This is a genomic window from Variovorax sp. PEI5, assembly GCF_056679935.1.
Map to the genome: position 1 here is coordinate 171,068 of NZ_JBWXPH010000003.1, position 56,683 is coordinate 227,750.

Annotated in this window: 49 protein-coding genes and 1 riboswitch (2 of these 50 cut by a window edge); of the genes, 27 read left to right on the forward strand and 22 right to left on the reverse strand. The window is 70.5% G+C overall.

Features of this window, described 5'->3' with window-relative positions; translation table 11 throughout:
* From AC1MLT_RS20285 to AC1MLT_RS20320, 8 genes are all read left to right on the forward strand, one after another.
* Nucleotides 1-485 carry the 3' portion of a mandelate racemase/muconate lactonizing enzyme family protein gene (locus AC1MLT_RS20285; RefSeq protein WP_481036039.1) on the forward strand. Its footprint begins 622 nt before the window's first position, so the window shows 485 of its 1,107 coding nt (coding positions 623-1,107); the start codon falls outside the window, past its left edge; the stop codon is at nt 483-485.
* A 9-nt stretch (nt 486-494) separates the two neighbouring features.
* The gene (locus tag AC1MLT_RS20290; protein ID WP_481036040.1) at nt 495-1,493 is read left to right on the forward strand and encodes a tripartite tricarboxylate transporter substrate binding protein; all 999 of its coding nucleotides are present in this window, start codon (nt 495-497) and stop codon (nt 1,491-1,493) included.
* A gap of 7 nt (nt 1,494-1,500) precedes the next feature.
* On the forward strand, nt 1,501-2,112 hold the full coding sequence (locus tag AC1MLT_RS20295) for a carboxymuconolactone decarboxylase family protein (RefSeq protein WP_481036041.1): 612 nt from the start codon (nt 1,501-1,503) through the stop codon (nt 2,110-2,112).
* Between the two features lie 64 nt (nt 2,113-2,176).
* Entirely contained in the window at nt 2,177-4,576 is a 2,400-nt protein-coding gene (locus tag AC1MLT_RS20300; RefSeq protein ID WP_481036042.1) for an MBL fold metallo-hydrolase, read from the forward strand.
* A 45-nt stretch (nt 4,577-4,621) separates the two neighbouring features.
* Nucleotides 4,622-5,413 carry a tetratricopeptide repeat protein gene (locus tag AC1MLT_RS20305; RefSeq protein WP_481036043.1) on the forward strand — a complete coding sequence of 264 codons (792 nt, stop codon included), beginning with the start codon at nt 4,622-4,624 and terminating at the stop codon, nt 5,411-5,413.
* A 28-nt stretch (nt 5,414-5,441) separates the two neighbouring features.
* Entirely contained in the window at nt 5,442-6,404 is a 963-nt protein-coding gene (locus tag AC1MLT_RS20310; RefSeq protein WP_481036044.1) for a Bug family tripartite tricarboxylate transporter substrate binding protein, read from the forward strand.
* 86 nt (nt 6,405-6,490) lie between these two features.
* Nucleotides 6,491-7,282: an HpcH/HpaI aldolase family protein gene (locus AC1MLT_RS20315; RefSeq protein WP_481036045.1), complete on the forward strand. Its 792-nt coding sequence runs from the start codon at nt 6,491-6,493 to the stop codon at nt 7,280-7,282.
* Nucleotides 7,283-7,322: 40 nt separating this feature from the next.
* Complete coding sequence (locus AC1MLT_RS20320) at nt 7,323-8,444, forward strand: SMP-30/gluconolactonase/LRE family protein (protein ID WP_481036046.1); 1,122 nt, start codon at nt 7,323-7,325, stop codon at nt 8,442-8,444.
* A 142-nt stretch (nt 8,445-8,586) separates the two neighbouring features.
* Here AC1MLT_RS20320 and AC1MLT_RS20325 read toward each other — a convergent pair whose 3' ends face one another.
* On the reverse strand, nt 8,587-9,597 hold the full coding sequence (locus AC1MLT_RS20325; RefSeq protein ID WP_481036048.1) for an aldo/keto reductase: 1,011 nt from the start codon (nt 9,595-9,597) through the stop codon (nt 8,587-8,589).
* A 200-nt stretch (nt 9,598-9,797) separates the two neighbouring features.
* On the opposite strand from AC1MLT_RS20325, the gene AC1MLT_RS20330 reads away from it, so the two are divergent.
* Both AC1MLT_RS20330 and AC1MLT_RS20335 read left to right on the forward strand, forming a co-directional pair.
* Nucleotides 9,798-10,790, forward strand: a complete 993-nt coding sequence (locus tag AC1MLT_RS20330) for a tripartite tricarboxylate transporter substrate binding protein (RefSeq protein ID WP_481036049.1) — start codon at nt 9,798-9,800, stop codon at nt 10,788-10,790.
* A gap of 217 nt (nt 10,791-11,007) precedes the next feature.
* Nucleotides 11,008-11,811 carry a CHASE3 domain-containing protein gene (locus AC1MLT_RS20335; RefSeq protein WP_481036051.1) on the forward strand — a complete coding sequence of 268 codons (804 nt, stop codon included), beginning with the start codon at nt 11,008-11,010 and terminating at the stop codon, nt 11,809-11,811.
* A gap of 55 nt (nt 11,812-11,866) precedes the next feature.
* On the opposite strand, the gene AC1MLT_RS20340 is transcribed toward AC1MLT_RS20335, so the two are convergent.
* Nucleotides 11,867-12,661 carry an IclR family transcriptional regulator domain-containing protein gene (locus AC1MLT_RS20340; RefSeq protein WP_481036053.1) on the reverse strand — a complete coding sequence of 265 codons (795 nt, stop codon included), beginning with the start codon at nt 12,659-12,661 and terminating at the stop codon, nt 11,867-11,869.
* A 215-nt stretch (nt 12,662-12,876) separates the two neighbouring features.
* Here AC1MLT_RS20340 and pobA point away from each other — a divergent pair, with 215 nt between their 5' ends.
* Nucleotides 12,877-14,052: a 4-hydroxybenzoate 3-monooxygenase gene (gene pobA, locus AC1MLT_RS20345; protein WP_481036054.1), complete on the forward strand. Its 1,176-nt coding sequence runs from the start codon at nt 12,877-12,879 to the stop codon at nt 14,050-14,052.
* Between the two features lie 58 nt (nt 14,053-14,110).
* Here the strand turns inward: pobA and AC1MLT_RS20350 are convergent, their stop codons facing one another.
* The 5 genes from AC1MLT_RS20350 to AC1MLT_RS20370 all read right to left on the reverse strand — a co-directional run bounded on the left by AC1MLT_RS20350 (nt 14,111) and on the right by AC1MLT_RS20370 (nt 18,788).
* Nucleotides 14,111-14,779 (reverse strand): GntR family transcriptional regulator, encoded by a 669-nt coding sequence (locus tag AC1MLT_RS20350; RefSeq protein WP_481036423.1) that lies wholly within the window; start codon nt 14,777-14,779, stop codon nt 14,111-14,113.
* An 88-nt stretch (nt 14,780-14,867) separates the two neighbouring features.
* Nucleotides 14,868-15,866, reverse strand: coding sequence for a TRAP transporter substrate-binding protein (locus AC1MLT_RS20355; RefSeq protein WP_481036055.1), 999 nt, complete (start codon nt 15,864-15,866; stop codon nt 14,868-14,870).
* Nucleotides 15,867-15,941: 75 nt separating this feature from the next.
* The gene (locus tag AC1MLT_RS20360) at nt 15,942-17,204 is read right to left on the reverse strand and encodes a TRAP transporter large permease (RefSeq protein WP_481036056.1); all 1,263 of its coding nucleotides are present in this window, start codon (nt 17,202-17,204) and stop codon (nt 15,942-15,944) included.
* A 2-nt stretch (nt 17,205-17,206) separates the two neighbouring features.
* A complete protein-coding gene (locus AC1MLT_RS20365; RefSeq protein ID WP_481036058.1) occupies nt 17,207-17,821 on the reverse strand; it encodes a TRAP transporter small permease in 615 nt (204 codons plus the stop codon).
* Nucleotides 17,822-17,873: 52 nt separating this feature from the next.
* On the reverse strand, nt 17,874-18,788 hold the full coding sequence (locus AC1MLT_RS20370) for a dihydrodipicolinate synthase family protein (RefSeq protein WP_481036060.1): 915 nt from the start codon (nt 18,786-18,788) through the stop codon (nt 17,874-17,876).
* Between the two features lie 388 nt (nt 18,789-19,176).
* Here AC1MLT_RS20370 and AC1MLT_RS20375 point away from each other — a divergent pair, with 388 nt between their 5' ends.
* From AC1MLT_RS20375 to AC1MLT_RS20390, 4 genes are all read left to right on the forward strand, one after another.
* Nucleotides 19,177-20,211: a lipid A deacylase LpxR family protein gene (locus AC1MLT_RS20375; protein WP_481036062.1), complete on the forward strand. Its 1,035-nt coding sequence runs from the start codon at nt 19,177-19,179 to the stop codon at nt 20,209-20,211.
* A 183-nt stretch (nt 20,212-20,394) separates the two neighbouring features.
* Nucleotides 20,395-21,018, forward strand: a complete 624-nt coding sequence (locus AC1MLT_RS20380; RefSeq protein WP_481036063.1) for a DUF2760 domain-containing protein — start codon at nt 20,395-20,397, stop codon at nt 21,016-21,018.
* A complete protein-coding gene (locus AC1MLT_RS20385) occupies nt 21,015-22,889 on the forward strand; it encodes an Hsp70 family protein (RefSeq protein WP_481036064.1) in 1,875 nt (624 codons plus the stop codon). The genes AC1MLT_RS20380 and AC1MLT_RS20385 overlap by 4 nt, the downstream gene beginning before the upstream one ends.
* The gene (locus AC1MLT_RS20390) at nt 22,858-25,728 is read left to right on the forward strand and encodes an Hsp70 family protein (protein ID WP_481036066.1); all 2,871 of its coding nucleotides are present in this window, start codon (nt 22,858-22,860) and stop codon (nt 25,726-25,728) included. The genes AC1MLT_RS20385 and AC1MLT_RS20390 overlap by 32 nt, the downstream gene beginning before the upstream one ends.
* A 79-nt stretch (nt 25,729-25,807) precedes the next feature.
* On the opposite strand, the gene AC1MLT_RS20395 is transcribed toward AC1MLT_RS20390, so the two are convergent.
* From AC1MLT_RS20395 to AC1MLT_RS20425, 7 genes are all read right to left on the reverse strand, one after another.
* Nucleotides 25,808-26,743 carry a hypothetical protein gene (locus tag AC1MLT_RS20395; protein WP_481036067.1) on the reverse strand — a complete coding sequence of 312 codons (936 nt, stop codon included), beginning with the start codon at nt 26,741-26,743 and terminating at the stop codon, nt 25,808-25,810.
* Nucleotides 26,744-26,974: 231 nt separating this feature from the next.
* Nucleotides 26,975-28,030 (reverse strand): H-NS family nucleoid-associated regulatory protein, encoded by a 1,056-nt coding sequence (locus AC1MLT_RS20400; protein ID WP_481036068.1) that lies wholly within the window; start codon nt 28,028-28,030, stop codon nt 26,975-26,977.
* Nucleotides 28,031-28,344: 314 nt separating this feature from the next.
* Nucleotides 28,345-28,839, reverse strand: coding sequence for an MOSC domain-containing protein (locus AC1MLT_RS20405; RefSeq protein WP_481036070.1), 495 nt, complete (start codon nt 28,837-28,839; stop codon nt 28,345-28,347).
* Between the two features lie 836 nt (nt 28,840-29,675).
* Nucleotides 29,676-30,230, reverse strand: a complete 555-nt coding sequence (locus tag AC1MLT_RS20410) for a cytochrome b/b6 domain-containing protein (RefSeq protein ID WP_481036072.1) — start codon at nt 30,228-30,230, stop codon at nt 29,676-29,678.
* Nucleotides 30,223-30,519: a PepSY domain-containing protein gene (locus AC1MLT_RS20415; protein ID WP_481036073.1), complete on the reverse strand. Its 297-nt coding sequence runs from the start codon at nt 30,517-30,519 to the stop codon at nt 30,223-30,225. The genes AC1MLT_RS20410 and AC1MLT_RS20415 overlap by 8 nt, the downstream gene beginning before the upstream one ends.
* Before the next feature lie 58 nt (nt 30,520-30,577).
* Nucleotides 30,578-31,264: a Fe2+-dependent dioxygenase gene (locus tag AC1MLT_RS20420; RefSeq protein ID WP_481036074.1), complete on the reverse strand. Its 687-nt coding sequence runs from the start codon at nt 31,262-31,264 to the stop codon at nt 30,578-30,580.
* Between the two features lie 31 nt (nt 31,265-31,295).
* Nucleotides 31,296-33,719: a TonB-dependent receptor gene (locus tag AC1MLT_RS20425; RefSeq protein WP_481036075.1), complete on the reverse strand. Its 2,424-nt coding sequence runs from the start codon at nt 33,717-33,719 to the stop codon at nt 31,296-31,298.
* Between the two features lie 307 nt (nt 33,720-34,026).
* On the opposite strand from AC1MLT_RS20425, the gene AC1MLT_RS20430 reads away from it, so the two are divergent.
* Nucleotides 34,027-34,914, forward strand: coding sequence for an alpha/beta fold hydrolase (locus AC1MLT_RS20430; protein ID WP_481036077.1), 888 nt, complete (start codon nt 34,027-34,029; stop codon nt 34,912-34,914).
* 21 nt (nt 34,915-34,935) lie between these two features.
* Here the strand turns inward: AC1MLT_RS20430 and AC1MLT_RS20435 are convergent, their stop codons facing one another.
* Together AC1MLT_RS20435 and adh are read right to left on the reverse strand one after the other, a co-directional pair.
* Nucleotides 34,936-35,322: a DUF779 domain-containing protein gene (locus tag AC1MLT_RS20435; protein WP_481036079.1), complete on the reverse strand. Its 387-nt coding sequence runs from the start codon at nt 35,320-35,322 to the stop codon at nt 34,936-34,938.
* Nucleotides 35,319-36,839 carry an aldehyde dehydrogenase gene (gene adh, locus AC1MLT_RS20440; RefSeq protein WP_481036080.1) on the reverse strand — a complete coding sequence of 507 codons (1,521 nt, stop codon included), beginning with the start codon at nt 36,837-36,839 and terminating at the stop codon, nt 35,319-35,321. The genes AC1MLT_RS20435 and adh overlap by 4 nt, the downstream gene beginning before the upstream one ends.
* A 281-nt stretch (nt 36,840-37,120) precedes the next feature.
* Here adh and AC1MLT_RS20445 point away from each other — a divergent pair, with 281 nt between their 5' ends.
* The 6 genes from AC1MLT_RS20445 (at nt 37,121) to AC1MLT_RS20470 (ending at nt 44,011) form a co-directional block, all read left to right on the forward strand.
* Nucleotides 37,121-39,040, forward strand: coding sequence for a sigma-54-dependent Fis family transcriptional regulator (locus tag AC1MLT_RS20445; RefSeq protein ID WP_481036081.1), 1,920 nt, complete (start codon nt 37,121-37,123; stop codon nt 39,038-39,040).
* 158 nt (nt 39,041-39,198) lie between these two features.
* A complete protein-coding gene (locus AC1MLT_RS20450; RefSeq protein ID WP_481036082.1) occupies nt 39,199-39,492 on the forward strand; it encodes a hypothetical protein in 294 nt (97 codons plus the stop codon).
* 73 nt (nt 39,493-39,565) lie between these two features.
* Nucleotides 39,566-39,742: riboswitch (yybP-ykoY riboswitch) on the forward strand.
* A gap of 6 nt (nt 39,743-39,748) precedes the next feature.
* A complete protein-coding gene (gene mntP, locus AC1MLT_RS20455; protein ID WP_481036083.1) occupies nt 39,749-40,321 on the forward strand; it encodes a manganese efflux pump MntP in 573 nt (190 codons plus the stop codon).
* Nucleotides 40,322-40,474: 153 nt separating this feature from the next.
* A complete protein-coding gene (locus AC1MLT_RS20460) occupies nt 40,475-41,674 on the forward strand; it encodes an EAL and HDOD domain-containing protein (RefSeq protein ID WP_481036085.1) in 1,200 nt (399 codons plus the stop codon).
* Between the two features lie 154 nt (nt 41,675-41,828).
* Nucleotides 41,829-43,484, forward strand: coding sequence for a carboxypeptidase-like regulatory domain-containing protein (locus tag AC1MLT_RS20465; protein ID WP_481036086.1), 1,656 nt, complete (start codon nt 41,829-41,831; stop codon nt 43,482-43,484).
* Complete coding sequence (locus AC1MLT_RS20470) at nt 43,481-44,011, forward strand: hypothetical protein (protein WP_481036088.1); 531 nt, start codon at nt 43,481-43,483, stop codon at nt 44,009-44,011. Before AC1MLT_RS20465 ends, AC1MLT_RS20470 begins: the two co-directional genes overlap by 4 nt.
* On the opposite strand, the gene AC1MLT_RS20475 is transcribed toward AC1MLT_RS20470, so the two are convergent.
* Nucleotides 44,004-44,888 (reverse strand): LysR family transcriptional regulator, encoded by an 885-nt coding sequence (locus AC1MLT_RS20475; protein WP_481036090.1) that lies wholly within the window; start codon nt 44,886-44,888, stop codon nt 44,004-44,006. The two genes, AC1MLT_RS20470 and AC1MLT_RS20475, sit on opposite strands and share 8 nt — an antisense overlap.
* A gap of 117 nt (nt 44,889-45,005) precedes the next feature.
* Here AC1MLT_RS20475 and AC1MLT_RS20480 point away from each other — a divergent pair, with 117 nt between their 5' ends.
* From AC1MLT_RS20480 to AC1MLT_RS20490, 3 genes are all read left to right on the forward strand, one after another.
* Nucleotides 45,006-46,280, forward strand: coding sequence for a CaiB/BaiF CoA transferase family protein (locus tag AC1MLT_RS20480; protein ID WP_481036092.1), 1,275 nt, complete (start codon nt 45,006-45,008; stop codon nt 46,278-46,280).
* 2 nt (nt 46,281-46,282) lie between these two features.
* Nucleotides 46,283-47,296, forward strand: coding sequence for a hydroxymethylglutaryl-CoA lyase (locus AC1MLT_RS20485; RefSeq protein ID WP_481036425.1), 1,014 nt, complete (start codon nt 46,283-46,285; stop codon nt 47,294-47,296).
* Between the two features lie 164 nt (nt 47,297-47,460).
* Nucleotides 47,461-48,516, forward strand: coding sequence for a Bug family tripartite tricarboxylate transporter substrate binding protein (locus AC1MLT_RS20490; RefSeq protein ID WP_481036093.1), 1,056 nt, complete (start codon nt 47,461-47,463; stop codon nt 48,514-48,516).
* A 54-nt stretch (nt 48,517-48,570) separates the two neighbouring features.
* Here the strand turns inward: AC1MLT_RS20490 and AC1MLT_RS20495 are convergent, their stop codons facing one another.
* Entirely contained in the window at nt 48,571-49,470 is a 900-nt protein-coding gene (locus AC1MLT_RS20495; protein ID WP_481036094.1) for an extracellular catalytic domain type 1 short-chain-length polyhydroxyalkanoate depolymerase, read from the reverse strand.
* Between the two features lie 152 nt (nt 49,471-49,622).
* Entirely contained in the window at nt 49,623-50,606 is a 984-nt protein-coding gene (locus tag AC1MLT_RS20500; RefSeq protein ID WP_481036095.1) for a Bug family tripartite tricarboxylate transporter substrate binding protein, read from the reverse strand.
* Between the two features lie 195 nt (nt 50,607-50,801).
* Here AC1MLT_RS20500 and AC1MLT_RS20505 point away from each other — a divergent pair, with 195 nt between their 5' ends.
* Together AC1MLT_RS20505 and AC1MLT_RS20510 are read left to right on the forward strand one after the other, a co-directional pair.
* Entirely contained in the window at nt 50,802-51,803 is a 1,002-nt protein-coding gene (locus AC1MLT_RS20505) for an aldo/keto reductase (protein WP_481036096.1), read from the forward strand.
* Nucleotides 51,804-51,945: 142 nt separating this feature from the next.
* Entirely contained in the window at nt 51,946-54,462 is a 2,517-nt protein-coding gene (locus tag AC1MLT_RS20510; RefSeq protein WP_481036098.1) for an AI-2E family transporter, read from the forward strand.
* A 20-nt stretch (nt 54,463-54,482) separates the two neighbouring features.
* Here AC1MLT_RS20510 and AC1MLT_RS20515 read toward each other — a convergent pair whose 3' ends face one another.
* The 3 genes from AC1MLT_RS20515 to AC1MLT_RS20525 all read right to left on the reverse strand — a co-directional run.
* Entirely contained in the window at nt 54,483-55,013 is a 531-nt protein-coding gene (locus AC1MLT_RS20515; RefSeq protein WP_481036099.1) for a hypothetical protein, read from the reverse strand.
* Entirely contained in the window at nt 55,010-55,243 is a 234-nt protein-coding gene (locus AC1MLT_RS20520) for a DUF2789 domain-containing protein (protein ID WP_481036101.1), read from the reverse strand. The genes AC1MLT_RS20515 and AC1MLT_RS20520 overlap by 4 nt, the downstream gene beginning before the upstream one ends.
* 83 nt (nt 55,244-55,326) lie before the next feature.
* A protein-coding gene (locus tag AC1MLT_RS20525; RefSeq protein ID WP_481036103.1) for a response regulator crosses the window boundary here: on the reverse strand, nt 55,327-56,683 show its 3' portion. The gene runs 1,196 nt beyond the window's last position; the window shows 1,357 of its 2,553 coding nt (coding positions 1,197-2,553); its start codon lies beyond the right edge, outside the window; it ends in the stop codon at nt 55,327-55,329.

Sequence of the window (56,683 nt, forward strand, 5' to 3'; positions counted from 1 at the left end):
CGATGGCGCCATTCGATCCGTTCTGGATCGAGGAGCCGCTCTGGCCGCCCGAGGACATCGATGCGCTGCGGGCCCTGCGGGCCGCCACCGGCATCCCCACCGCCGTCGGCGAAAACGCCAGCAGCCTGCACGAGCTGCAGCGCCTGGTGGCCGACCGGGCGGTGGACTACCTGCAGCCCAGCGCCATCAAGGCCGGCGGCGTCACGGCCCTGTGGCAACTGTCGATGCGGTGCGCGGACGGTCCGGTCCAGCTCGCGCCGCAGTCGGCCTTCTTCGGGCCCGGCTTCCTGGCCACGCTGCACGTGCTCGCGGCGCAGGCCCGCGAAGCGGTGGTCGAGCGCCTGTATTGCGACCTGTCGTTCACGCCCTATGCCCACTCGATCCCCTTCGAGAACGGCGCCTTCCGCCTGACGGATCTGCCCGGCCTGGGCGCCAGTCCGGCCGACGAGGCCGCCCTGGCCGCCTTCGCCCAGTCAACGACCTGAGAAATCGCCATGCGCAACTGCTCCCGCCGACAGTGGCTCCAGCCCGCCGTCCTCCTGCCTCTCGCCGGCGCCGCCGCCGCCTTTCCCGTCCTGTCGTGGGGCCAGTCCGCGACCGGGGCGCCCGTCAAGATCATCGTGCCGTACGCGGCCGGCGCCGCCACCGACACGCTCTCCCGCCTGCTGGCCCAGGCGCTGGGCGAGGCCACCGGCGCCACCTACATCGTCGACAACCGCAGCGGCGCCGGCACGCAGATCGGCACCCGGGCCATCGCCGGCGCCGCGCCGGACGGCCAGACGCTGGGCTTCATCGACACGGCCTTCGCCATCAACCCGGGACTGCTCGGCGCCGCGCTGCCCTACGACACGCAACGCGACTTCGTGCCGATCTCCCTGATGGCCACCGCGCCGCTGGTGCTGGTGGTGCACGCCTCCGTGCCGGCGCGCACGATGCGGGAATTCATCGCGTTGGCCAAGGCCCGTCCGGGCACCCTGAACTATGGCTCGGCCGGCGTCGGCAGCGCGCCGCACCTGGCCGGCGAACAGCTCCACCACGCCGCGAGCATCGACATCAACCACGTGCCCTATCGCGGGGGTTCCACGGTGCTGACGGACCTGATCGGCGGCCAGATCCAGTTCGGCTTCACGACCGTGCCCACCATGATCGACCACATCCGCGCCGGCACCGTGCGCGCGCTGGCCGTGACCGGCAACACCCGCGCGGCGCAGCTGCCGGACGTGCCGTCGATGGCCGAGTCGGGGCTCGGCGCGGTGGACGCCACGCCGTTCTTCGGTCTGGTGGGGCCGGCCCGGCTGGCACCGGACCATGTCGAGCGGCTCGCCACGGCCGCCTCCAGCGCGGTGCGGACGGGCCGGCTCAACCAGCGGCTGCTCGAACTGGGCTTCGTTCCCGTCGGCAGCACCGCCGAGGCCTTCAGGACCCGCCTCGCGCAGGAGATCGCCAAGTGGTCGGGCGTGATCAAGGCCGGTGGCATCAAGCCCAATGCCTGAGGCCGCCATGTCCGAGCCGATGTCCGAGCCGATGTCCGATCCGGTGGCCGATCCGAGCGACGCCGACCGCGCCGACGACTTCGCCGACCGCTACCCGCCGCCCGACCCGCGCACGCTCGACATCGACCAACAGCGTGCCCACGAACGCATCGAGCAGCGGCGCGGCCGCCTGCCGGCACCCTTCACCGCGCTGCTGGCGAGCCCCGTGCTCGCCGAGGCGTTCGACCAGCTGTCCTCGGCGCTGCAGCAGGGCGTACTGCCCGCCGACGTGCGGGAGGCGGTGTTCCTGATGCAGGCGCGGCGGCAGCGCTGCCGCTACCTCTGGACCAACCACGTCGGCAAGGCGCTGGAGGCCGGGCTCGACGGCGCCGCAGTGGCGGCGATCGGGCAGGGGCGGATCCCGATGGCACCGGTGGCCGTGCGGGCGGCCGCGCACTTCGAGCAGGCGCTGGCGCTGGAGCACCGCGTTCCGCAGCCGATCCACGATGCCGCCGTGGCCGCGCTGGGCGCGCGGGGCGTGGTCGAGCTCACGGCCTTCTGCGGCTTCGCCTCCTCGGTGGCGCTGCTCCTGAACGTCCGCCAGCCCGGGTCGCCCACGGGCGCCGAGGCGCCGTTCTGAGGCCGCGCGCCCCGACCACGACGACGACCACGCCCACGACAACGATTCCGACGGAGACACACCCATGACCCCCACCAGAGACCCGAACACATCCACCTCCCGCTGGCGCCTGTGGCCCCTCGGCCTCGCGGTCGCCGTGCTGGCGGCCTGCGGCGGCGATGGCGGCGGCGACACGGTCACGACGCCCGGCGCCACCTCGCCCGGCACCGGCACCTCGCCAGGCGGCACGACGCCGGTGCGTGTCAAGGCCTTTCGCGCCGCCGGCCTGGTGACCGCCGCGCCGACCCTGCGGACCGATGCCTCCGGTGGCCAGACCGTGTCGGTGGCGGTGCTGGCGCAGGACGGCCCCAGGACCCTGACCACGCCGGCCGTGGCACCGGCGCGGGCCGCCGCCCTCCAGGCCGCCCTCGTGCCGGGCAACCTGGTGGACTGGCTGCCCTCGGCCACCGATGCGAACGTGGTGCAGGTGGCGGCCGATGCCGCCGTCACCTTCAACGTGATCCTGGCCAAGGGCAACGCCACGGCCACGCAGTTCGACCTGCAGAAGTACGGCGCCGCCGTCGGCCGCAATGCCGATGCGCCCGGCCCCATGGTGGCCGCGGGCTGGGTCTATGCCAAGACGGGCGCCACCGTCACCGTGGGCGATGGCTCCATGGTCACGGCCGACCAGGCCGGCCGCGCCTACCCGGCGCCGATCAAGCGCTACGAGGAAACCTACACCCTCGCTCCCGATGCCCGGGTCTTCAACGTCAACACCGCCAGCTATGGCCAGAGCGGCGCCTCGACCCTGGCGGCACTGCCCGTGACGGCCGACTACCGCCACGCCACCACCGCGCGCCAGGCCGCCTATCTGGTCTTCGACGACAACCACGAGAACGCCGCGACCGCCAGGGTGGCCGCCATCTGGTACTTCACGCCGCAGGCCACCAGCGACGGCAAGCCGGTGTGGGACGTGCCCACGCTGAGCACCATGCTGGCCGACAAGGGCACCGATCCGGTCTCGGGTCTGCCCTACGCCAGCATCAACGCCACCTCGGTGACCACGGCGCCCTACACGCGCAGCACCGAGCCCTTCGAGATGGTGAAAGGCACCATGTACTACGTGGGCGACAACGAGGTGGCCTCGTACCTGCTGAAGGCCGACATGGGCACCGCCGATCCCGCCGACGACAAGGTGATCAAGATCGACGCCGGCTGGGCCAACAGCGGCTACCAGTACTGGAGGAACCTGGAGCTCGTGGGCGTCGACCCGCGCTCGGTCACCGACATCTGGCTGACCCACGGCCATGGCGACCACTACGGCACCGTCGTCGAGCAATTGAAGATGATGGACAACGCCGGCAAGCCGATCAACCTGTGGGCGTCCCGCGAGGACGTGCTGGGCGTCAAGGCCGACCTGCAGGGCAATGCCTTCGACATCGCGGGGGCGCTGCCCGCCACCGAGACGGTGATCCGGGCGCGCACCAACAACTACTACGTCTATGACAAGTGGTACGACTACGGCAACGTGCAGATCATGGTGATCTGGTCGCCGGGCCACACGCCCGGCACGACCAACATGCTGTTCCGCGTCAAGAACCCGGCCGATGGCAGGTTCTACACCTTCGGCTACCACGGCGGCTATGGCTTCAATGGCCTGAATTCGCCCACGGCGGCCAACGGCTGGCTGCGCCTGTCGTTCCAGCATGGCTTCAGCTATCTGCAGAACACCGTCGACGTCGACCTGGTGGCGCCCCAGCACACCAACCAGTTCCCGATCGTCGAGGTCTACCAGGCGCTGAAGGCCTACAACCGCGACCCGGCCAACGTCGCGCGCCAGCTGACCATGCTCGACGCCATGCGTTCGAAGGTGTTCGATTCGCCCGTGGTCGACGGCGTCAACCTCACCGGCGAGTTCTCCAACCAGCTGGAGAAGCGGCGCTCCGTGGCGTCCTACCGCGCCAGCGACGCCGCCAACGCCACCTACAGGAGCATCGAGACCTCCGGGCCCTTCAAGCCGGGCCGCGAGAACGGCCTGACCCACATCGGCGCCACCGTGCTCGACGGCGGCCGGATCATCCAGGGCTTCGTCGGACCGCAGAACAAGAACCCGGCCATTCCGCTGCTGGCCAATGGCGTCGTGACGTCGACCGACAACTACGTGAACGACCCGGGCGGCTTCTACGTCCAGGTGTCCATCGACGTCAAGGACAGCATCTACAAGGGCTTCCTGCCACAGGGCTATGCTCAGTTCAGCCCCGGCCTGAACGCCACCGTGACCTACAACGGCGGGCCGGTCGAATCGGTGCATGCGGCCAAGGGCACCTTCCATCCGCCGGAGGTCCTGCGGACCCAGCGCCTGAACAGCCTGGCCGATGCGCAGGCGGTGCTGGCGACCCTGAGCCGGGGTCGCGAGGTCACCGTCTCGCTGACCCCGGCGAGCGAGATCGTGGTGCCGGCGGATGTGCGGCAGACCTTCCGCTGAACCGGCCCGGCGCGCCGACGCACACGATCACGATCGCGATCCCGCATGACCTCGCCTGCCCACCGGATGCTCGCGCGCTGCGCATGGCGGCTCGGCCCGCTCCTCGTCGCGGGCGCGCTGGCCAGCGCCGCGTCGGCCCAGGACGCCGGAGCCTCGCTGGCACGGCTGACCCGGCAGGCCGAGGGCGGCGACGCGGCGGCGCAGTACGAACTCGCGCGCCACTACGACGGCCAGACCGGCCAGGCCTTCGACCGTGCCCGCTCGCTCGACTTCCTGCAGCGCGCGGCACAGCACGGTCACGTGCGCGCGCAGGTCGACCTCGCCTTCCGCTTCCTCAACGGCAGCGAGATCAACCCGCCGGATCCGGCCCGGTCCTTCCAGTGGTTCTCCAGAGCCGCCACGGGGGGCTCGACCATCGCCCGCTGCATGCTGGGCGACTTCCATCGCGACGGCCGGGGTGGCGCGCCGCGCAGCGACCGGAAGGCCTTCGAGCTCTACCGGCTCACCGCCGCGAGTTCCGACGCCTGCGCGCGCAAGTCGCAGTACGAACTCCATCGCATGTACGAGGAGGGCCGGGGCACCGCGAGGAATCCCGCCATCGCGCGGGTCTGGCTGAAGAAGTCCGCGCAGGCGGGCAACCCGATCGCCCAGGCGGCCCTGGGGCGCGCCCATCTCGAGGGCAGGGGCGTGGCCAGGGACGAGGCGCAGGGCCGGTTCTGGCTCCGGCAATCGCGCAAGGGCGTGGCGCCGCACGACGACGACGATCACGACGACCACGAAGCACACGACGACCCGGCCCGACCGGGTGCGTCCGGTGGCGGACATCGCCATCCCTGATATTCATCCCCCTTCACGGAGCACACGCATGAAACGATTCCTCGGCCTCCTGGCCATCGGCACCCTGATGGCGGCGGGCGCCCACGCGCAGGTCTGGCCCTCGAAGCCGGTGACCCTGGTGGTGCCGTTCCCGCCCGGCGGCTCGACCGACAGCGTGGCGCGGGCGATCGGGCCCAAGCTGACCCAGACCCTGGGCCAGCCGTTCCTGGTCGACAACAAGGCCGGCGCGACCGGCACCATCGGCGCCACCCAGGTCAAGCGCGCGGCGCCCGATGGCACCACCTTCCTCGTCACGTCCCTCGGCCCGCTAGTCATCGCGCCCCACCTCATCAAGGGCATGCAGTACGACGCCCTCAAGGACTTCGACACCATCACCGTGGCGGTGCAGGCCCCCAACGTGCTCGTCGTGCCGGCGAACTCGCCGCACAACTCGGTGGCCGACGTCATCGCCTATGAGAAGAAGAATCCCGGCAGGATGACTTTCGCCTCGTCGGGCAGCGGCTCCAGCGATCACCTGACGGCGGAACTGTTCTGGCAGCAGACCGGCACCACCGGCCTGCACGTGCCCTACAAGGGCGGCGCGCCGGCCATCACGGACCTGCTCGGCGGCCAGGTCGAGGGCTCGTTCCAGAACGTGAACGCGGTGGTGCAGAACATCCTGGCCGGCAAGCTCAAGACGCTGGCCGTGACCGGGGCGAAGCGCTCGCCGGTGCTGCCCGACGTGCCGACCATGGCCGAGGCCGGCGTCAAGGGCGTGGATGTCTACTCCTGGCAGGCGATCGTCGCGCCCAAGGGGCTGCCGGCCGAGATCCGCGGCAGGGCCCACGAGACGATGACGGCGGCCCTCAACGATCCCGCCATCAGGAAACAGTTCACCGACATCGGCCTGGAGGTCGTGGCCAACACCCCGGCGCAGTTCGCGGCCTTCCAGCAGCAGGAGTTCGCGCGCTGGAAGCAGGTCATCGAAGCCGGCAAGATCTCGATCGACTGAAGCTCCCGGGCGGCGGCGGCGCGCGCCGTCGCGCCGCCTGCGTCAAGATCGGGCATTCCCCCCCTCACCGACAGGAACCCATCCCCATGAGAGAAAACCGCCTTCGCAGCCTCTGGAAATCCGGTGGCGCGGCCATCAACGGCTGGCTCGCCATCCCCCACAGCTTCTCGGCCGAGACCATGGCCCATCAGGGCTGGGACTCGCTGACCATCGACCTGCAGCACGGCATGATCGACTACCAGGCGATGGTGCCCATGCTCCAGGCCATCTCCACGACCGACACCGTGCCGGTGGTGCGGGTGCCGTGGCTGGAGCCGGGCATCCTGATGAAGACGCTGGACGCGGGCGCCTACGGGGTGATCTGCCCGATGATCAACACGCGCGAGGACGCGCAGAAGCTGGTGGCGTGGACGCACTACGCGCCGCGCGGCACGCGCAGCTTCGGGCCGATCCGCTCGCTGCTCTACAGCGGGGCGGACTACCCGCAGCACGCCAACGACACCATCGTGACCTTCGCGATGATCGAGACGGCGCAGGCGCTGGACAACCTCGACGCGATCCTGTCGGTGGAGGGGCTCGACGCGATCTACATCGGCCCGTCGGACCTGTCGCTGGCGCTGGGGTGCCGGCCGGTGTTCGACGACGTGGACCCGAAGGCGCAGGAGGCGATCGACCACATCCTGGAGCGGGCGAAGGCCCACGGGCTGGTCGCGGGCATCCACAACGGCACGCCCGAGGGCGCGATGGCGCGCATCGCCAAGGGCTTCCAGTTCACCACCGTGAGCTCGGACGCGCGCCTGATCGCCGCGGGCTCCCAGCAGGTACTCTCCAAGATGCGCGCGGCACCCACGCCGCCGCCGGCCAGCGGCACCTATTGAGTCCGCGGCCGAGCACCGCATCCACGAGGAGACAAGCATCATGAACAAGATCCATCCGACGACCATCGCCTCGGCGCCGCGTCGCCGCTTCCTGAAGTCCGCCGCCGGCTCCGGCCTGGCCGCGCTCGGCGGCCTGGCCGGCGCCCAGTCCTTCGACTTCCAGCCGAACCAGCGCTATCCCGACCCGCGCGTCTTCATCCTCGATCCCAGCTTCGCCAAGTACCGCATCTACAGCAGCACGGTCGAGCAGCTGGGCTCCGGCATGCGTTGGGCCGAGGGCCCGGTGTACTTCCCGGAGCATGGCTACCTGCTGCTGAGCGACATCCCCAACAACCGGTTGATGAAGTACGACGAGAAGACCGGCAAATTCTCGGTCCACAAGACCAACGTCAACTACACCAACGGCAACACGCGCGACCGCCAGGGCCGCCTGATCTCCTGCGAGCACTCGGTCACGCGGCGCGTGGTGCGCACCGAGCGCGACGGCCGCATGACCGTGCTGGCCGACAGCTTCGAGGGCAAGCGCCTGAACGCGCCCAACGACATCGTGGTGCGCTCCGACGACACGATCTGGTTCACCGATCCGACCTTCGGCATCAACGGCGAATGGGAGGGCTCGCGCGCCACGCCCGAGCAGGCCACCACCAATGTCTATCGCATCGGCACCGATGGCCGGCTCACGGCCGTCATCACCGATCTGGTCAACCCCAACGGCCTGGCCTTCTCGCCCGACGAGAGGAAGCTCTATGTGGTCGAGTGGAAGGGCACGCCCAACCGCAGCATCTGGAGCTACGACGTCGCCGCCGACGGCACGAGCGTGTCCAACAAGACCAAGCTGATCGATGCCGACGGTCCCGGCGCCTTCGACGGCTTCCGGGTCGACCGCGATGGCAACCTGTGGTGCGGCTGGGGCTTCAGCGGCGCCTTCGCGCCCGAGGCGACCGACATCGGTGGCGGCATGAAGGCCCACCTGCCATTGGCGAAGTCCTCCGAGATGGATGGCGTCAAGGTGTTCAACCCGCAGGGCAAGCCGATCGGTTTCATCAGCCTGCCCGAGCGCTGCCCGAACCTGGAGTTCGGCGGACCCAAGCGCAACCGGCTCTACATGGCGAGCTGCCATTCGCTCTACGCGCTCTACGTCGAGGCGCACGGCGCGGTCTGAAGCCGCCCGATCGGGCGGGCTGCCCGTTTCGTAGGCACCGTGCCGGAAGCCCCGCCCAGCAACGATTCCGGGCACAACCCACATGTTTGTCCACATGCTTGTCCCCGGTTTGCGGGGACAACCCTGCCTCGTCGCGGTGCGTTCAGCGGGTCGCGTCGCCCTTGCGATAGTCGGCGGTCACTTCGTCGAGCTTCTGCTTCAGGTCCGGGGCGATCCGGTACTCGGCGGCGGCGATGGTGGCGCTCAGCTGCTCGGGCCGGCTGGCGCCCAGCAGGGGCGCGGTGATGGCCGGATTGGCCATCACCCAGGCCACCGCCAGGGTGGCCAGCGGCACGCCGGCCTCGTCGGCCAGGCCCTGCAGGCGCTCGACGGTCTCGAACTCGCGCTCCTTCCAGTAACGTGACTGGTACATGCCACCGGCCGTGCCCAGCGTGAAGCGGGTGTCGGCCTCGGGCGCGGCGCCGCGCCGGTACTTGCCGGTCAGCAGGCCTCCGGCCAGCGGGTTGTAGGGGATCACGCCCAGGCCTTCCTCGAGCGCCAGCGGCAGCAGCTCACGCTCGATCTCGCGGAACAGCAGGCTGTAGCGCGGCTGCACGGAGACGAAGCGCGTCAGGCGCAGCACATCGGCGCGGCCGAGCGCGCGTGCCAGCCGGTAGGCCAGGAAGTTCGACACGCCGATGTGGCGCGCGCGACCCGACTTCACGATGACGTCGAGCGCTTCCAATGTCTCGTCGAGCGGCGTCTCGCGATCGTCGCTGTGCAGCTGGTAGAGGTCGACGTGGTCGGTCTGCAGTCGCGCCAGCGAGCGGTCGATGGCATCGAGCAGGTGCTTGCGCGAGGCGCCCTGGTCCCAGGCGCGCGGACCGACCTTGCCGACCGCCTTGGTGGCGATCACGAAGTCGCCGCGCGCCGCCGGGCCGCGCGCCTTGAGCCAGCGACCGATGATCTCCTCGGTGCGGCCGATGGTCTCCAGCGTGCCACCGAGCGGATAGACATCGGCGGTGTCGAGGAAGTCGATGCCGGCCTCGGCGGCGGTGTCGAGGATGCGGTGCGACACCGACTCCTCGGTCTGCAGGCCGAAGGTCATGGTGCCCAGCGCGAGGCGCGAGACGGTCAGGCCGGTGCGGCCGAGGCGGGTGGTCGGAAGGGTCATGGGAGGAATCCTCGAAAGCGGTGGGAGGAAGCGCGGCGGGGCAGGGCGCACGGCCGGGGCGGTGCCCGGACCCGACCATCATAGGCACCGATGGCGTCCCTTGCCCCGGCGGGGCCGCCGCGCCGGCGCAGGGGCAAACCCCGAGCACCGGCGGGCATCGGGCCTTCCAGAATGGGCGTTTTCCAGGAGACCCCGTCCGCATGCTTCCGACCTCGCCCTCCCGCCGCCGTTTCAATCTGCATCTGGTCGCCGGCGCCGCCGCCTGCGCCGTGGCCGTGCCGTCCCTCGCGCAGAGCCCGTGGCCGTCGCGGCCGATCCGCATCGTCGTGCCCTACACGCCGGGCGGCTTCACCGACCAGATGGCGCGGCTGGTGCAGATCGGCCTGCAGCAGCGCTTAGGCCAGCCCGTGGTGATCGACAACCGGCCCGGCGCCAACAGCCTGATCGGCGTCGACGCCCTGGCCAAGTCGGCGCCCGATGGCAGCACCTTCGGCGTCGTCATCGCGGCCTACGCGGCCAACACCACGCTCTATGCCAAGCTGCCCTACGACCCGCAGAAGGATCTGGTGGGCGTCGCCCTCATGGGCGTGTCGCCGCTGCTGGCGGCGGTCAACAACAACGCGCCCTTCAAGACCGGGCGCGAGCTCATCGACTACGCCCGCGCGAATCCCGGCCGGCTGAGCTTCGGCTCCTCGGGCAATGGCTCGGCCGCCCACCTGACGACCGAACTGTGGAAGTCGCTCACCAGGACCTACATGACGCACATCCCGTACCGGGGCGCGGTGCCGGCATTGACCGACCTGATGGGTGGCCAGATCCAGCTCTTCTTCGACGCCCCGACCGGCCTGATCCCGCAGGCGCGCGCCGGCAAGATCCGGCTGATCGGCGTGGCCGGCGAACGGCGCCTGGCGGCGCTGCCCGAGGTGCCGACCTTCATCGAGCAGGGTTTCGCCGGCTTCACCGGCAGCACCTGGGCCGGCATGCTGGCGCCGGCCGGCACGCCGCCGGACATCGTGCGGCGCATGTCCGACGAGGTGACCGCCATCATCCGCAGCGACGAGACGCGCGCCCGGCTCGACGCCATGGGCACCTTCCCGGCCGGTGGCACGCCACAGGAGTTCGATGCGTTCATCGCGGCGGAGACCACCAAGTGGGCCCGGGTGATCCGCACGGCCGGCGTCAAGGCCGACTGAGGCGGCGGGCGGGCGCGGCACGCCCGATGGGCGAATGGGCCTACGCCGTGGGGGGCGCGCGGCCGGCGCGCCGAGGTCGGGCGCCGGGTGAGCATCAGTGCTCGTCCGCAGGGGGTCCGGCGCGTCGCCGCAATGCGATGGCGCATGGCCGGCATGCGGTCCGCGCCCCGGTGGCGCCTGCCGCCATGCTTCCCGTCCCCTCGTCCCACGCATCACCATGGCCGTCCTTCCCGCCATCGCCAAGTTCCCGCGCCTGCCCTGGTGGCCCGGCTGGCCACGCCGGCAGGTCGCGGCGCTGGCGGGCGCGCGGCGACCCCGCCTCTGGCACATCCCGCCCAAGCGCGTGGTGGCCTGGTCGGCGATCTCCGCCGCGCCGATGACGGTGGTGATCCTGGTCGGGGCCTATCTCTCCTACAACCTCCACACCGAGATCGCGATCGGCCGCGAGCGCATCGAGCAGACGCACCAGGTGCTGGAGACGCTGAACCAGCTGTTCATCTCGCTACAGGATGCCGAGACCGGGCAGCGCGGCTTCATCATCACCGGGCAGGACGGCTACCTGGCGCCCTATGTCGAGGCCGTGACGGCCCTGGCGCCGACATTGGCCCGGTTGCGCGACCTGACGGCGGAGAGCACGACCCAGTCGATCCGCATCGCCCGGCTGGAGACGCTGGTGGATGCCAAGCTGGCCGAACTGGGCCGCACCATCGTGCTGCGCCGCGCCTCGGGCTTCCGGACCGCCGCCAGCGATGTGGCCGGCGGCACCGGCAAGGAACTGATGGACGACGTGCGGCGCGAGGTCGCGCTCGTGGGCACCGCCGAGCGCACCCTGCTGCGGGCGCGCCAAGCCGTGGCCCAGGAGCGCGAACGCGAGGTGATCCGGGTCGGCCTGCTGATCGCGCTGGTCTCGGTCGCCACGCGCGTCGGCCTGGCGATGCTGCTGGTGCGGCTGCGCAAGCGGCGTGCCGCCGCCAATCTGCGGGCCGCCCTGGCGGCGGCCAAGCAGATGGGCAAGTCCTGAGGCATCCGGCCGGCATCCCGCTGCGGCGGTGGTCCGGCGCGCCTCGCCCATCGCCTCAGAGCAGGCCGCGCAGTTCCTGCGCCGCGTCCTGCAGCAGCGGCAGCAGGCGCTCCCGCCAGCGCTCGAGGTCCGGCGGCACGGCGACGGCGACGACATTCAGCGCGGCGATGGTCCGGCCGCTGGCATCGCGCAAGGGCACGGCCAGCGCATGGACGCCGATCTCGTGGGTCTCGCTGGCCAGATACCAGTCCTGCCGGCGCGCCCGGGCGATGCCCCGGCGTAGGGCCGCCGCCCGGGTCGGCGTGTGGGCCGTCAGGCGCGGCAGCGTGGCGCCCTCGCACCAGGCATCCAGGGCCTGGCGCGACAGGGCAGCCAGCAGCACGTGGCCGGTCGAGGTGGCATGCGCCGGCAGCCGGGCGCCGAGGTGCAAGCCATGCGCCAGCGCGCGCGCGGTCGCGCCGGGCGGGCCGCTTCGCGCCACGATCACGACCTCGTGGCCGTCGGGCACGACGACCGAGAACGATTCCCCCGTCAGCGCGGCCAGGTGGTTGAGCGTCGGCTGCGCCACGCGCGGCAGCCGGGCCGAGGCCAGGTAGCTACCGGAAAAGCGCAGCACCTTGGCGGAGAGCCAGAAATGGCTGCCGTCGGTCTCGAGGTAGCCCAGGTGCGCCAGCGTCAGCAGATGGCGCCGGGCGGCGGCGCGCGTCAGGCCGGCGCGCTGGGCCGCCAGGGTGGCGTTGAGCCGCTGGCGCTGGGTGTCGAAGCTCTCCAGCACCGCCATGCCCTTGGCCATGCCGGCGATGAGATCGGCCGGGGCGATGGTGGTCGGGGCTTCGGTCGGACGGGTCATCGGGTCGTCGGGTCGTGAGGGAGGGAGGCGGACCGGCCCGAAGTCCGGGCGCGGGGAAAGCTCTGCGCGATCATCGCGCAGGCGTTGCGATGATCGCGCAAAACCCATCGCGTCGGCATGCCGGGCCGCGCGCTTGGGTCTAAGGTCGACGCAACGGCCGCCCGGCCGCCATCCTTCCTCGCCGACCTGCCTTCCCCCCCAGACGGAGACCTCCCATGCGCACCCAAGTCGCCATCATCGGCGCCGGCCCGGCCGGACTGCTCCTCGGCCAGCTGCTGCACGCCGCCGGCATCGACAACGTCATCCTCGAGCGGCAGAGCGCCGACTACGTGCTGGGCCGCATCCGCGCCGGCGTGCTGGAGCAGACCACGCTCGACCTGCTCGACCGCGCCGGCGTCGGCGCCACGGCGCGGCGCGAGGGCCTGCCGCACGACGGCATCGAGCTGCTGTTCGAGGGGCGCCGCCATCGCATCGACCTGCACGCGCTGACCGGTGGCCGCCGCGTGATGGTGTATGGCCAGACCGAGGTCACGCGCGACCTGATGGCGGCCCGCGCCGCCGCCGGTCTCGTCACCCACTACCAGGCGGCCGATGTCAGCCTGCACGATTTCGATGGCACCGCGCCGGAGGTGCGCTTCACGACCGGTGGCGTCGCGCGCACCTTGCGCTGCGACTTCATCGCCGGCTGCGACGGCTATCACGGCGTCAGCCGGCGCAGCGTGCCGGCCGGCGCCGCCAGGACCTACGAGAAGGTCTATCCGTTCGGCTGGCTGGGCGTGCTGGCCGACACGCCGCCGGTCTCGCACGAACTGATCTACGCCCACACGCCACGCGGCTTCGCGCTGTGCAGCATGCGCAGCGCGACGCGCAGCCGCTACTACGTGCAGGTGCCGGCGGACACCGACGTGGCGCGCTGGAGCGACGAGGCGTTCTGGGACGAGCTGCGCGCCCGGCTCGACCCGGCGGCGCGCGAGGCCCTGGTCACCGGACCCTCGATCGAGAAGAGCGTCGCGCCGCTGCGCAGCTCGGTGACCGAGCCGATGCGCTTCGGCCGCCTGTTCCTGGCCGGCGACGCGGCCCACATCGTGCCGCCGACCGGCGCCAAGGGACTGAACCTGGCGGCCTCCGACGTCGGCTTCCTGTTCGAGGCCTTGCGCGGCTTCTATGCCGATGCCGACATTGCCGGCATCGACGGCTATTCGCAGCGCTGCCTGCGGCGGGTCTGGCGCGCCGAGCGATTCTCGTGGTGGTTCACCTCGCTCACGCATCGCTTCCCGGACACCGGCGACTTCGGCCAGCGCATGCAGGAGGCCGAGCTCGGCTACATCGTGGACTCGCGCGCGGCGGCGACCGCATTGGCGGAGAACTACGTCGGCCTGCCGCTGGCCTGAGCCGGCGCGGGCGCCGGGTCGCGTCGCCCGTCCGCCCGCCGACTCGCTCATCCGCCGCTCAGTTGTCGATCACCCGCCGGGCGAAGCGCTCCAGGTAGTCGAGCAGGCGATTGGCGCCGGCGATGGCGGCCGCCTCGTCGCCGGTGGCGATGCCGCCGGCCAGCTCGACATGTGCGGCGGCGGCCTCGACGATGTCGCCCTCGTGCTGGTAGGCATACCAGAAGCGGCGGCACTGCACGATCAGCGGCGTCACGCTGGTCACGGCCGACTGGTTGCGGCAGGCCTGGTGGGTGATGCGGTCGAGTTCGTGGTCGGCCAGCATGTAGGCGTCGAGGTGGCCGCGCGCCGCCTCCTTGGCCATCTTCTCGGCATGGCGCACGATCTCCTTGCGCTGCGCGGCGGTCGCGCGGCGCGCGGTGCACGATGCGATCAGGCACTCGAGCACGCGCCGCGTCTGGATGACGTCGAGGTGGTCGGCCAGGTCGATGCTGGAGACCAGCAGGCCGCGCCGCGGCTGCTGGTCGATCAGGCCCACCGAGCTCATGCGCAGCAGCGCCTCGCGCACCGGCGTGCGACCCAGGCCGGTGCGCTCGGCGATCTCGGCCTCGACCACCGGGCTGCCGGGGGCCAGCTGCAGGGTGGCGATCAGCGACTCGATGGCGTCGTAGGCGATGTCGGCGGCACGGCGCCGGGGCGCGGCGGGGAGAGACGTGGCGACGACGGGCATCGGGTGACGATCGGGCAAGTGCGGTCCGGAAGGAGCAGGAGGGGGACGCATTGTCCCATCGGTGCGTGCCCCGCGAGGAGCGGGGGTGCTACAGCGTGGCGCCGATGCGGCGCAGCTCGGCGATCGCCGGCGCCTTGGGCAGCCACAGCTTGTCGAACTGGGCGATGACCGGGGCCGGGTCGTAGCCGGTGTCGGGCCGGATCGGGATGCCGCTGGCCCTGAACTTCTCGATCAGGCCGAGCTCGGTGGTCACGATGTCGCGGATCTGGGCGTCGAGCGATTGCTTGACCAGGTCGGTGATCAACGCCTTGTCCTTGGCGTCGAGCGTCTGCCAGATGCGGCCCGAGACCAGCGGCGCGAAGGGCATGAACAGGGCGTTCATCGGCAGCATCACCTTCGAGACCTTGTCGAAGCGGGCGTTCCAGGAGAACTCGATGTCGGCCTCGAGGCCGTCGACCTGGCCGTTGGACATGGCGTCGAACACGGCCGGCGTCGGGATCGGGGTCGGCGCGGCGCCCAGCATGGAATAGAAGTCGCGATAGACCGGCGTCGGGTTGATGCGCAGCTTCATGCCCTTGAGGTCGGTCGGCGAGGCGATCGGCCGGGTGGCGAAGACCACGCGCATGCCGGTGATGCCCCAGCCCAGGCCGATGGTGCCGGTCTCGCGCGGCAGCACGTCGAGCAGCTTCAGCGCCGCGGGCGTGCGCACCAGCGAGGCGACGTTGGTGGTCGAGCGCACCAGGTAGGGCGCATTGATGGCCGCCACGCTGGCGACCCGCGAGCCGAGTTCGGCCGCTTGGATCCAGCCCATGTCGAGGGCGCCCGACTGCAGCTGCTGCATCATGGCCGACTCGTTGCCGAGCTGGCCGGAATGGAACACGGTGACCGTCATGCGGCCGTCGCTGGCCTTCTTGAGCGCTTCGCCGAAGGCCAGCGCGGCCCGGTTCCACGAGTGGCCGGCGGGCGTGATGAGCCCCAGCCGGAACTCCTTGGCGGCGGCGGCGCGCACGCGCGGGGCGATGACGGCGGCCGAGGCGGCGAGCCCGGCGGTGGCGACCTGGACGAAATGTCGGCGGGAGAGGGTCATGCGATGCTCCGATGGGTGGGTGGGTGGGTGGGTGGACGAGTGGGACGGGAAGGGGGCGGTCCGGCGCGATGTCGCTCAGAGCAGGGCCAGCGACAGGCTCGGGAAGATCGACAGCAGGACCAGCGCCAGGCAGCAGATGAGGAAGAACGGCAGCGTGACGATGAACATCTTTCCCGGCTTGGCCCCGGTGACGGCGGCGGCGACGAAGAAGCTCAGGCCCACGGGGGGCGTCATCAGCCCCAGCACCAGGTTGACCACCACCACGACGCCGAAGTGGCGCGGATCGATGCCATAGATCTCGGTGGCGATGGGCAGCAGGATCGGCACCGTCATGATCAGGCCCGGGATGCCGTCGATGACGGTGCCGATGACCAGCAGGATCAGGTTGGTCAGGAGCAGGAAGCTCACCGGGTCCTTGGCGACGGTCTGGATCCAGGCGGCGGTCGCCTGCGGCACCTTGCCGTAGATCAGCAGCGACGAGAACACCGCCGCCGCCGCCACCAGGAACAGCACCACGGCCGAGTAGATGGCCGACTTCAGCAGGATCGCCGGCATCATCGAGAAGCGGAACTCGCGCGTCACGTAGCGCCCGACCAGCACGGCGGCCAGCGCGCCCACGGCCGCCGCCTCGGTCGGGTTGGCGAAGCCGGTGAGGATGGAGCCGACGATCACCAGCGGGATCAGCAGCGTCGGGCAGGAGGTGACGACGGTGCGCACGCGCTGGCGCAGCGTGCGCCGCTCGGTGCGCGGATAGTCGTAGATGAAGCCCATCAATGCGATGACGACGAAGAACAGCACCGTCAGGACCACGCCCGGCACGATGCCCGCGATCAGCATGTCGCCCACCGCGACCTGCGCCAGCACGCTGTAGACCACGAACATCACCGAGGGCGGGATGATCGGCCCGAGCATGCCGCCATACACGGTGAGGCCGGCGGCGAAGGTCTTGTCGTAGCCCTTCTTCTCCATCTCCGGCACCATGATCTGGCTCATGATAGCCACCTGCGCGGTGGCCGAGCCGATGATCGACGAGACCAGCATGTTGGCCAGGATGTTGACGTAGGCCAGGCCGCCCTTGACCGAGCCGATGAAGGCCAGCGTCATGTCCACCAGCCGCTGGGTGATGCCGCCGCCGTTCATGATCTCGCCGATCAGGATGAACAGCGGGATCGCGATCAGGCCATAGCTGTCGACGCCCGCGAACATCTGCAATGGATAGGACTGGAACAGCACCGGCGCGCCGGAGTCCAGGATGTAGACGATGCCCGCCAGGCACAGGCAGGCGCCGATGGGCACGCCCACCAGCATGATCAGCAGGAAGAAGCCGGAGGTCAGCATGATCAGTTCACCACGTCGGCGTTGGCGATGTCGAACTCGGGATGCGCGCGCCGGGGCTGCAGGCCGAGGTCCTCCAGCAGGTTGGCGATCGCATGCACGGTCAGCGTCAGGGCGAACAGCGGCAGGATCAGCTGCACCGCCCAGATCGGCCACTCGAGGGTCTGCGAACGCTCGGTGTAGAGGAAGTTGAAGGATTCCGCCGCGTACTCCCGGGCATCGAAGCCATGGCGCGCGATGCCCACCGGATCCATCCAGACCCAGCACATCGCCAGCAGGCCCAGGCCCAGCGCCACCACCCCGAAGGAGGCGCAGGACCGCGCCACGCGCGCGGCGCGCTCGCCGAGCTTGTCGGTCAGCAGCGTCACCGCGAAGTCCATGCGCAGGCGCGTCATGGCCGAGGCACCGATGAAGGTCAGCCAGACGACGGCGTAGACCGAGGCCTCGTCCACCCAGTAGAGCGGCATGCCGGTGTAGCGCGTCACCACGTTGAGCAGGATCAGCGCCACCAGGCCGCCCATCAGCGCGGTCAGCAGATGGCGCTCGCAGCGCAGGATGGCGTCCGAGGCGTCGAGCACCGCGCGGGCGAGGCGCCGGGCGCCGGAGGTGGGTTCGGGCATGGTGGGGTCCTGGGAGGAGGTGACGGCGGCGGCGGAGGAGGCGGCGGCCGGATCAGTCGATCGACTGGTACTGGGTCGGCCGCGTGGCCAGCGCCCGGGCCACGATGCCCTCGATGAAGGCGCGCTCCTCGCCGATCAGCGGCAGGCGCGGACGGCGCATGTGCTCGCTGCCGACACCCACGAGCAGGTCGATCAGCTTGAGGTTCTGCACCAGCTTGGTCGACACGTCCAGGTGCAGCATGGGCGTCATCCACTGGTAGAGCTTGAGGGCCTCGGCGAAGCGCTGCTGCTTCATGAGGTCGTAGAGCGCCACGGTCTCGCGCGGGAAGGCGCAGCCGACGCCGGCGAGCAGGCCGTCCGCGCCCAGCGCCAGGGCCTCGTAGGCGAGGTCGTCGACGCCGCAGAAGATCTGGTAGCGCGTGCCCAGCAGGTTGCGCAGGTCGGTGATGCGGCGGATGTCGTCGGTGCTCTCCTTGACCGCGACGATCCACTCGCAGTCGGCCAGCTCGAGCATGTGCGCCGGTTTCAGGTCGACCCGGTAGGCCACCGGGTTGTTGTAGACCATCACCGGCTTCTGCGCGGCCTCGGCCATGGCGCGCACGTTGGCCATCGCCTCGCGCGCATCGGCCACGTAGATCACCGACGGCATGACCATGTAGCCGGCCACGCCCAGCGCGTTGGCGCCCTCGATGTAGCGCAGGGCCTCGCGCGTGCTGGTCTCCGAGACGTTGGCCAGCACGGGGATGCGGCCATCGGCCGCCTCCAGCGCGATCTTCGCCACCGTGAGCTTCTCCTCCAGCGACAGCGTGCTGGCCTCGCCGAGCGAACCGCAGGTCACCAGGCCATGGATGCCGTTGCGGATCTGGAAGTCGATGTGGCGGGCGGTGCCCTCGGCGTCGATGCGCTCGTCGGGATGGAACTTGGTGGTGATGGCGGGGAAGATGCCTTGCCAGCGGGCTTGGGTCATGGATGCTCCTGAACGTGATGAGGGTCGAAGGGAAGGAACCACCAGCCCGTCGGGGCCGGCATTTAAATATATTAAGAAGATATTCCGAATATCTGCGCAGGGTATTTAGCAGGTTGTGTGCCAGCTTCGGAAGTGCTTGGCGATGCCCTGGAACCCGTGGCGTGCGGGACCGGCCGGGGTGCCCGGAGCGCACCTCGGTGCGTCGGGCACCCCGATGAGACGTGGCGCACCGCGATGGCCATCGGCTGCCCGTCGGCGCGGGCCGATCGCCCCCGCCAAGGGTGTTCCCGTCGCTTCCGTGCTGGTTAGTCGGCGATCCGGGCGGAGCCGGCGCGGATGGCGATACGCTCGCCGGTTCACAGAAAGACACATCTCTTCACGCGTCCGCATGAATTCCTCGACCGACCTCCGTTTCGCCTCCCACTCGATCCCGCGGCGCGCGCGCCTGGGCACCTGGCACCGTCGCCTCCCGCTGCTGCTGGGCCTGGGCCTCCTGGCATTCCAGGGCCTGGCCACCCAGGCGCTGGCCGAGGAGCGCTATGGCGCGCTGCTGTTCCAGAACGACCTGTTCCTCGGACGCGATGGCGGTGGCTACACCAATGGCATCTATCTCTCCAGCCTGCGGGTCGCGGCGCCGGGCGAGGCGGGCATCGCCTCGGGTGTGCTGGTCGGGCCGGTCGCGTCGCTGCTGGGGGTGTCCGACGCGGTGCTGACGGCGGTGTCGTTCGGCCAGGGCATCGTGACGCCCAAGGACATCTCGCGCCGCGTGCCCGATCCGACCGATGCGCCCTATGCGGGCTTCCTGATGCTGCGCTCGGCCCAGGTGGCGCGCAACGACGAGACGGTCGACGTCGCCGCCGTCAGCCTCGGCCTGATCGGGCCGGGCGCCGGCGCCGAACAGGTCCAGCGCACCATCCATCGTCTGACGGGCTCGACCGCGCCGCAGGGCTGGGACACCCAGATCTCCAACCGCCCGCTGGTGGGGCTGGAGCGCGCCCGGGCCTGGCGCTTCGCGAGCACGCCGGGCGTGGCCGGCGGCGCCAGCGCCGATGCCATCGTCCAGGCCGGCGGCACGCTCGGCAACCTGGAGAGCACGCTCGGCGCGAGCCTGCTGCTGCGCTACGGCACCGGCCTGTCGCGCAGCTATCCGGCGGCGGTGGTCAACGGCTACAGCGTCGACCCCTTCGTCGTGGGCGCCGGATGGTTCGTCTTCGCCGGCGTGTCGGTCGACCGCGTGCTGCATCACATGGGACTGGGCGACGAGGCCCGCCTGCGGCGCGAGCGCACGGCCGGCACCCTGGGGCTGGCCTATGGCTGGGGGCGCTCGTCGCTGACCTTCGCGGTGCGCACCACCGATCCGCTGGTGACCAGCAGCGGCCGGCAGATGTTTGGCTCGCTGAGCTATCTGATCCGCTTCGAATAGTCGGGGCGCAACGCCCGCGGCGCGCCGTGGACTTGCGGGCCTCAACTACACTGCGGCGCCGCATTCCCCATCCGTCGGCGATCCCGATCCGAGGCCCGGTCTAGCGTTCCGCGTCCGCAGCCCGGTCAGGCCATCGGCCATCCCGACGACGGCCGCGCGCGCGCGGCCGATCTGGAGCAACCAATGAACAGCCCTCAACCCTCCTCCCCCGACGGCGCCCAGCTCTCGCTGCTCAGCCGCATTCCGCTTGCCTTCGGCGCCTTCTTCAGTCTCATGGCCAATGGCGGCCTGGCCGCGCGCTATGTCGCGCTGCGCGATGGCGCCATCGCGCCGATGCCATCGACCCCGGTCGCGGCGCCCGCGCCCGCACCGGTCGCCGCCGCGCCGGTGGCTGCGCCGCCGCCGCCACCGCCGGTGCTGCGCGAGAACGGCCCCGACGCCGCGCTCCAGCTGCTCGCGCTGCTGCAGCGCGATGCCCGCCTGATTGACTTCGTCGGCGAGGACCTGACCGGCTATGCCGATGCCCAGATCGGCGCCGCCGCCCGCCTGGTGCACGAGGGCTGCGCCCGCGTCCTGCGCGAGCACTTCACGCTGGTGCCGGTGCGCGACGAGGCCGAGGGCGCCCGCGTCACCCTGCAGCCGGGCTTCGATGCCGCCGCCGTGCGCGTGACCGGCAACGTGGTCGGCCAGCCGCCGTTCTCCGGCCAGCTCGCGCATCGCGGCTGGCGCGCCACCGAGGTCCGCCTGCCGCGCCTCGCCGAGCGCCACGACGCGCGCATCGTCGCGCCGGCCGAGGTCGAGCTGTGAGCGCGCCGTGCTATTCGATCGGCATCGACCTGGGCACCACGCACAGCGCGCTGGCCTATGTCGACATCGCCGGCAGCGACGGCGAGGCCACGGCGCACGGCACGCTGCCGATCCCGCAGCTGACCGCGCCCGGCGCGGTGGAAGCACTGCCGCTCTTGCCGTCCTTCCTCTACCTGCCGCATGCCGACGAACTCGCGCCGGGCGACCTGGCGCTGCCCTGGGCGGCCGATGGCACCCAGGTGGTGGGCGAGCTGGCGCGCTCGCGCGGCGCGACGACGCCGATCCGGCTGGTCTCCAGCGCCAAGAGCTGGCTGTGCCATCCCGGCGTCGACCGGCGCGCGGCGATCCTGCCGCACGACGCGCCGAGCGAGGTCGCGCGCGTGTCGCCCCTGGATGCCTCGACGCGCTATCTCGAGCACGTCCGCAACGCCTGGGACCATGCCCATCCGGAGGCGCCGTTCTCCGAGCAGGATGTGACGGTGACGATTCCCGCGTCCTTCGATCCGGCGGCGCGCGAGCTGACGGTCGAGGCCGCCCGCAACGCCGGCTGCCGCTCGCTCACGGTGCTCGAGGAGCCGCAGTCGGCGCTCTACAGCTGGATCGAGGCCAGCGGCGGCGCCTGGCGCCAGCAGGTGCGCCCGGGCGACGTCATCCTGGTGGTCGACGTCGGCGGCGGCACCAGCGACTTCTCCCTCATCGCCGTGCTGGAGCGCGAGGGCAACCTCGAACTGCATCGCGTCGCGGTCGGCGAGCACATCCTGCTGGGCGGCGACAACATGGACCTGGCGCTGGCCCACGGCGTGGCCCGCAAGCTCGCCGCCGCCGGCACCACGCTCGACGCCTGGCAATTGCGCGCGCTGACCTATGCCTGCCGCAGCGCCAAGGAGCGCCTGCTCGGCGCGGCCGGCGACGCCGCGGCGGACGGCGACGCGCCCGAGGCGCAGCCGATCGTCGTGCCCAGCCGGGGCAGCCGCCTCATCGGCGGCTCGATCCGCACCGAACTGACGGCCGAGGAGGTCGCGGCGGTCATCGTCGACGGCTTCTTCCCGCGCGTCGATGCCAGCGCCCGTCCGGTCAGCCGGGTGCGCGCCGGCCTGGCGCAGCTCGGCCTGCCCTATGCGCAGGACGCGGCGGTCACGCGTCACCTGGCGGCCTTCCTGGGCCGCCAGCTGGGCGCGCTGGCCGAGCTGGCGGGTTTCGGTGGTCATGCCGATGGCGCCAGCTTCCTGCATCCGACCGCCGTGCTCTTCAACGGCGGCGTCTTCAAGTCCCCGATGCTGGCCGAGCGCCTGCTGCAGACGCTCGACGGCTGGCTGACCGCCGAGGGCGCGCCCCCCGCGCGGCCGCTCGCCGGAGCCGATCTCGACCTGGCCGTGGCGCGCGGCGCGGCCTACTACGGCTATGTGCGCCAGGGCCGGGGCGTGCGCATCCGGGGCGGCACCGCGTTCGCCTACTACGTCGGCGTCGAATCCTCGATGCCCGCCGTGCCCGGCATGGAGCCGCCGGTCGAGGCGCTGTGCCTGGCGCCATTCGGCATGGAGGAGGGCACCGAGGCCGAGCTGCCGGGACTCGAGCTGGGCCTGGTGGTGGGCGAGCCGGTCGACTTCCGCTTCTTCGCCTCGTCGGTGCGGCGCCACGACACCGTCGGCACCCTGCTGGGCTTCTGGTCGCCCGACGAGATGCAGGAGCTCGCGCCGATCTCCGCCACATTGCCGACCGAGGGCCGGCAGCCGGGCGAGGTGGTGCCGGTGCGACTCGCCGCTCGCGTGACGGAGGCCGGCACGCTGGAGCTGGTGGCCGTGCCGCGTGATGGCGAGCAACGCTGGAAGATCGAGTTCGATGTGCGCGGCGAGCGCCAGCCGGGCGCCTGAGCGGCCCGGCACGCGCGACACGCCCGGGGGGGCGCGCGCCGCCTGGATGGTCGGCATCGACCTCGGCACCACCCATACCGTGGTCGCCTGCGCGCCCTTGCGGGAAGCCACTGGCGCGGCCGACATCCGCCTGTTCGACATCGACCAGCTGATCGCGCCGGGCGAGGTCGCGGCACTGCCGCTGCTGCCATCCATGCGCTACCACCCGGCGCCCGGCGAACTGGCGCCCGGCGACCTGGCCCTGCCCTGGGCGGCGCCGGCGGAGGGCACCGCGGCCGTGATCGGCCGCCTGGCGCGCAAGCTCGGCGCCCAGGTGCCGGGCCGGGTGGTGACCAGCGCGAAGAGCTGGCTGTCGCACGCGGCGGTCGATCGGCTGGCGCCTATCCTGCCCTGGGGCGCCGCCGCCGATGTGCCCGGGGTCTCTCCGGTGCAGGCCAGCGCGAGCTACCTCGCGCACCTGCGCGCGGCCTGGAACCATCGCCATCCCCAGGCCCGGCTCGAGGACCAGGAGGTGGTGCTGACGGTGCCGGCATCGTTCGACGATGCCGCGCGCGCCCTGACCGTCGAGGCGGCGCGCGAGGCCGGGCTGCCCCGGTTGCGCCTGCTCGAGGAGCCGCAGGCCGCGCTGTACGACTGGCTGTTCCGCCATCGCCAGACGCTCGACACCGCGCTGGGCGATGCCCGGCTGGTGCTGGTGTGCGACGTCGGTGGCGGCACCACCGACCTGAGCCTGGTGCGCGTGGAGCGCGATGGCGCCACGCCGCGCCTGGAGCGCATCGCGGTCGGCCGCCACCTGATGCTCGGCGGCGACAACATGGACCTGGCGCTCGCGCATCGCGTCGAATCCCGCCTGCCGGATGCTGCGACCACGCGCTTGTCGGCCGGCCGGCTCGGGCAGCTGGTCGAGCGCTGCCGCGATGCCAAGGAGCGCTTGCTGGCCGCCGACGGCCCGGCCAGCGCGCAGGTGACGCTGCTGGGCACCGGCGCGCGCCTGATCGGCGCCGCGCGCTCGGCCACGCTGGAGCGCGCCGAGGTCGAGCAGATCGTGGTCGATGGCTTCTTTCCCCGGGGCGGCGCGGACGAGGGTCCGCGGCGCGAGCGCTCGAGCGGGCTGATCGCCTTCGGCCTGCCCTATGCCAGCGATCCGGCCGTGACGCGCCACATCGCCGGCTTCCTGCGCCAGCACGCGACGGCCGGCTGGCCCGACGCGCTGCTGCTCAATGGCGGCGTGTTCCGCTCCGAGGCCATCGCGGCGCGACTGCACACGACGCTGGGGGACTGGCGCGGCGCGCCGCTCATCGCGTTGCACAACGCCGATCCGGATGTCGCGGTCGCGCGCGGCGCCGTGGCGTATGCGATGGCCCGGCGCGGCCTGGCGCCGCGCATCGGGGGCGGGTCGCCGCGCAGCTACTTCCTGCCGCTCGACGATGCGCGCTCGCGCGCCGTGTGCGTGCTGCCGCAGGGCAGCGAGGAAGGACGCGAGATCCGGCTGGAGGAACGCAGCTTCGAATTGCGCACCGGCGAGCCCGTGCGCTTCGACATGGTCTCGACCACCGAGGTCGCGCCGGGCGCGGCGCTGCCGCGTGCCGGCGAACTGGTCGAGCTGGCCGGCCGCGAGGTCCAGCCGCTGCCGCCCATCACCACCGTCGTGCGCGCCGAGCAGGGTGGCGCGCGACGTCCCATCCGCGTCGGGCTGGCGGCCACGCTGACCGAGGTCGGCACGCTCGACCTCCAGTGCATCGCCCTGGACGATCCGACGCGCCGCTGGCAGCTGGCCTTCCAGTTGCGCACCCCGGACGCCGATGCGCCGGTGGCCGCGCCGGCGGAGGCCCTGCCGCCACGCTTCGGCATCGCCATCGAGGCCATCGAACGCGTCTTCGGCGCCCGCGACCGGGCTGTCGATCCGCGTGCGGTCAAGCAGTTGCGCGGCCGCCTGGAAAGCCTGCTCGGCGGTCGCGAGCAATGGCCCACGGCCTGGCTGCGCCCGCTCTACGACGCGCTGTGGCAGCGAGCGCGCGGGCGGCATCGCTCGGCCGATCACGAGCGCCTGTGGCTGAGTCTGGCGGGATGGTGCCTGCGGCCGGGCTTCGGCGATCCGCTCGACGGCTGGCGGATCGAACAGCTCTGGCCGATCTTCGAGCGTGGCGTGCGCCATGGCGGCGTGCGGCAGGTGCGCACCGAATGGTGGACCTTCTGGCGCCGCGTCGCCGGCGGCCTCGACGGCGAGGCGCAGGAGCGGCTGCTGCAGGACTTCGCGCTCAACCTGCAGGGCGACGAGGCCGGCATCCACGAGCGCCCGCCGGGTTTCGTGGTCGGTGGCTTCGACGACATGGTGCGTCTGGGCGCCTCGCTCGAACGCATCCCGGTGGCGCACAAGGTGGAGATCGGCGACTGGCTGATCGAGCGGGTGAGGGCGCAGCCGGTGGCCTCGGCCTCGACGACGGCAGCGGCGCCGGTGGCGTCCGGCTCACCGGCCGGCGATGGCGCCTGGACGCTGTGGGCGGTCGGTCGACTGGGCGCGCGCGCGCCGCTCTATGGCAGCGCGCATGGCGTGGTGCCGGTCGATGCCGCGCTGGGCTGGCTCGATGCCATGCTGGCGCTCGACTGGAAGCAGGTCGACGGGGCGGCGGCCGCCGCCGGGAATCTGGCGCGCCTGAGCGGGGACCGCGTGCGCGACCTGCCACTGGAGGTGCGCGAGCGCGTGATCGCCCGGCTGCAGGCACAGCGCGTGCCGGCGGCCTGGATCGAGCGGGTGCGCGAGGTGACGGTGCTCGACGAAGCGGGCGAACGGGGTGTCTTCGGGGAATCGCTGCCGCCGGGATTGCGCCTGCTGGGCTGATGCCTGGCCCGAGCACCGGCGCGCGCCGGCCCCCTGCGCGCGACGTGGAATGCGGGTCGGCGTCGAGGCCGGTGTCGGCTCAGGCCCGGCCGTAGAGGCGACCGAGCGCGATGGCCAGCGTCAGCGAGAGCCGGCGTCGCGCCAGCCACACGGCGGAGAAGGGCGACAGGGGGCCTTCGGCGAAGCGGTAATACCAGCGGCTGGCGATCGTTGGCGGCTGGCCCCACAGGGCACGTCGCAGGTGCCGGCCCTGCCAGGGCTTGGAGGCGCCGATGGCATGCGACAGGTGATGGCCACCGGGCGCGAAATCCATCGCTTCCGGTCCCAGGGTGTTCAGGTTGACGTCGCTCAGGGTGACGGCGAAATTCAGCGCGTCCTCGTCGGTCGAATGGAAGAGATCGTCCGGCGAGCCGGCCTTGCGCTGCCGCAGGTCGACGCCGATCTCGGCGACGATGAGCCGGCAGATGCGCTCCCACGCCTGGAGACAATGCAGGTGCGAGCGCCGGGCGCCGATGAAACCGCTGTTGTAGTAGCGCTCCAGACCGCGCTGCTGCCGCTCGCCGCGGGTGGCGAAGAAGAGTTGCCACAGCAGCCGTTTGGGGTGGTTGGATGGCAACGACGAGTTGATGTCCTCGATCAGCACGATGCCGTCCTGCGCGAACCAGTCCTCGATCTCGCGCCACGCGCATTTGACGACGAGATCGGGATCCAGATAGACGACCGCGTCGCAGGCGGGATCGTGCATCGAGAAGACCTCGCGCATGAATGTAGGTTTGTAGTAATTAAGACTGACTGAGGGATTGAGTTCGACCGCATGCAATGCCAATTGCGGTGTCACCTGGACGCAGTTGCGATGCGCGTCGTAATGCTCGTGATCGACGATCCAGGCTGGCAGTGCGCCCCGATGACCGACCCAGATCGTGCCCTCGTATCCAGAGGCCGCGAGCGAGTTGACCAATGCGGCGACGCCGTAGTGGTAATGGCTTTCGAACAGGGTACAGAGAGCGATCTTCATCCAGGCCGAATGATCGAACAATCGGCGGATCGAGACGCTGGGATTTGAATTAAAAGCCGCGGACCAATTGTGTCGTCCGCGACATATTCACGATCTGTTGACTTTTCGACTGTGGGCGGGAGACCGTGCCGGGTCGTGCGACGCGGAATGCCGCACTCGCATCACCTCGCTCCTGAGCCTCGACCAATCCATGCGGAGACGACGCCGGACCGGCTGGCCCGGCGTTCCGCTTCAGCGGCCGGTGGCGTCGCCCCGACCTTCGACGGAGTCGGATTGCGGCGCCGGCATCGGCGCGGCGGTGGGAACGGTCGAAGGCGTCGGTGCCGCGTCGGCCGGCGGGGCCATGGAAGCGGGCAGGTTCTTCCTGGGTGCGCTGGCCTTCCGGGTCGCCGGCTTGGCGGCACTCTTGGCGGCTGCCTTCACCGGCGGCTTGGCAGCGGTCTTCGCCGGCGCCTTGGTCGCGGTCTTCCTGGCCGGTGCGGCCGTCGGTTCCGAGGGAGCCGGGCTCGAAGCGGCGCGGACGTCCTTGTTCTTCCTGGTCGCTGCGACCGGAGCGGTCTTGCCGGAGCCGTCGGCTGCCGGAGCCGATCCGCTCTTCGGCTGCGTACCGGTCTTCTGCGGCGTCGCCTTCCTGCTCGCGGGGGCCGACCTGCCGTCACCCGCCGTGGCGCGGGCCTTGGCGCCTGACACCGGCGCCGTGGCGGCGGGCTTGGCCGATGCCTCCGTGGTGGTCGGCTCGCTCGTCGCCGAGGCGTGCGACGAGATCAGGAAGTCGTCGATCGACGCGCCGCGCTTCTTCAGGCCCTGCTTGAGCCAGGCCGGCTTCGGACCACGCCCGCTCCAGGTCTGACCGGTCTTGGGATGGCCATAGAGCGGCGACAGCTTGATCCTGGAACCTGGCGTGGCGTTCGTCGAGGACCGACCGCCGCTTGCGCTCGATGCCGCGCCGTCCGAGACCTCGAAGCTCTCCAGGCTGCGGCCGCCGGCGATCGCACTGCGCAACCAGGCCGGGCGCGGGCCACGGCCACCCCAAGTGTTTCCCTGTCCGTCGCCGTACTTGGCAACCGATGCCCCCGCGCGTGAGGAACTCGACGACGACGAAGTCTGACGTCGGGCGGATGCGGATGCCGAAACGGGGAAATGCAGATCGCTGGCAGTCAGTCCGTATTCGGCGATCGATTCATTGAGTTTGGCAATTACAGCCTTGACCTCCGCGGCGCGCAGTTTTTCTGCGGATGCCTGAAGAGCTTGTATTTCACGCGTCAGTTGGGCATAGGTCTTTGTCATGGGCACTTGGAATGAATGGATTGGAAGTCCCGAGTCTATGCGCGTCGATGCCGCGCTGAATGTTTTCATCTATTCATTGCTTCGGGAATGCGCATGTTTAAGACGTCGATTGATTCAAAGTGTCATTGTCCGACCCATTCGATGCAGGATGTATCGACTCGTCGACGGGCCGCGGGACAGGGTGGGGTCATGTATGCCGCGCTCGGTCTCTCAACTCCCGGGCACTCGATGATTCCAGCCTTGGCTCATCGACGTGAGGTCGCTTCGACGACAAGGCGCCTTGTGCGCGACGCCTCCATGTCAGGGGATGATCCTCAGGCTGTTTGCCAACGGCACGTCACGCGATCACCGACGCGCAGCACGCCACCGCGGACGATGCGCGCCGTCCGGCCACCATGTCCGCGCATGGCGTTGTATCCACCGGGACCCAGCAATTCCTCCATGCGCGAACAGGGCTCACAGGGACCCGTGAGTTCGAACACCACTTCTTCGCCAATGAGGAGCTGGATCGATTGATCGTCGAATAGCGAACGGGCGGCATTCAGGTTGAGACCCGAGACCACCAGATTGCGACGCAGCAATTCGGGCGCGATGGTCGTGACGCCGATGCATGCGGCAACGACCGGCAGATGTTCCGCTTGCAGGAGCGTGACCTGGCGGCGTCCACCCGGACGCGCGGCGGCACTGCGGTCGCCATCGAGTCCACGTTCGGCAATTGCCAATGCCTCGGTCACCGATCGGATAGGGACGCGCCGAGCAGGGCGCAGGAGGATGTGGTCGAGCCGGCCCGCCTGGGGGAACTGGCGCATGAGTTCTCGTAGTTCTGGCATCGGCCCATTGTGAGGCGCTCTGGCGGGAGGCCGCCGGACACGCCATATCGAGTCAGAGTGCCAGCCGCCCATGCATGACAACGCAAATAGGCTAACGGCTTTGGGATTCGCGACCCCAGGACCCCAGGACCCCAGGACCCCAGGACCCCAGGACCCCAGGACCCCAGGACCCCAGGACCCCAGGACCCCAGGACCCCAGGACCCCAGGACCCCAGGACCCCAGGACCCCAGGACCCCAGGACCCCAGGACCCCAGGACCCCAGGACCCCAGGACCCCAGGACCCCAGGACCCCAGGACCCCAGGACCCCAGGACCCCAGGACCCCAGGACCCCAGGACCCCAGGACCCCAGGACCCCAGGACCCCAGGACCCCAGGACCCCAGGACCCCAGGACCCCAGGACCCCAGGACCCCAGGACCCCAGGACCCCAGGACCCCAGGACCCCAGGATTTTATTGAACTGGTATGAGGGTAGAGTTTTTGCTCACGTTGACCGTTAGCCTAATCGTTGGCTTTTCATCGTCCTAAGGAATCTGGCGAGCGCTGAAAGCCTGGAGGACAGTCGACCAATTGGCCCGTGCTGCTCGGATGACGACCCGGTGCCTCCATGGCGACGGCACGCGAGCAGAGGCGCTGAGATCCCGAGCCGACCTCTGGAGCATGGCGTCGCGTCATCGCACACCGTATGCGCTGGCGATCCGGCCGCGGCGTTTCATGATCATTGGCTCTCCGGTCGGGACCAGTCGAGTTGATGTAAATACAATAATAGTTATGTTAACTAAAAGATCGACGATATCGATCTTGACGACAACCCCGTCACTCCCCGCGCTTGCGGCCTGTCAGCATCGCCAGCAACAGGTTCTCGCGATGGCGCAGGCTCGAGAAGACGACGCCCGCCACGTGCATCAGCACCATTCCGACGAGGCCCCATGCGAGCGCCCGATGCGTCCACTCCAGCCACGCCAGACCCCAGAACGCATCCAGCGTGTACATCCAGCCGGTCAGGCCGGTGGCCATGACGGTGGCCATCAGCGCCACGATCATCCAGCCGCCCAGCGGGTTGTGCCCGAGGTGCCGCGCCTCCACATGACGCCGGATCGCCACCGCATAGGCGCGGACGACCCGCGGTGCGCGGACGAAATCCGTGAAGCGCGCATGCGGCGTGCCGACGAAACCCCAGATCGTCCGCAGCACGACGGCGAGCATCGCGCCATGACCGGCCCATTCATGGCGCGCCAGCGTTTCCTCGCCACTGAACCAGGCGACGGCGACGGCCAGGGCCAGTCCCCAGTGCAGCAGCCGCACGACGGGGTCCCAGACGCGCACGGATGGCAGACGCGCCACCGGAGGCGTCGAGGATGGTTCAGTCACCCTGCTTGACCTGCCCGACCTTCTCGAAGCTCTTGGGATGGAAGAACGCCTCCGTGCGCTGGCCCTTTTCGTCGAAGCCATAGACCTCGTAGCAGCCATTGAAGGTCTTGACCTGCCGCACTTTCCAGCCTTCGCTGGTCAGCTTGCGCTGCAGGTCCATCTGCGGTCGCATCTCCTCCTTGGAGACCGCTTCGCAGCGCACCTTGTCGTGCTCGACCCACTGGGCGGCGGCATCGACGGAAAAGCCCAGGGCGGCCGCGAAGGCCAGGAGGATGTGTGTCTTGTTCATGGTTCGGGTCGCATTCGAATTCGATCGAAGTGGATTGCCGCTGCTTCGTGGCGGGTGCTCAGACATCGAGCCACATGCGCAGCAGGTTGTGATAGGTGCTGGTCAAGCCGATGCAGGCCGGATCGGTCTCGCCCAGGCGCGTGCGCAGGTCCCGCAGGTGGTTGTCCATGTCGAACAGCAGACGACGTTGTTCGTCGCTGCGCACCATGCTCTGGATCCAGAAGTAGCTCGCGACGCGCTGCCCTCGCGTGACGGGAAGGACGCGGTGCACGCTGGTGCCGGGATAGAGCACCATGTCGCCGGCTTCCAGCTTCACGCGCTTCTCGCCGAAGGTGTCCTCGATGACCAGTTCGCCGCCGTCGTAGGACTCGGGCGACGACAGGAACACGGTGCAGGAGATGTCGGTGCGCACCCTTCCCGACCCGTCGCGCAGGAAGCGCACCGCGCTGTCGACGTGGTTGCCGAAGCTGTTCGCGCTGCCGCCATAGCGGTTGAACAAGGGCGGCGAGATCTGCTTGGGCAGAGCGGCCGAGAAGAAGAGCGTGTGCCGCTCCAGGCCGGCCAGCAGCAGGCGCTGCGCGGCGCGCGTCTCCTCGCAGTCCTCGCGCAATTGTTCGTTGCGTTTGGCGCGGGCCGATTGCTCGCCCGCGGTCAGGCGGCCGTCCTGCCACGGCGCGCCATCCAGGATCCGTCGCGCCGCGCGGACTTCGTCGGGCTGCAGGAGGCCTTGGATATGGACGAGCATGTGGAGGAGCGCCGCTGTTCTCGGTCGAGGATCAGAACCTCGCACCCACGGTGAAGAGGAAGGTGCGCGGCACGCCGGCGATCGCGAAGCCCGGATAGAGCTGGTCGCCATAGAGCTTGTTGGTCGCGTTGGTCACGTTGATCTGGGCATACAGGTCGGGCGTGAACTTGTACTCGGCCATCAGGTCGCTGACCACGTAGCCGGGCGTGCTGTTGGCCAGGCTGGCCGCGCCGGTGGTGCCCGCGAGCGGTCGGTTCTCCGACGCGCCGCGCAGGCCGCCGGCCAGTCGCAGTTTCGGCGTCGCCTGGTAGCTCACCCACAGCGCGCCGGTCTGGCGCGGCGTCAGGCCGACGCGCGAGCCGACCGTACCGAAGGCCACGGTGCTGCCGGCCTTGTCGATCGTCGCCGTCGGGATGTAGGAGTAGGAGGCATAGATCTCCCACTGCGGCGTCAACCGTCCGACGACGTCGAGTTCCAGGCCCTGCGAATGACGCTTGCCCGACAGCAGGTAGGAACCACCCGCGAAGTCGGAATCGGTGGTGCGTTCGTTGGTCTTCTCGGTGCGGAACAGGGCGGCGCGCGTCGACAGCTTGCCGTCGAGCCAGTCGAGCTTGGTGCCGATCTCGATGTTGCGGCTCTTCTCCGGCGGCGTGTTGGCGGTCTGCGGCGAGACGTACTGGTAGGTATCGGCCGAGGAGTTGAACGAGGTGCTGTACGACAGGTGGTAGGACTGGGTCGCCGAGGGCTGGAACAGCACGCCGGTGCGATAGCTCCAGGCGCCCTGCGACAGGCTCGTGCTGGCGATCGCCGGCGTCGCGCTGCCCGGTCGGTAGAGCTGCGCCCCGCCGACGCAGTTGTTGGCCGGCGCCGCGATGTTGGTCCCGGTGACCCGGTTCACGCACGACGGGTTGGTGTAGTTGTACTGGTCGAAGTCGCCGCTCAGGCGGTCGTAGCGCACGCCACCGAGCACCTTCCAGTACGGTGCGACCTGCACCAGGTCCTGGAAATAGGCGCCGAAGGCCTTGGCCGAGTAGCCGCTCGACTGGCGATAGACCGGATCGATGCCGGTGCCCACGAGACCGGCGCCGTCGTTCGCATTGCCGACGAACGTCGCGGGGCGCGTGCCCAGGCCCCGGCCGAGGATGGCGTTGTTCGTGAAGGCGTCGTTCTGGTAGCGGTCGGCCGATTCCCTGGAGGCATCGATGCCCGTCAGGATCTGGTGCCGGGTGCTGCCCCAGTCGACCTGGCGGCTGTAGTCGCTCTGCACATAGGTGCCCTGGTACTGGTCCTTGCGGGGATTCAGGCCCGAGCGCGTGAGCAGCGTGGCATCGCTGAAATTGGCGACGGTGGTCGGCTGGCCGAGCGTGGTGCCGGCGCCGGCGGCGGTCGACCACTGGTTGCGGTCGAAGGTGCCGCTGCGGATCTGCGTGCGCAGTTCGCTGCCGTCGTCGAAGACATGGTTCCACGAACCATTGACGTAGGTCGCCTTACCGGTCAGCCGATCCGCCGCGGTGCCATAGAAGGTGCCGGGCCGTACGGGCGCGAGCGTGCCCAGGTTGCCGATCACCGGGACGCCCGCCGTCGTGTAGCTGGTGACGCCCTGGCGCCCCGTTGCCACCCAGCGCATCGCCGACTGCGGCACGTTGTCCACGTTCAGGTGGTAGAGACCGACGTTGAATTCGTCGCGCGATCCGATGCCCCAGCTGTACGACGGCGCGATGCCGTACTTGTCGACCTTGGCGCCGCCGTTGTCGGCCTTGTTCCACATCGCATTGAGGCGGAACGCGGAGTCCTCGCCGAGGCGCTTGTTGAAGTCGGCCGTGCCGCGGTAGTAGCCGCGCGAGCCGACCGTGCCGATGAGGTCGGTCTGGTCGGCCAGCACCGGCTTCTTGGTGACCTGGTTGATGACCCCGCCGGTGGAGCCCCGGCCGAAGATCATCGATGCCGAGCCGCGCAGCACTTCCACGCGATCGAGGTTGAAGGTGTCGCGCTCGTACTGCGAGGGATCGCGCATGCCGTCGATCAGCAGGTCGCCGGTGGTGGCCACCGGGAAGCCGCGCAGGCGGATGTCCTGGTCGGTGCCGTTCTCGGTCGCCGCGAAGGTGATGCCGGCCGAGTAGTGCAGCGCATCCTTGAGCGTGTCGAGCTTGACGTCGTCGATGAGCTTCTCGGTGATGACGTTGATGGACTGCGGGATGTCGCGGATGTCCTGCGTGCCCTTGCCGATGCTGGTGCGACGCGTCTGCACCTGGTCCCTGCCCTGCACCTCGGCCTGGCCGGTCACGGTCACGGTGTCGAGGGTCCGGCTGGCGCCGGGCTCGGCGGGAACGGACTGGGCCCAGCTACCGACCGAAGCCGCCAGCATCAGGGCGCCGAACGGCAGCGCGGCACCGTCGCGCAGACCGGCGCCGGCGACGGCGCGCGGCGCGGGCGATATCGCGAGCTCGGCCGGCATGGCGGCCGAAGGGGAAAGCGAGGACATACGGCGACGCGCGGCGGCCTGCCGGCGAACGGTTCTTTGAGCCAAGGTGTAACTCCAGATTGCAGATCAGAAATCAGGCTCGGCTGGCTGATGCTGCGGGTGGCGCCCTGGCTTGCCGGGATGAAGCGGGCAGTGTAAGCCAATCTTGATGCAAATCAGTCGCATTCGCCTACAAAAGGCGTTTCCGGCGACCGAATCGACCTTGGACCGGAGCGAACCGATGACGCGCGCATGCATCGGAACCGATCCGACGAAATGAAGCTTTCGGCACAATGTCGCGGTGCCCTATTTCCAGACCTTCGACCCCCAGGAGGACGTGCGCGCGCACGCCGAGATCCAGCGCCTCGACGCCTTGTCGACGCATCACTACGCCGTCTGGCGCGACACGAGCGTGCGCTGGCGCCGCTTCGGTCCGGCGGCGGCGGCGATCACCGCGCCCCCGCTGGTGCTGCTGCATGGCGGCCATGGCAGCTGGATGCACTGGATCCGCAACATCGAGGCGCTCGCCGCCAGCAGGACGCTCTGGATTCCCGACCTGCCGGGCTATCACGAGTCCGACGCGCCACCAGCGCCGGCCTCCGGCCAGCCGCCGCTGGAGCCCTTGCTGGAGGCACTGGCCGGCAGCTTCGACACCTTGGTCGATCCTGGCACGCCGATCGACCTGGGCGGCTTCTCGTTCGGCGGTTTCGTCGCCTCGCAATGGGCCCTGCGCCGCGGCGCGATCCGCCGCCTGGCGCTGGTCGGCAGCGGCGGCCATGGCACGCTGCGGCGCATGGCGGTGGAGATGGTCAACTGGCGTCAGGCCGACGACCGGGATGCCGAGCGCGCCGCGCTGCTGCACAACCTCGCGGCGCTGATGCTGCACGACAAGGAGGCCATCGATCCGCTGGCCTTCGCCATCCACGACATTGCCTGCCATGCCACGCGCTTCCGCAGCAAGGAAGTCTCGCTCGCGGGCGGACTGCAGGATGCGCTCGAAAGCCTGGGCGGACCGCAGCTGCTGCTGTGGGGCGAGTTCGACGTCACCGCCGATCCGCGACCACTGGTCGAGTCACTGCTGGCCGGCCATCCCGCGCGCGCCGGCGCGGTGATCGAAGGTGCCGGGCACTGGGCGCAGTTCGAGCGCGCCGCCGAGGTGAACGCGCAGCTGCTGCGCTTCCTCGGCTAGCGCGTCGCCTCCGGCGGTGGCTCAGGAGCGTTCCAGCGCCTCCAGCCGGGCCGCTTCCTCGTCGGTGAACAGCCGCGACCGCGTCAGGAACCGGAGTCCCTCCGGGCCCTCCAGCGAGAACATGCCGCCGCGCCCCGGCACGACATCGATGATCAGCTGCGTGTGCCGCCAGTACTCGAACTGCGGTCCGCTGATGTAGAACGGCGCGCCGTCGATCTCGCCGAGCAGCCGGTCGTAGTCGCCGATGTGGAACTCCCCCTGCGGGTAGCACATCGGCGCGCTGCCATCGCAGCAGCCGCCGGACTGGTGGAACATCACCGGCCCGTGCCGGGCGCGCACCGTGCGGATGAGATCCACCGCCGCCGGCGTGCAGACCACGCGGCGCAGGTCGAGCTCACCCTCGCTCAAAAGAACCCCATCGGCGATTCGTCGTAGCTCACCAGCAGGTTCTTGGTCTGCTGGTAGTGGTCGAGCATCATCTTGTGGTTCTCGCGGCCGATGCCCGAGGACTTGTAGCCACCGAAGGCCGCGTGCGCCGGATAGTGGTGATAGCAGTTGGTCCAGACCCTGCCGGCCTGGATCCCGCGACCCATCCGGAAGGCGCGGTTGGCGTCGCGGCTCCAGACGCCCGCGCCCAGGCCGTAGAGCGTGTCGTTGGCGATCTCCAGGGCTTCCTCCTCGGTCTTGAAGGTGGTGACCGAGACCACCGGGCCGAAGATCTCCTCCTGGAAGATCCGCATCTTGTTGTGGCCGGCGAAGATCGTCGGCTTGACGTAGTAGCCGCCCTCGAGCTCGCCCTCGAGCAGGTTGCGCTCGCCGCCGGTGAGCGCCCGCGCGCCTTCCTGCTTGCCGATGTCCAGGTACGACAGGATCTTCTCCAGCTGCTCGCTGGAGGCCTGCGCCCCGATCATGGTGGCCATGTCGAGTGGGCTGCCCTGCTTGATGGCCTCGACGCGCTTGACCGCCTTCTCCATGAAGCGCTCGTAGATCGACTCCTGCACCAGCGCTCGACTCGGGCAGGTGCAGACCTCGCCCTGGTTGAGCGCGAACATCGCGAAGCCCTCGAGCGCCTTGTCCAGGAAGCTGTCGTCCTTGGCCATCACGTCGTCGAAGAAGACGTTGGGCGACTTGCCGCCCAGCTCCAGCGTCACCGGAATGATGTTCTGGCTGGCGTACTGCATGATCAGCCGGCCGGTGGTCGTCTCGCCGGTGAAGGCGATCTTGGCGATGCGGTTGCTCGATGCGAGCGGCTTGCCGCATTCCAGGCCGAAGCCGTTGACGACGTTGATCACACCCGGAGGCAGCAGGTCGCCGATGAGCTCCATCAGGACCAGGATCGACGCCGGCGTCTGCTCGGCGGGCTTGAGCACCACGCAGTTCCCCGCCGCGAGCGCCGGCGCCAGCTTCCACACCGCCATCAGGATCGGGAAGTTCCACGGGATGATCTGGCCGACGACGCCCAGCGGCTCGTGGAAATGATAGGCATAGGTCTTGGCGTCGATCTCGCTGATGCCGCCCTCCTGGGCCCGGATGCACGAGGCGAAATAGCGGAAGTGGTCGACCGCCAGCGGCATGTCGGCCAGCGTGGTCTCGCGGATCGGCTTGCCGTTGTCCCAGGTCTCGGCCATGGCCAGCATCGGCAGGTTCTGCTCCATGCGGTCGGCGATCTTGAGCAGGGCATTGGCGCGCTCGGTCGGCGAGGTCCGGCCCCAGGCCGCCTTGGCGCCATGCGCGGCATCGAGCGCGCGCTCGACATCGGCCGCGCTCGAGCGGGCGATCTCGCAGAACACCTTGCCGGTCACCGGCGTGACGTTCTCGAAATAGCGGCCCTCGACGGGCGCCACCCACTGGCCGCCGATGAAGTTGTCGTAGCGCTTGCGGAATGGCACCTCGGTACCGAATTTGCCGGGTTCCAGCATGTCCATGGTCATGTCTCCTGGGTCGTTGGTGAAGGATCGAAAAGGTCGGCCGACGGGCGCGACGCCACGCTCCATGCAACCGGCGTACCGGCTTTTCTAGGGACTATCCCTGAGACGTCCCCGGCCCCTTCGACACCGCCCCCTGCAGCCGGGGCGCGCGACGCGCGGCCGACGTGCGATGCCCCCAGAACCAGCGGCAACCCGCATTGATCGATGTCGCCAACTGCGACACAGTGCGGGGAGCCGGTCGCGAAGTGCGACGGCGCGCGACAAGCCGGAGACGACGAATGGGCAATGCGACGGGCATGGTGCGGCGGACCGATCGAGCGCGCGAACTGTTCTTCAACCAGGGCCGCATGCCGGGCGAGGACATCGCGTCGCACGTCGCCCGCTCGTGGGCGCGTTCGCGGGGCGCCGGGGTCTGGACCATGGCCTCGACGCCGCTCGACGGCGCGGCGCTCGACCAGCGTCGCGAGGCCGCGCGCCTGCTGCTGGCGAGCGCCCAGCCCGAACTCGACGCCCTGGCCGAGCACGCCATCGGCCAGGGCTGCGTGGTGATCGTCACCGACGCCGCCGGCCTGATCCTCGACGAGGTCGGCAGCCCCGACTTCCTGCCCAAGGCCGAACGCGCGGCGCTGCTGCCGGGCGTCGAATGGTCGGAGCAGCGCTGCGGCACCAATGCCATCGGCACCGTGCTGGTGGAGCGGCGGCCGCTCGCCATCCTCGGCGGCGAGCATTTCCTGTCGGGCCACGGCACGCTGGGCTGCGCGGCGGCGCCGATCTTCGGCGGGCGGGGCGAGATCGTCGGCGTGCTGGACATCTCCGGCGACGCCATCCGCATCGATGGCCACACCCTCGGGCTGGTGCGCATGGCGTCGCAGCAGATCGAGCACCGGATGATGCTGGTCCAGGCGACCGGCGACCTGCTGCGCTTCCATCTCAAGCCCGCCGTGCTGGGCAGCCCGCGCGAGGGCCTGCTGACGATCGTCGACGGCCGCGTCGCCGCCGCCAACCGGATCGCGCTGACCCTGCTCGGCCGCTCGATCGAGGACGTGCTGGACCAGCCGGCCGACGACTGCCTCGGCCGCGCCTGGGGCCGCGGCGGCGGCGAGGACTTCGGCCTCGTCCTGCCGGGCGGGCAGCCGGTCGTGGCGAGGCGGCTGCGCGAAGGCGCCCGCCTGGTGCTCCCCACGATCGCGGCGCGGCCCGCGAAGCCGCCGCTGATCGCGGGCGCCGGCCCGGCCGCGGCCCCGATCGCCGATGACGTCGATCGCGCCGAGGATCCGCGCATCGCACGAGCGCTCGCGCAAGCCACCAAGGTCCTCGACGCCGGCGTCGCCGTGCTGGTGACCGGGGAGACCGGCGTCGGCAAGGAGGTCTTCACCCGCCGGCTGCACGCGGCCAGCCGGCGTCGGGAGGGTCCACTGGTGATCGTGAATTGCGCCGCCCTGCCGGAGAACCTGATCGAGTCCGAGCTGTTCGGCTACGAGGAAGGCGCCTTCACCGGGGCCCGGCGCCAGGGCGCGGTCGGGCGCATCCGCGAGGCCGCCGGCGGCACCCTGATGCTCGACGAGATCGGCGACATGCCGCTGGCGCTGCAGACCCGCCTGCTGCGCGTGCTGGAGGACCGCAACGTGCAGCCCCTGGGGGGCGGCCGGGCCGTGCGGGTCGACTTCCAGCTCGTCTGCGCGACCCACTGCGACCTCGCCGCGCTCGCCGAGGCAGGCCGCTTCCGCAGCGACCTGATGTTCCGCATCGACGGCTACGAGGCCCGTCTGCCGAGTCTGCGCGAGCGCCAGGACAAGGAGGCGTTGATCCAGCGCGTCTTCGGCGACGTCGGCGGCCGCGACAAGCGGCTGGTATTGGGCGACGACGCCCTCGACACGCTGTGGCGCCATGCCTGGCCGGGCAATGTCAGGGAACTCGTCAACGTGCTGCGGACGCTGGTCGCCCTGGCCGATGCCGGCACCGAGGTGGGACGCGACGCGCTGCCGGCGCGTCTGCTGGCGCCCCCGGCATCGATGCCGCATGCATCGGCCGCGATGCCGCCCTCCGCCCCTGCCGCGCCGCTCGCCGATGTCGCCCAACAGGCGATCGAGCAGGCCCTGCGCGCCGCCGCCGGCAATGTCGCCCGGGCGGCGGCGCAGTTGGGCGTCCATCGAAGCACCATCTACCGCCACCTGCGCCGCGCCAGTCGATCATGCTGAATGAAAGAACGAACAAAAGTAATACCAATTTGCTCGTTAGGTTTTGTGGCGAATGTAGTTAATTAGTACTTTGTTTTGCCTATAGGACGTTTCTGACATGTCACAAGTACAAAAGTTGTGGATGATCTGTGCATCCAATTTCGGCTAAGAGGTCTTTGATGTTTTTCAATCTCTTCAGTGCTCATCCCAGTGCACACCTCAAGAGGGCGGTTCTCATGCTTCACGAAGCCCAGATGGCTCGCCTGGAGCATGAAGCCGCGGCGGAGCACCACGGTGCGTTGGCACGCATGTATGCCGAGCGGGTCCAGCGTCTCGAGGCCGAGGTGTTCCGGCCCCAGCACGTGGAATCCGAGGAAAAGGTCGCCGAACCGACCTTGACGCCATCGGAAAAGCAGGTGCCGCTCTATTCACTGGATGGCAATCGCAGGGCTTCGCTGCCCTCGGCCGCGTGAATTTCGGCCACTTTTGAAAGCGAAAGACTGACGCATCGCGCCGTGCGGCGGTCTCGAGCGGCTAGACTCGCTGCTCCCTTGGGGAGTAGCCAGCTTTCATCTCCTGAAAGCGCCCGTGTCAACATACTCGGCATGTCGCATGCCGTGGCGCGGGCAGCCGTTGAACGGTCGGCGAGACCATCGGCATGTCACCGCGACGCAGGTCGGGCAGCGGAGGCATGCCCTTGCGCTCGCCCGGCCGAAAACGTTCCGCTCCATGAATCTCGCTTCCACCGCCGTGCTCGCACTGGCGATGTCCACCGATGCCTTCGCCGCCGCCGTCATCAAGGGCACGGCACTCCAGAAACCCCGTTGGTCGGAAGCCCTGCGCACCGGTGGCATCTTCGGCGTCATCGAAGCCCTCACGCCACTGATCGGCTGGGGACTCGGCTATGCGGCCGCCAGCTATGTCAAGACCTGGGACCACTGGATCGCCTTCGGCCTCCTGACACTGCTCGGACTGCGCATGGTCCTGGCCGCCTTGAACGCGGACGAGACATCGGAGGAAGAGAAACCCGCGCGCCACGGCTTCTGGCTGCTGGCCATCACCGGTTTCGCGACCAGCATCGATGCGATGGCGGTCGGGGTCGGCCTGGCCTTCCTGGACGTCAACATCGTCCCGGTGGCATTGGCGATCGGGTTCACCACCTTCGTCATGGTCACGCTGGGCGTGATGGTCGGGCGTGTGCTCGGCAACATCGCCGGGCGCTGGGCCGAGGGGCTGGGCGGTGTCCTGTTGATCGGCATCGGCTGTGCGATCCTTTACGAACATCTCAACGGACTGGCCTAAAGTTCGAGCGTGAGTGGCCGAAGAATGAGGTAAGGAAAAAGCATTCCGCGTTTTTCCCCTCGTCGTCCTTCCATCATTTCACCCACTCGACACCCGATCTCCATGGCGCCACCGCTGCAGACGCAATCGCCTTGGCAGGCCGCACCATCTCCGATGCCGATGGCGACGGCGACGGCGGTGCGCCGCATCATGGTGGATGTCGATGGCCGGGTGGCCGGCTACCGGATCTCGCCGCTGCGTCCGCGCGGCTGGGAGACGGCGAGCGTCGTCGCACCCTCGGAGGCGGACGTCGAGGACGATGCGATGACCTTCGCCAAACCGACGTTCGTGCGCTGCACCTGCGCCGAGCTCGCGGCCGGGGACTTCGCCGGCCTCGATCCGACGACCACCGTCTTCGACGTGCGGGAGATCGCCGGCATGGCCTCGCCCCAGCTGCTGCAGGAACGCGCGACGCTCGAAGCGGTGCGGAGCCAGGGTTTCAGGCTGGCGTTCGACGTCAAGCTCCTGCAGACCACGCACGCGGCCTTCCTGCCGCTGACGTCCTTCGTGATCCTCGACATGGGGTCGCTGGAGGTCGGTCGAGCCGCCGCGGTGGCCAAGGCCATCGAGAGCCGGCAGAAGGCGACCACGGTCGCCGTCCAGGTCCGCACGCCCGCCGTCTTCGATGCGCTCGCCACAGCCGGCGTGGCGCTGTACGAGGGACTCTGGTTCGCCGAGCCCACGCGTCGGACGGCCGTGGCGCCGGTCGGCCATGCCGGCCTGCTCGAATTGCTGAACCAGGTCGCGCAGGACGCCGACGTGGCGGAGATCGAGGCCCTGCTGAGGCTCCACCCGACCATCAGCTACGAACTGCTGCGCCACATCAACACCGCCGGCTTCGGCCGGCAGACCGAGGTCACCTCGTTCAGGCATGCGGTCATGACGATGGGCATGACCCGGCTCCTGCGCTGGACCGCCCTGCTGCTGGCACGCACCCGGGTCGGCGATGTCGCCCCGGCGGCCAGCACGCTGGCGGTGGTACGCGGACGGCTGATGGAACTGCTGGTGCGCGACGTGCTGTCGCCCGCCGAGGGCGATCTGGCTTTCATCGCCGGGATGTTCTCGATGCTGGACGTGCTGCTGCAGGTGCCGCTCGAACAGGCGCTGGGCCTGCTCAGCCTGCCCACGGTGGTGATCGACACCGTGCTGCGCGATCGCGGACCGCTGGCGCGCTACCTCCAGATCGCGCGGGCCTGCGAGAAGAACGACATGGCGACGCTGGCGATCCTGGCCGAGCGCTTCGGCATCACGCAGGCGCACGCGATGCGGGCGCACGGGCAGGCGCTGGCCTGGGCCGAACGCCTGGACACCTGAACGGCGGACCGGGACCGCCGGGACGGTCCTCGCCCGTCATCTGCCAGATCCATCACGATTGCCCATGTCTTTGCGCCAGCGCAGGCGAAGACGACGCGCGCCATCGGACAATTTGCAAGTCATCACGGACACGATCAGTGTCATCTCGTTCCCAATGAAACAAATCCACAGCACCCGAAGGCTCCGTGACACGGAACGCCGCCCGTCACATGCTCCCGGTCTCCGTCCCGGATGGGCCCTCGCACTGCTGCTGACGCTGAGCGCCTGTGGCGGCGGCGGCGGCGGCGACTCGGCGCCGGCGACCGGATCCACCGCCGCGCCGGCGGCCTCCGCCAGCGATCCGGCGGCCACCCTGCCGATCGACGGCGTGGCCACCTTCGAATCGGTGCCCAGCACCAGGGCCGGTCTCACCTACGGGGCCGGCAGCGCCAAGCCGATCCGCGGCGCCGTGGTCGAGATCGTCGATGGCGCCGGCGCCACGGTGGCCACCACGGTCACCAATGCCAATGGCGCGTATCGCGCCTTCGTGCGGCCGAACTCGACGGTCTCGGTGCGGATCAAGGCCCAGACGACCCAGTCGGCCGGCGCCACCGCCGCCGATGTCTCGGTGCGGGACAACACCAACGGCGATGCCATCTACGCGCTGCAGACGCCGGCCTTCGACGTCGGCAGCATCCCGTTCGTGCGCAATGTCTCCGCGCCCTCGGGCTGGACCGGCAACGGCTATGGCGCAGCGCGCGCGGCCGCGCCGTTCGCGATCCTCGACACCATCTACACCACCCAGGCCAAGCTGCTGTCGGTCGCGCCGGCGACGGCCTTCCCCCCGCTGCAGGTGTTCTGGAGCGTCAACAACCGCCCGGCGGCCGGCAACGCGGCGCAGGGCGACATCGGCAGCACCGCCTTCACCAGCAACGCCCGCGGCTTCGCCATCTATGTGCTGGGCCGCGAGAACGTCGACACCGACGAATACGACGCCTCGGTCGTCGCCCACGAATGGGGGCACTACTACCAGGCCGCGTTCAGCCGCGACGACTCGATCGGTGGCCCGCACTCCAGCAACGACCGGCTCGACTTCCGGGTCGCCTTCTCCGAGGGCTGGGGCAATGCCTGGTCGGGCATCGCGCTCGGGCGCGACGACTACACCGACTCCTTCGGGCCGCAGCAGGCCCAGGCGGCGCGCACCTCGCTGTCGAACGCGGCCGTGCCCAGCCCGGGCTGGTTCCGCGAGGACTCGATCCAGTCGATCCTCTGGAACCTGAACCAGCAGGTCGGCTTCAAGGGCATCCACGACGCCTTCACCGGAACGCTGCGGCGCGGCGCGGCCGTGACGTCGATCCATTCGTTCGCGGCCGCCTATGGCGCCGCCTCGCCCAACGAGGCGCCCGTGCTGGCCCGGCTGCTGGGCGGCCAGGCCATCAGCCCGGCGACGAACGACGCCTTCGGCACGTCCGAGACCAACAATGGCGGCGTGCCCTCGGCCCTGCCGCTCTATCGCGGCGTCACGGTCGGCGGCAGCACGCAGGTCTGCGTGAACTACGAGGCCGGCACCGGCAATCGCCTGGGCAACTTCGCCTACCTGCGCTTCACGGCGCCCGCGGCCCGGACCTATGCCATCACCGCGACCGGTGGCGCCGGCAGCAACCCGTCGCTGGCGGTGTGGGGCGCCGGCAGCGGCCTGATCGCGGCCTCCAGCGCCTCCGGCAGCACCGACAGCGTGAGCCCCCGGCTGCCGGCGGGCGACATCGTCATCTCCGTCAACGACATCAACGACTCGATCGCCTCGCCATGTTTCACCGTCACCATCCAATGAAGCGCCCCGCCGCCGGGATCCTCGCCGGCCTGATGCTGGCGGGGCTGGTCATGCCGCTGGCCGCCTGCGCCGATGGCGTCGCTCCGCGCGCCACGGGCGAGCACGCCCGGACGCCGACGCGCCTGGAGACCGCGCCGCGCAAGGTCAACGGCTCGGGCATCACGGTGCGCTACCAGGTGCCGGCCGCCACCGCGCCGGGCCAGACCGCGCGCGTCACGCTGGTCCTCGACGACGTCGTCGATCCGGACGGCGCCTCGGTGCGCCTGGCGGCCGACGGCGGCCTGGTGCTGCTGCAGGACGGCCGGCCCCTGGCGCTGCCGGCCGGGCGCGCCACCACGCTCGAAGTCGACGTCACGCTGCAGGACGCGGCGGCCGGCTACCTGAGCGTCTTCACGACGCAGCGCGGCGTCACCAGCGTGACCTCGATCCGCGTGCCGGTCGCCGGTGGCACGGCGGCCACGGGGTCCCCGACCCGGCTCAAGGAGACGCCCGAGGGCGAGAAGCTGATCGTCATCCCGGTCAAGTGACGCACAGGTGATCGACCAGGCTGCGCGCCGCCGGCGACAGCGCGTCGAGTGAGCGCACGCACACCACCAGCTGCCGGTGGGCCCAGGGCTCGTCCAGGGTCACGGCGCGCACATTCAGCGCTGAAAGATACAGCCGGGCACTCAGGCGTGGCAGCACGCCGATGCCCATGCCGGCGGCCACCATCAGCGACATGGCGTCGTAACCGCTGACCTGGATGCGCAGGCGCAAGGGCAGCCCGAGCTCGCCCGCCGCCCGGTGCAGCTGGTCGTTGACCGCGCTGCCCGGATGGGCGCCGACGAAATCGTGCGCCAGCGCGTCGCGCAGGGTCGCCTTGCGGCGCGCCGCCAACGGGTGCGCGCGCGGCACGATCAGCACCAGCTCGTCCTTGCGATAGGGCAGCACCGTCAGCGCCTCGCCATAGGAGCCGGCGTTCAGGATGCCGATGTCGGCGCGGCTGTCGGCCACCGCGCGCGCGATGGCGCTGCTGATGCGCTCCTGAAGATGCACCTGCACCTGCGGCGCCGCTTCCATGAAGCTGCGCAGGTCGTCGGGCAGGAACTGCGTGATGGCGGAGATGTTGGCGAACACGCGCACGTGCCCGCGCAGGCCGCCGGCGTGGCCGGCCATCTGCTCGGCGATGTCGTCCAGGCCGTGGAGCACGCCACGCGCCAGGCCCAGCAGGGTGTGGGCGGCGGCCGTGGCTTCCGTGCCCTTGTTGCTGCGCTGGAACAGCACCGTGCCCAGCGCCGTCTCGAGCTCGCTGACGCGATGGCTGACCGCGGCCGGCGCGAAATGCTCGCGCCGCGCCGCGGCGGCGATGGTGCCTTCCTCCATGACGGCGACGAACAGGCGCAGCGATACGGGATCAAGTCTCATGGGCCGGCATTACACACCGGCGGGCGCGCCGTTGTGGCGCCGCCATCGCGGATCACGATGGCAGCGTCGTCAATGGCCGCTTTGCGCCCGGCGCGGGATTGGCCATCATCGCGCTCCATGACCGATGCCACCGCCACCGCCGCCACTGCCGCGACCCTCGCCACCGCCGATGCCTCCTCCCGTCCCGCCGCCGGGGCTGCGGGTGGCGGCGCGCTCGCCGGCCTGCGCGTGGTCGAGATGGGCCAGCTGATCGCCGGTCCGTTCTGCGGCAAGACCCTGGGCGAGTTCGGCGCCGATGTCGTCAAGATCGAGGCGCCATCGAGCGGCGACCCGCTGCGCAACTGGCGCCTGCTGCAGGATGGCACCTCGGTCTGGTGGCAGGTGCAATCGCGCAACAAGCGCTCCGTCGCGCTGGACCTGCGCGCCACCGAGGGTCAGGACATCGCGCGCGCCCTGATCGCCGAGGCCGACGTGCTGATCGAGAACTTCCGCCCCGGCACGCTCGAAAGCTGGGGCATGGGCTGGGAGGAACTGCGCGCGCTCAATCCCGGCCTGGTGATGCTGCGCATCTCCGGCTATGGACAGACCGGTCCCTATCGCGACCTGCCCGGCTTCGGCGCCATCGGCGAGGCGATGGGCGGGCTGCGCCATCTGACCGGCGAGCCCGGCCGGGTGCCGGTGCGCGTCGGCGTGTCGATCGGCGACACCCTGGCCGCGCTGCACGGCACGATCGGCGTGCTGCTGGCGCTCTATCACCGCAAGGCGCATGGCGGACCGGGCCAGGTGATCGACGTCGCCCTGCACGAGGCGGTGTTCAACGTCATGGAGAGCCTGCTGCCCGAATACAGCGCCTTCGGCGCGGTGCGCGAGGCCGCCGGCAGCGCCCTGCCCGGCATCGCGCCCTCCAACGCCTACAGGTGCGTCGATGGCTATGTGCTGATCGCCGGCAATGGCGACAGCATCTTCCGCCGCCTGATGCAGGTGGTGGGCCGCCCCGACCTCGCCACCGCCGCCGACCTGCAGGGCAATGCCGGCCGGGTGGCGCGCGTCGAGGAACTGGATGCCGCCATCGGCGAATGGACCCTGACGCGCCCCATCGCGGAGGTGCTGGCCCAGCTGGGCGAGGCCCGCGTGCCGGCCGGCAAGGTCTACACCGCGCGCGACATCCACGAGGACCCGCACTACCGCGCCCGCGACATGATCCTGCGCCAGACCACCCGCGACGGCCACGAGATCGACGTGCCCGGCATCGTGCCCAAGCTGTCGCTGACCCCCGGCACCGTGCGCTCGCCCGCGCCACGGCTGGGCGAAGACACCGACGCCGTGCTGCGCGAGGCCGGCCTCACGACCGAACAGATCACCCTGCTGCGCGCCAAAGGAGCCATCGCATGACCATGCACACCACCGACACCCCCGCCGATCTCTGGCGTGGCGCCCGGCGCCGCCTGCACCTGCAGGAGGTCGGCCCGCGCGACGGCCTGCAGATGGAAGCGGCGTTCGTGCCGACGGCCGACAAGATCGCGCTGGTCGATGCGCTGTCGGAGGCCGGACTGGCCAAGATCGAGGCCACGGCCTTCGTCTCGCCCCAGGCCATCCCGGCCCTGCGCGATGCCGAGATCGTGCTGCGCGAGATCCGGCGCGCGCCCGGCGTGGTCTACACCTGCCTGGTGCCCAACCGGCGCGGCGCCGAGCGCGCCATCGAGGCGCGCGCCGACGAGCTGAACCTGGTGATGTCGGCCAGCGAGACCCACAACCTGGCCAACCTGCGCATGACGCGGGCCCAGTCCTTCGCCGCGCTGTCCGGCGTGATCGACATGGCGCGCGAGGCGGCCGTGCCGGTCAACGTCTCGCTGTCCTGCGTCTTCGGCTGTCCGATGGAGGGCGATGTCGCGCCGGCGGTGGTGCTGGACTGGGCGCGGCGCTTCGTCGACGCCGGCGCGCGCGGCATCACGCTGTGCGACACCACCGGCATGGCCTACCCGACGCAGGTGGCGGCGCTGGTGCGCGAGTTCCGCGCGCGGCTGCCCGGCACCGAGCTCACCCTGCATTTCCACAACACGCGCGGCATGGGCCTGGCCAACGTGCTGGCCTCGATCGACGCCGGCGCCGACCGCTTCGACGCCTCGCTCGGCGGCCTCGGCGGCTGCCCCTATGCGCCGGGCGCGAGCGGCAACGTCTGCACGGAGGAGATCGTGCATGCGCTCGAACTGATGGACTACGACACCGGTTGCGACCTGTCGCTGCTGCTGCGGGCCGCGCAACGCCTGCCGGGCCTCATCGGCCACGAGATCCCGAGCCAGATCGTCAAGGCCGGCCGTCGCCTCGACCTGCATGCGCCGCCGCCGGACTTCGCGGCCTGGCGCGACCGCGCCCATGCCCGCGAGGCGGGCACGCCGACCGAGACCTGAGCCGCCCGCAGCGGCGCCGGTCCGCCGGCCCCGCCGACCGCCATGCGACCCCTGCACCTCGGCCGGACGCCATGGCCCGGATGCACTCCCCGGCGACCACGCCTTGCTGCGGGCCACCGGCACGCACTTCACCGAACAACGAACGAACAGAGAGACTTCCGCAGATGACTCATTCCATCCACATCCCCGCTTCGAAGCGCCCGGGCGCCGTCGCCATCGCGATCCCACGCCGTGCCTTCGGCACCGTGGCCGCTTCCGCCCTGCTGCTCGCCGCCCTGGCGGTTGCCGTGCCGGGCGCGCGGGCCCAGACGGCGGCCGCCGGCTATCCGAACAAGCCGGTGCTGATGCTGGTCCCCACCGCCGCCGGCGGCACCACCGACCTCGCCGCGCGCATGCTGGGCGTGCCGCTGGGCACGGCGCTCGGCCAGACCGTCGTGGTCGACAACCGGGGCGGCGCCAACGGCGGCATCGCGGCCGTGGCGGCCAAGCGCGCCGAAGCCGATGGCTACACGCTGCTGATGCAGTACTCCGGCTACCACGTGATCACGCCGCTGGTCAGCAAGCAGACCTTGCAGTGGGAGGCCAAGGACCTGACGCCGGTGGCCAACGTGCTGTCGGCGCCGCAGATCGTCGTCGTGCGCGCCGACCTGCCATTCAAGACCATGGCCGAACTCATCGCCTACGCCAAGGCGAATCCCGGCAAGCTGAACTACGCCTCCTCGGGCAACGGCTCGCTGCAGCACGCCACCGGCGCGATGCTCGAGCAGCAGGCCGGCATCCGCCTCACGCACATCCCGTACAAGGGCACCGGCCCGGCCCTGCAGGACATGCTGGGCGGCCAGGTCGACCTGACCTTCGGCACCGCGCCGCCCTTCGTGCCGCACATCCAGTCGGGCAAGCTGCGCGTGCTGGCCACCACCGGCAAGACCCGCCTGGCCAGCCTGCCGGACGTGCCGACCACCGCCGAGGCCGGTCTGCCGCGGCTCGACGCCACCTCGTGGTTCGGCGTCTTCGCGCCGGCCAAGACGCCCCGGCCGATCGTCGACAAGCTGTCCGCCGACATCGCCAAGGTGGTCTCGACCCCGGCCTTCAGGCAGAAGGCCCAGGACCAGGGCGCCACCGCCGACTACCTGAATCCGCAGCAGATGGACGCGCTGGTCAAGGCCGAGACCACGCGCTGGGCCGAGGTGATCAAGGCCGCGAAGATTGAGGCCGACTGAGGCCGACTGAGGCCGGGCCGGCTCCGGGGCGCGGACCGGCGCGCCGCGCGACGCTCAGGCGCGCGCCCGGCGCGGGTTCTCCAGGAAGAAGCGCAGCATCTCCGCGCTGGCCGAGATCCCGGCCGGATCGGTGTAGCTGCCACGCGCGTCGCCACCCGACCAGGCATGGCCGATGCCATGCAGTTCCCAGTGCTCGACCGGCCCGCCCATGGCGGTGGCGGGATGGCAGGTGCGCGTGTAGCGCCGGCCCTGCGCCGAGGCGCCCGTGACGCGCCGGGCCGGTGGCCCGCCCATCAGGTCCAGACCCCGGGCCGATTCGACCACCGCCACGCCATTGTCGGGATGCACGACCTCGTCGGCATCGCCCTGGAACACGATCATCGCGTGGCCCTCGACCCGGCCGGCGAGCGGCTTCATGCCATGGCGCATCACCGCCAGCGCCGCGATCGCGTCCGTGGCCGCGCCGCGCGGCAGGCCCGAATGCACGCCCGCGGCCGCGAACAGATCGGCATGGCATTCGGCCAGGATGGCGGCCATCGAACCGCCCGCCGAGAGGCCGGCGACATACACGCGCGCCGGATCGACATCGTGCGCGCGCATCACCGCGCGCGTCAGGCCCGCCAGCATGGCCGGCTCGCCGCGATCGCGCTGCTGGTGATTGGGCTTGAACCAGTTCCAGCAGCCATGCGAGTTGGCGGCGTGTTTCTGCTCGGGGTAGACCAGCACCACGTTGTGCGCGCGGGCCAGTTCGTTCATGCCGGTGCCGGTGGCGAAATCGAGCGGATCCTGCTGGCAGCCGTGGAGCATGAGGACCAGCGAGCGCGGTGACTGGGCGCCCGACGGGACCGGCGGCACGTAGAGCCGGTAGTCGATCCGGCGGCCTTCGTGGATGGCCTGCTCCTGGGTCCACCGCTCCGGCACCCGGGGCACGACCGCTTCGGGTGGTCGACTCAACGGCGCGCGCCGGCGGAGGAAGGGAACGACACGTTCATAGAGACGCCGCAGCAAGGATTTCATTCGGGCACAGACGATCCGGCAGGCAGGACGGCGCATGGTAGACCACCCACCCTGCTGCCTCCCCCACTGCCTGATCCTATTCTGGCGCCTCAGTCGAGCGTCGCGCCCGAGGCCTTCACGATGCCTTCCCATTGCGGCAGCTCGGTGCGGATCAGGGTCGCGAACGCGGCCGGCGTGCCCCTGAAGACCTCGCAGCCCTGGGCCGCCAGCTGTTCCTGCACGTCCTTGCTGTCGAGCACCTGCGCCAGCGCCGCCTGCAGCCGGTCGATCACCGGCTTGGGCGTGCCCGCCGGCGCCAGCAGGCCGTACCAGGGCGTGGTGCCCAGGCCCGGCAGGGTCTCGCCGAGGGTCGGCACGTCGGGCAGCGCGGCGATGCGCTTCTCGTTGGCCACGGCCAGCACCTTGAGCTTGTTGGCCTTGATGAAGGCGATCGAAGAGGGCAGGCTCTGCACCGACAGCGGCAGCTGGCCGCCCACCACGTCGGTCACCGCCGCCGCCGAGGTCCGGTAGGGCACATGGACCATCTCGATGCCGGCCTGCTTCTTGAGCATCTCGCCGATCAGGTGGTTGAGCGTGCCATTGCCGGCCGAGGCGTAGCTGATCGACCCCGGCGGCGCGGCCTTCACGCGCGCCACCAGCTCCTTGACCGAGTTGGCCGGGAAGGACGGGTTGGCCACCAGCACGTAGCCCGCCGTCGCCACGGTGCCGATGGGCGCGAAGTCCTTCACCGGGTCGAAGCCGATGTTCTTGTAGAGCCAGGGATTGACCACGTGCGCGCTGTTGGTGGTGAGCACCAGCGTGTAGCCGTCGGGCCGGGCCTTGGCGGCATAGGCGGTGCCGATGTTGCCGCCGGCGCCGGGCCGGTTGTCGATGACCACGCTCTGCTGCAGCAATGTCGCCAGCTTGGGCACCACGATGCGCGCGATGGCGTCGTTGGCGCCGCCCGCGCCCTGGGGCACGACCACGGTGACGGGCTTGTCGGGATAGGCGCCCTGCGCGAAGGCCGGGGCGGCCAGCAGGGTCGCGAGCAGCGGCAGGGCCAGCCGGCGGGTCAGGGGCATCGTGGATGTCATGGGTGTGTCTCCGTTGCTTGTGGGCACCGGCCGGGCCGGTGCGGATGGGTCCGGGCGGGAATTTGCCATGAAGGCCATCCGATCGTCGCGATCCGGTGCCTTTGGCTTGCAGACCACCGGGACAAATTCCGGTACATCTGTTGCATGCGACGCGAATTCGCGTTCCCTCCCGTTCTCTCGCTCCGTCACGCAGGCATGACCCCTTCCGATCCCTCGTCCCGTCGCGACCCGACCCGCGCGCGGCTGCTGCGCGGCGCCGCCGGCATCGCGGCGGCGGCCGTGCTGGCGCCCGTCGTCCGCGCCCAGGGCCGGACTTCATCGGCCACCGGTCCCGCCCCGCGCGACGCCGAGCCGACCCGCGCCCCGACCACCATGCTCACGCGTTCCATCCCCTCCTCCGGCGAGGCCCTGCCGGTGATCGGCTGCGGCACCTGGATCGGTTTCGACCACGCCCCCGGCAGCGTCGAGTACCAGCGCCTGCCGGGCGTGCTGCAGGCGCTGTTCGACGCCGGTGGCCGCGTGCTCGACAGCTCGCCCATGTATGGCCGCGCCGAGCAGACCACCGGCGAGCTGCTGGCCGCCGCGCCCGCGCCCCGTCCTCCGGTCTTCCTGGCGACCAAGGTCTGGACCCGGGGCCGCGCCGCCGGCATCGCGCAGATGACGCAGTCGTTCGAGCGGCTGGGCGTGCGGCGCGTCGACCTCATGCAGGTCCACAACCTGGTCGACTGGCGCACCCAGCTCGACACGGTACGCGCCTGGAAGGCCGAGGGCCGCATCCGTCACGTCGGCATCACCCACTACACCGCGAGCGCGTTCGACGAGGTCGAGGCGGTGCTGCGCGCCGAGCCGCTCGACGTCCTGCAGATCAACTATTCGATCGACGACCGCGCGGTCGAGCGCCGTCTGCTGCCGCTGGCGGCCGAGCGCGGGGTGGCGGTGATCGTCAACCAGCCCTTCGGCGGCGGCGGCCTGCTGCGGCGCCTGCGCGACCGGCCGCTGCCGGGCTGGGCCGCCGAGATCGGGGCCACCAGCTGGGCCCAGCTGCTGCTGAAGTTCACGCTGTCCCAGCCGGCGGTGACCTGCGTCATCCCGGGCACCAGCCGGCCGGAGCACATGGCCGACAACGCCCGCGCGGGCCAGGGCATGGTGCCGGACGCGGCCTTCTGGCGCGGCCGCATCGCCGACGTGCTGGCGTGAGGCGCCGCCACCGATCCCGGCGGCACCGACGGCACCGGCTCGCGGCGCCGGTTCCGGCCGCGCCCTCACCCTCGCCATTCCCGCTTTCCGCGTCCGCGGCCGTACCTCCCGTACCCTCGGCGATCCCTACCGGAGCTTCGCAGTGACAGATTTCCAGCAGTCGGCGCAGGACATGGCGCCCCCCCGCCCGCGCGCACCCGTGGAGGACCCGCTCGAGCAGGCGCACCTGGCCTCGCTGCGGCAGATGAACGATCCCGGCAACGTGCTGCTCACGCTGCTGCCGGAGCTGCGCCTGATGATGGGACTGGTGACGGCGGCGATCATCATCGCCGCGCTGTACTTCGGCCGCGCCATCCTGATCCCGCTGGCACTGGCCATCTTCCTGGGCTTCGTGCTCGACCCGCTGGTGGTGCGGCTCAAGCGCCTGGGCCTGCCGCGCATGCCGGCGGTGGCGGTGGTGGCGGTGGCCACGCTGGTGCTGATCGGCCTGACCGGCCTGTTCCTGGCCAACCAGGTCAGCACTCTGAGCGCGCGCCTGCCGACCTACCAGAACAACATCGTCGACAAGCTGCGCGACCTGCGCGAGGGCGCCGACAAGCCCGGCATGTTCGATGGCGTCTCCAAGACCTTCGAGACGCTGCGCCGCGAGATCAACCTGCCGGTGACGCCACCGACGCCGGTGGCGGACTCGACGCGGCCGGGCGCGCAGAACCTGACGCCGCGCCGCGTGGTCATCGAGGAGACGCCGCCCTCGGCCTTCGAGACCGCGACCGAGTGGCTCAAGCTGGGCAGCGGCCCGCTCGCCACGACCGGCATCGTGATGGTCTTCGTGGTGCTGATCCTGCTCGACCGGCTCGACCTGCGCGACCGCATGCTGCGGCTGTGGGGCGGCAGCCTGCATCGCTCGACCGACGCCATGGACGAGGCCGGCGCGCGCATCAGCAAATACCTCATCATGCAGCTGGTGGTCAACGCTAGCTACGGGCTGCCGCTGGCGCTCGGGCTGTGGATCATCGGCATTCCGGGTGCCCTGCTGTGGGGCGCCACCGCCATCGTCATGCGCTTCGTGCCCTATGTCGGACCGATGATCTCGGCGGCCTTCCCGCTGACCCTGGCCTTCGCCATCGATCCGGGCTGGCACATGGTGCTGTGGACGCTGGCGCTGATCGGCGTGCTGCAGATGATCAGCAGCAACTTCGTCGCCCCCTGGCTCTATGGCGCCAGCACCGGGCTGTCGGCGATCTCGCTGATGGCCTCGGCGATCTTCTGGACCGCGCTGTGGGGTCCCGTGGGCCTGGTGATGTCGACGCCGCTGACCGTCTGCCTGCTGGTCATCGGGCGCTACCTGCCGCGCCTGCAGTTCCTCGACGTGCTGCTGGGCAGCCAGCCCGCGCTCGACGCGCCGACGCGCATCTACCAGCGCCTGATCGCCGGCGATGTCGAGGAGGCGATCGAGCTGGCCCACGAGCAGACCGGCAATGCCAAGGTCACGGCCTTCTACGACCAGGTCGGCCTGCCGGTGCTGCGCATGGCCAGCCAGGACCAGGGCAGCGCGTCGACCGCGCACCACCGCCACCGCATCGTCATCGGCATGGAGACCCTGATCGACGACGTCGCCGAGATGCATCCCGGCGCGCTCGGCCCGGCGCGCCCGATCACGGTGTGCATCGGCGCCAAGTGGGAGATCGACACGCTGGCCGCGCGCATGCTGGCCCATTCGCTCACGCTCGAGGGCCTGCCGGCGGAGCACCGGCCGGCGGCCACCATCAGCGCCGACTACATCGGCCGGCTCGACCTGAAGGGCGCCCAGGTGGTGCTGCTGTCGTACTTCAGTCGCGACCCGCAGGTGCCGGCGCGGCACTTCTGTCGCCGCCTGCGCCGGCGCTGGCCCGACATCCACATCATCCTGGGCCTGTGGAACGCCCCGGCCGACCTGCTCGGCGAGGCGGCCTGCAAGTCGCTGGGCGCCGATGCCGTGGTCACCTCGGTCACGGAAGCGGTGATCCGCATCGTGGCGCTGACCGGCGCCAAGCTCGACCAGGGCTTCCTGGTGCCGGAGATGCCGGCCGACGATGCCGTGCGCATGGAGGCGCTGCGCACCAGCGGCGCGCTCGACGCCCGGGCCATGCCGCTGTTCGAGGCCGCCTCCAAGCGCGCCGCCGACATCTTCGACGTGCCGCTGGCGATGGTGTCCCTGATCGAGGAGAACCGGCAGAACGTGCTCTCGGCGCATGGCGCGCTGGTCACGCCCGATGCCTCCGGCGTCGCGCCGGTGACGGCGGAGGAGCTCAACGTGCCACGACCACTGTCGATGTGCAGCCACGTGGTGGCCAACGCGCAGACCATGGTGGTGCCCGACGTCAGCCGCGACCTGCGCTTCGCCGGCAATCCGGCGCTGGGCGCCAAGGGCGTGCGCTTCTACGCCGGAGCGCCACTGCGCGATGCCGGCGGCCACGTGCTCGGCACGCTGTGCCTGCTCGACATGGAGCCGCGCGTGCTGAGCCAGCGCGAGGTGAAGCTGCTGGAGGCGATGGCCGACGACGTCATGACGCTGCTGCGCCAGACCCGCGCGCAATGGGGCGATCCGCTGCCCGCCGGCGCCGAGCCGATCGCGCAGCCAGCCTCGGCGACGGTCGGCCAGCCGTTGCTGGCGGGCTAGGCGCGACGGCGCGCGCGTCGTCAGAGCGTGCGCGCGTCCTTCACCACCCGGGCCTTGTGCACCAGCCGCACCGTCGCGCCGCGCGCGTCGATGCTGCGCTGCGCATAGATGTCGGTGTCGCCATCGACCCAGGAGGCGATGTCGCTGCCGGGATCGCGCGTGACGAGCTCGGCGCCGAAGCGCGCCCGGCCCCAGTCGCGCAGCGCCATGAATGCAGCCTCGCCCCGGTCGGCCGCGTCGATGTCGGCGGCCACGTATTCCACGCGCACCAGCCGGCCGCCGCCGAAGAAGAACACCGGTTCGAAGTCGAGCGAGGCGAAGTGGACCGGCGCGCCATGCCAGAGGCCGGCGACGCCGCCGGCGAGGCGCGCCGGGCGATGCACCCGCGTCGCATCGGGCACCGCCTCGCGCAGGGCGGCCGCGTTCATGCCCAGTTCGACACCGGGCGGCAGCTCCTGCGCCACGACCTCGCGCGCCGCCCCACCCGCGCTGGCCAGCAGCGCGAGGGCCAGGGCCGGGACATGCAGGCGAAAGGGGAGCCGCGCCCTCAATCGCGCAGCAGCACGTTGAGCTGGTCCACCACCGGGATCCATTCGGCGTCGTCCTTCCATTCCTCGCGCAGGAACTGGGACTGGGCCGGCGTCCAGAAAGGCGCGTCGGGCAGCGCCATCTCCTGGGGGACGGGACGGTTCTGCGCCACGAACTGGTCGATGTCGGCGGCTTCGCTGGGCAGTCCGAGCTGGTCGAAGAGGGTCTGGAGAGTGGGAGTCGTGGTGTCCATGGAGCGTCCGGAGGATCGAATCGGTGATCTGTAGTCGAAACCCCGATTGAAAGCCACAACGGCGGCGCCCGACGTAGGAAGATTCAGTCGCTCTCGATGAGATCCTTGACGCGACGCGCCAGCACGTCCATGTCGAAGGGCTTGGTCATGACATGCATGCCGGGGTCCAGGTGGCCATGGCTGAGGACCGCGTTCTCGGCGTAACCGGTGATGAACAGCACGCGCAGGCCGGGGCGCACGCCCCGCGCGGCATCCGCCACCTGGCGCCCGTTCATGCCGCCGGGCAGGCCGACATCGGTCACCAGCAGGTCGATGCGCGCGTCGGAGCGCAGGTGCCGCAACGCCTCGGCACCGTCGCCGGCTTCCAGGGTGGCATAGCCCAGGTCCTGCATGACCTCGACGATCAGCATGCGCAAGGCCGGTTCGTCGTCGACCACCAGCACGGTCTGGCCGCGATCGGCGCGCGGCGCGTCGGCCAGCGGCCGGGCGAGGTCGACTGGCGAGGCGACGGCGGCATGCCGCGGCAGGTAGATGCAGACCATCGTGCCCTGCCCGACCTCGGAATAGATCCGCACCAGCCCGCCGGACTGCTTGGCGAAACCATAGATCATCGACAGCCCGAGCCCGGTGCCCATGCCGATCGGCTTGGTGGTGAAGAACGGGTCGAAGGCGCGCGCCGCGACCTCGGGCGTCATGCCCACCCCATCGTCGCTGACGCTCAGCGAGACGTACTGGCCGGGTTCGAGCTCGCGCTCGCGCGCGGTGCGCTGGTCGATCCAGCGGTTGGCAGTCTCGATCACCAGGCGCCCGCCGCCGGGCATGGCGTCGCGCGCGTTGATGCACAGGTTGAGCAGCGCGTTCTCCAGCTGGCTGGGATCGGCCAGCACGTTCCACAGGCCGACCGCCGCCACCGTCTCGAGCTGGATCTCCGGGCCGATCGTGCGCCGCAGCAGGTCCTCCATGCCGGCCACCAGCCGGTTGACGTCGAGCGCCTTGGGCTCCAGGGTCTGCCGGCGCGAGAACGCCAGCAGCCGATGGGTGAGCGCCGCCGCCCGCTGCGCCGCGCCCTGGGCGACGCCGATGTAGCGCTCGATCTCGGCCGTCTGGCCGGCCGCGTGGCGGCGCCGCATCAGCTCCAGGCTGCCGCTGATGGCGGCCAGCAGGTTGTTGAAGTCGTGGGCCAGTCCGCCGGTCAGCTGGCCCACGGCCTCGAGCTTCTGGCTCTGGCGCAGCTGCTCCTTGGCGGCCTCGAGTTCGGCCTCGCGCTCCTTCTCCTCGGTGATGTCGCGCGCGGCGGTGTACATCAGGCCGCGGTCGGGCACCGCCGTCCAGGCCAGCCAGCGATAGGCGCCGCTCTTGGCGCGATAGCGGTTGACGAAGCGCTGGGTGCGCTGACCCTGCGCCAGGCGCTGCAGTTCCTCGTCGGTCGCGGCCAGGTCG

Bases quoted from the DNA above. Each gene is read 5' to 3' on its own strand.
- AC1MLT_RS20290 (WP_481036040.1), top strand. From the start codon at position 495: ATGCGCAACTGCTCCCGCCGACAGTGGCTCCAGCCCGCCGTCCTCCTG.
- AC1MLT_RS20295 (WP_481036041.1), top strand. From the start codon at position 1,501: ATGTCCGAGCCGATGTCCGAGCCGATGTCCGATCCGGTGGCCGATCCG.
- AC1MLT_RS20300 (WP_481036042.1), top strand. From the start codon at position 2,177: ATGACCCCCACCAGAGACCCGAACACATCCACCTCCCGCTGGCGCCTG.
- AC1MLT_RS20305 (WP_481036043.1), top strand. From the start codon at position 4,622: ATGACCTCGCCTGCCCACCGGATGCTCGCGCGCTGCGCATGGCGGCTC.
- AC1MLT_RS20310 (WP_481036044.1), top strand. From the start codon at position 5,442: ATGAAACGATTCCTCGGCCTCCTGGCCATCGGCACCCTGATGGCGGCG.
- AC1MLT_RS20315 (WP_481036045.1), top strand. From the start codon at position 6,491: ATGAGAGAAAACCGCCTTCGCAGCCTCTGGAAATCCGGTGGCGCGGCC.
- AC1MLT_RS20320 (WP_481036046.1), top strand. From the start codon at position 7,323: ATGAACAAGATCCATCCGACGACCATCGCCTCGGCGCCGCGTCGCCGC.
- AC1MLT_RS20325 (WP_481036048.1), bottom strand. From the start codon at position 9,597: ATGACCCTTCCGACCACCCGCCTCGGCCGCACCGGCCTGACCGTCTCG.
- AC1MLT_RS20330 (WP_481036049.1), top strand. From the start codon at position 9,798: ATGCTTCCGACCTCGCCCTCCCGCCGCCGTTTCAATCTGCATCTGGTC.
- AC1MLT_RS20335 (WP_481036051.1), top strand. From the start codon at position 11,008: ATGGCCGTCCTTCCCGCCATCGCCAAGTTCCCGCGCCTGCCCTGGTGG.
- AC1MLT_RS20340 (WP_481036053.1), bottom strand. From the start codon at position 12,661: ATGACCCGTCCGACCGAAGCCCCGACCACCATCGCCCCGGCCGATCTC.
- pobA (WP_481036054.1), top strand. From the start codon at position 12,877: ATGCGCACCCAAGTCGCCATCATCGGCGCCGGCCCGGCCGGACTGCTC.
- AC1MLT_RS20350 (WP_481036423.1), bottom strand. From the start codon at position 14,779: ATGCCCGTCGTCGCCACGTCTCTCCCCGCCGCGCCCCGGCGCCGTGCC.
- AC1MLT_RS20355 (WP_481036055.1), bottom strand. From the start codon at position 15,866: ATGACCCTCTCCCGCCGACATTTCGTCCAGGTCGCCACCGCCGGGCTC.
- AC1MLT_RS20360 (WP_481036056.1), bottom strand. From the start codon at position 17,204: ATGCTGACCTCCGGCTTCTTCCTGCTGATCATGCTGGTGGGCGTGCCC.
- AC1MLT_RS20365 (WP_481036058.1), bottom strand. From the start codon at position 17,821: ATGCCCGAACCCACCTCCGGCGCCCGGCGCCTCGCCCGCGCGGTGCTC.
- AC1MLT_RS20370 (WP_481036060.1), bottom strand. From the start codon at position 18,788: ATGACCCAAGCCCGCTGGCAAGGCATCTTCCCCGCCATCACCACCAAG.
- AC1MLT_RS20375 (WP_481036062.1), top strand. From the start codon at position 19,177: ATGAATTCCTCGACCGACCTCCGTTTCGCCTCCCACTCGATCCCGCGG.
- AC1MLT_RS20380 (WP_481036063.1), top strand. From the start codon at position 20,395: ATGAACAGCCCTCAACCCTCCTCCCCCGACGGCGCCCAGCTCTCGCTG.
- AC1MLT_RS20390 (WP_481036066.1), top strand. From the start codon at position 22,858: ATGTGCGCGGCGAGCGCCAGCCGGGCGCCTGAGCGGCCCGGCACGCGC.
- AC1MLT_RS20395 (WP_481036067.1), bottom strand. From the start codon at position 26,743: ATGAAGATCGCTCTCTGTACCCTGTTCGAAAGCCATTACCACTACGGC.
- AC1MLT_RS20400 (WP_481036068.1), bottom strand. From the start codon at position 28,030: ATGACAAAGACCTATGCCCAACTGACGCGTGAAATACAAGCTCTTCAG.
- AC1MLT_RS20405 (WP_481036070.1), bottom strand. From the start codon at position 28,839: ATGCGCCAGTTCCCCCAGGCGGGCCGGCTCGACCACATCCTCCTGCGC.
- AC1MLT_RS20415 (WP_481036073.1), bottom strand. From the start codon at position 30,519: ATGAACAAGACACACATCCTCCTGGCCTTCGCGGCCGCCCTGGGCTTT.
- AC1MLT_RS20420 (WP_481036074.1), bottom strand. From the start codon at position 31,264: ATGCTCGTCCATATCCAAGGCCTCCTGCAGCCCGACGAAGTCCGCGCG.
- AC1MLT_RS20425 (WP_481036075.1), bottom strand. From the start codon at position 33,719: ATGCCGGCCGAGCTCGCGATATCGCCCGCGCCGCGCGCCGTCGCCGGC.
- adh (WP_481036080.1), bottom strand. From the start codon at position 36,839: ATGGACATGCTGGAACCCGGCAAATTCGGTACCGAGGTGCCATTCCGC.
- AC1MLT_RS20445 (WP_481036081.1), top strand. From the start codon at position 37,121: ATGGGCAATGCGACGGGCATGGTGCGGCGGACCGATCGAGCGCGCGAA.
- AC1MLT_RS20450 (WP_481036082.1), top strand. From the start codon at position 39,199: ATGTTTTTCAATCTCTTCAGTGCTCATCCCAGTGCACACCTCAAGAGG.
- mntP (WP_481036083.1), top strand. From the start codon at position 39,749: ATGAATCTCGCTTCCACCGCCGTGCTCGCACTGGCGATGTCCACCGAT.
- AC1MLT_RS20460 (WP_481036085.1), top strand. From the start codon at position 40,475: ATGCCGATGGCGACGGCGACGGCGGTGCGCCGCATCATGGTGGATGTC.
- AC1MLT_RS20465 (WP_481036086.1), top strand. From the start codon at position 41,829: ATGAAACAAATCCACAGCACCCGAAGGCTCCGTGACACGGAACGCCGC.
- AC1MLT_RS20470 (WP_481036088.1), top strand. From the start codon at position 43,481: ATGAAGCGCCCCGCCGCCGGGATCCTCGCCGGCCTGATGCTGGCGGGG.
- AC1MLT_RS20475 (WP_481036090.1), bottom strand. From the start codon at position 44,888: ATGAGACTTGATCCCGTATCGCTGCGCCTGTTCGTCGCCGTCATGGAG.
- AC1MLT_RS20480 (WP_481036092.1), top strand. From the start codon at position 45,006: ATGACCGATGCCACCGCCACCGCCGCCACTGCCGCGACCCTCGCCACC.
- AC1MLT_RS20485 (WP_481036425.1), top strand. From the start codon at position 46,283: ATGCACACCACCGACACCCCCGCCGATCTCTGGCGTGGCGCCCGGCGC.
- AC1MLT_RS20490 (WP_481036093.1), top strand. From the start codon at position 47,461: ATGACTCATTCCATCCACATCCCCGCTTCGAAGCGCCCGGGCGCCGTC.
- AC1MLT_RS20500 (WP_481036095.1), bottom strand. From the start codon at position 50,606: ATGACATCCACGATGCCCCTGACCCGCCGGCTGGCCCTGCCGCTGCTC.
- AC1MLT_RS20505 (WP_481036096.1), top strand. From the start codon at position 50,802: ATGACCCCTTCCGATCCCTCGTCCCGTCGCGACCCGACCCGCGCGCGG.
- AC1MLT_RS20520 (WP_481036101.1), bottom strand. From the start codon at position 55,243: ATGGACACCACGACTCCCACTCTCCAGACCCTCTTCGACCAGCTCGGA.